Raw genomic sequence first — 47,305 nt, 5'->3', positions numbered from 1 at the left:
AACAATACCCGATATATCTACTTTACATCATTTCTACCACAATCTTATTTCCAACTCAGATCAAAGTCTTGAATCTTGTGTCTTGAGTCTTGATTCTAAAACAAGCATCTAATGTCTAAAAAAAATGGAAAATAGAAAACTCATAAAAATAGCTACCGCCGGTTCAGTGGATGATGGGAAAAGTACCTTGATCGGGAGATTATTGTACGATACGGGTTCCCTGACTACCGATAAATTGGAGGCGATCGAGAAGACCAGCCGCCAAAGAGGATTTGATTACTTGGATTTTTCCTTGGCGACAGATGGATTGGTGGCGGAGCGGGAACAAGGCATCACCATCGATGTGGCGCATATTTATTTCAATACAAATAAAACCAACTTTATCGTAGCAGATACACCAGGGCACGTGGAGTACACGCGCAACATGGTGACCGGTGCTTCCACTTCTCAAGTAGCTATCATCCTGATTGATGCCAGAAAAGGAGTCATCGAACAGACCTTTCGTCATTTCTTTATCAGCAATTTACTACGGTTGAGCCATGTAGTGGTAGCCATCAATAAAATGGATTTGGTGGGTTATGACGAAGATGTGTTTCTGAAAATCAAAGCTGATTTCGAGGCTTTGGTGGAAAAAAGCAACTTCAACACTGAACAAATTACCTTTATTCCAATTTCTGCGCTTAAAGGTGAAAACATTGCTAAGAAGTCCTCCGAGATGCCTTGGTATGTAGGTAATACTTTGTTGGATCATTTGGAGGTTTTGGAGCCGGAAGATTTGCAGGAGCAAGCATTTGCCCGATTCCCGGTGCAATACGTAATCCGTCCTAAAACCGATAATTTCCATGATTTCAGAGGTTTCTCAGGAAAGTTGTATGGAGGCAACTTGCAGGTGGGGGATCAGGTGACGATCCTACCTTCCTTTACAGAATCCAAAATCAAATCCATTCAATTATTCGGTCAGGAGTTGGACGTCGCTGTTCCGGGTGCCTCCATTACCATCACTTTGGAAGATGAGGTAGATATCAGTCGGGGAGATATGATTGTCAAATCTTCAGAATTGCCTAGCTCTGAGAAAAGCATCACAGCCACCATCTGCCAAGTGAATCACAAGCCTTTGAGAATCGGTGAGAAATATACCTTGCAGCATGGCGTCAACCGGGTATTGGCAAGGGTAGAGTCCATCCAATCCAAAATCCAAACCGATTTCAGCGGGGAGGAAAAAACCGAGGCTTTGAAATTAAATGATATAGGCAAAGTGAGTTTCAAACTCAGCAAAGCGATTCATTTTGATCCCTACCAAGTCAACCGTTCCAATGGCAGCTTTATCCTGATTGATGAAGGTACACATGATACGGTGAGTGTAGGGTTTATTGATGCCAGAGTTTAGATGCGAGAAGCGAGTGAATTAGAATCAAAGCCTGTCCCGAGAATCGGGAAGATAAGAAACAAGAAATAAGACACAGTTCAATCATACTGTACCAAGTACCAAGACAGTTCGAAAAGAGATTATGTATTAAAAATTGAATATTTGGTTTACTTAGAAAATCTGCAATAAAACCAAATCGTAAACTCAGGAGAAACTCATACTTGGTATCCCGATACTCAGGACGAGCTATGGTACCTGGTATTGGCATAAATAATTACTCTACTAAACCTATAGATTAAACAAAAAATGGAAAGCTTTAGAACCGAGATTGAGAATCCCGTTGTCGAAAAGGACATTATCGAATTGGAGCGGAAGATCCGGCTTTTTCGGGAGGGGAAGATAGATGAGGAAAAATTCCGCAGCCTGCGTTTGGCACGTGGGGTGTATGGACAACGGCAGCCGGGCGTACAGATGATACGCATCAAACTGCCCTATGGCCGAGTAACGGGCAATCAATTGAAACGCATCTGTGATGTGTCGGACAAGTACTCGACGGGCAAACTCCACATCACTACCCGTCAGGATATTCAGATTCACTACGTGAGTTTGGATGAGACCCCTCAACTTTGGGCTGATCTGGAAAAAGACGATGTGACTTTGCGGGAGGCATGCGGCAATACGGTAAGAAACGTGACCGCTTCTGAAGTTGCTGGTATCGATCCCAACGAACCTTTTGATGTAACCCCTTACGCAGATGAGGTATTCAAGTATTTCCTACGGAATCCTGTCTGCCAGGAAATGGGGCGAAAGTTTAAGATGTCCTTCTCCTCTTCCTATGAGGACACCGCCCTTTCCTACCTACATGACCTAGGTTTTATTCCAAAAGTGAAAGTTGAGAATGGAAAAGAAATCAGAGGTTTCAAGGTCTTGCTTGGTGGTGGCCTGGGTTCTCAACCTCGCCATGCAGACCTGATCACAGATTTTCTTGCCATAGATGAATTGATACCGTTTATAGAAGGGGTATTGAGGATTTTTGACAGGCATGGAGAGCGTTCCAGACGTTTGAAGGCAAGGATGAAATTTTTGATCAATGAGATTGGGATTGATGCTTTTATGCAATTGGTAGAGGAAGAGAAAAAAGCCTTGCCATATAAAACCTATCCCATTGAAGTGGATGACTATGAGGCCAACAAAACCTTACCGAATCCGGAATTAGTAGAAGTTACCGAACCCCTTGATTTGGCTTATGAGCAGTGGAAATTGACCAATCTCATTCCACAAAAACAAGCTGGTTATGTAGCCATTGGTGTGAAAGTATTGCTGGGAGATTTTACCACTGCCCAAGCACGGTTAATCGCTGACTTGGCCCTACGGTACGCCAATAATGAAATCCGTTTTACGCTTAGACAAAATTTCCTGATTCGGGATGTCAAGGAGGAATTGGTTCCCCATTTCTACCAAGAGCTAAAGAAGATTGGATTAGCGGATTATGGCTATAATTCCTTGGGAGACATCACTGCTTGTCCAGGAACTGACACCTGTAACCTGGGAATTGCCAGCAGTACCGGGATAGCGCGGGAATTGGAAAAAGTTATCGCACGAGAATATCCGCAGTACCTTCAATCCAAGGATTTGACCATCAAGATTTCCGGCTGTATGAATGCCTGTGGGCAGCACAACATGGCGCATATTGGTTTCCAAGGCATGTCTTTGAAAGCCGGGAAAACGGTTTTCCCAGCCTTGCAGGTATTATTGGGCGGTGGCAATTTGGGGGATGGCAATGGGCGCTTTGCAGATAAAGTGATCAAGATTCCAAGCAAAAGGGGGTCTCAGGCTTTGAGAATTTTATTGGATGACTTTGCCCTACATCAAGAGGCAGGAGAAGATTTCCTTCGCTACTATGATCGCAAAGGTCAAATGTACTTTTATGATATCCTGAAAGGCCTGACTGATACCAGTACCCTTACTGAAGAAGACCAAGTGGATTGGGGCAATGAAGATGCCTACAAAGTGGCCGTGGGTGTAGGAGAGTGTGCCGGGGTGGTGATCGACTTGGTAGCCACCTTACTTTTGGAAGCTCAGGAGAAGTTGGATTTATCCAAAGAGGCCTTTATAGAAAACCGTTGGTCTGACAGCATCTACCATACCTATGCCGCCTTGGTCAATGCAGCCAAAGCCATCTTATTGTCCGAAAGCAAAAGCACCAATTCCTATGCGAATATTGTGAATTTGTTTGACGAGACTTTCGTGGAAACTGGCAAGATAGCCATCGAAGGAACGCTCAAGGACATCATATATCAAATCAACCAACAAGAACCTTCAGAAGCTTTTGCCAAGTCTTATTTTGAGGATGCAGGAAAGGTTTTCGAAGCCATCAGTTCTTACAGAGAAAAGGAGGTACTCGCATGATACAGCCCATCAAACCAAAAGTTACGCTCGTAGGAGCCGGTCCAGGGGATCCTGAATTTATCACCTTGAAAGGCGTATTAGCCTTGAACAAAGCCGACGTGGTTCTGTACGATGCCTTAATTGACAAATCTTTGCTCAAACATGCCCCTTCACAGGCCATCAAGGTCTTTGTGGGCAAACGGGTAGGCAAACATTCCTGTCCACAGGACGAGACCAATAGACTTTGTGTAGAATATGCGCTGAAGCATGGGCATGTGGTCCGGCTCAAAGGGGGAGATCCCTTTGTGTTTGGTAGGGGTTCAGAGGAAATTGACTATATAGAAGCCTTTGGTATTCCTACCGAAGTGGTGCCAGGCATCACTTCCGCGGTAGCAGTTCCAGCTTCCATCGGTATCCCTGTGACCAAACGAGGTGTTTCCGAGAGTTTCTGGGTCATCACCGCTACCACAAGCTACGGAGAACTCTCCCGCGACATCGCCATTGCTGCCCAATCTACGGCTACGGTAGTCATCTTGATGGGCACCAAAAAACTGAATGAGATCGTGAAAGCATATTCAGCGGCTGGCAAATCTGATATTCCCGTTGCCATTATCCAAAATGGCACTACCAAGGAAGAAAAATTTATTGCTGGAACCATAGGAGATATCCAGGCCAAGGCCCGTCAATCCGGTATTGCCGCCCCAGCGATTATTATTGTAGGAGAGGTAGTGAAGGAGAGTTATCAATTGAAGGGGGTTTATGATGAAGTGGTTCATTTAGGTAATTGAAATATCTAGGTAGCATAATAGATATTTATTGATATTGGATATTAATGGATATTGGGGCTTCTCCTTTTATTAGTAGAAATGCCCCCTTAAGTTGGAGGGAACCCAATATCATTATATCGCAAAGCTAATATCGACCAATATCAATTCTATTTCAACTCTATTTCAACTCTATTTCTACCATATTTCAATGGTAAACGCATCGTATTTCCTCGGAAAATCCAAGTCTTGCATCTTGCATCTTGATTCTTGTCTCTTGTCTCTAAACTCTCGTCTCTCGCTTCTCGCCTCAAACCATCTAAAACCATGAACCACTTATATCCTATTTTCCTCAAAGTTCACCAACTCAATGTTCTCCTTATAGGGGGCGGATTTGTTGCAACGGAGAAACTATCCTTTTTGCTCAAAAGTAGTCCTGAGGCCCATGTTACCGTAGTGTCCAAGGAATTCAATGAAGAGTTTTTGGAGCTGGCACAGTCTGCTTCCCATGTTACCCTCATAGAAGATGCTTACCATGAGAAGTATTTGGGGGGCAAACATATTGTCATTGCTGCCACTAATTTCCCTAAAGTCAATAAGCAGATTCATGATGAAGCCAAAGAGCGCTTTATTTTAGTCAATGTGGCCGATACTCCCGCTTTATGTGATTTTTATTTGGGTGGGATTGTAACCAAAGGAAACCTGAAAATTGCCATCAGTACCAATGGAAAATCCCCAACTACCGCCAAGCGATTGAGAGAACTCTTTGAGGAAATTCTCCCAGAGGAAATTGATGAGCTTTTGGAAAACTTGAATGCCTACCGTGCTACCCTAAAAGGTGATTTTGAGTATAAGGTCAAGGCGATGAATGAGATTACGGGGAAGTTGGTGGAGAAAGAAAGGGCTTAGTTTTGATAGTTTCTCGCAAAGGCGCAAAGGTATAGCTACTGCTATTTGTAAAATAACACTTTGCTTTGCGGCTTTGCATGAACTCTAATTCAAAGTAGCATTAAAACCATAACCGTAATTCAAAACCTCGTTTTTAATTTTTCGTTCAAGAAATCAATACCATCTTTTGAAAATTTGGGCTTATGAAAAAGACGATTTCTTACTTATTGATTTTTGTCTTGTTTTCTTTTTCGGTTCAGGCACAGGAAAAAATGGCAGGGCTACGATTCAATGCAGGCCTACCGATAGCTGAATTCCGATCAGAAGTTGGCAGTCAATGGTTCCCATCCCTCAATCTTGGATTCCTTCACCAGCTTTCCAATACGCCCATATACCTAGGAGGAGAATTCGGTTACATGCTTTATGGCACAGCCATGCACAGGAGTACTGACGTGATTAATGGTACGGATCAGCGGTTTAGGATCCGGAGAAACAACAATGCCATCCACTTTGCTGGCGTAATCCGGCTAATGCCGGACTTGGGTGTAGGTATAAGACCTTTTATTGAAGGCCAACTGGGTGCCATTCATACCTATACCCGTTCAAAGGTCAGAGAAAACAGGCTTGCAGAACCCATGGCCGCTGGCACTGAGGTCTATGACTGGTCTCACCTGTACCAATTAGGCGGAGGACTGATGATTCCCTTGGAAAAAGGAGGCGACACTTTCCTAGAACTGAGGGTGAATTATATGCAAACAGGCACCATGGATTTCCTTACCAGCCAAGATGCGAGCTATGACAATCAAGGGGCAGTCACCCTAAATACCCGAAATGCAGCTTTTCAACTGCTGAGTCCCAGCCTTGCTGTGAAATTTAGGTTTTGACACTTTGCAAGGCTCGTAAGGGTTTTGATCATCTTTTTCTTTTCGCCCATGACATGAACTAATACTTCAGATTATGTAATTTTTTTACGTTTTGGAATCAGTTCCTTGAATTCAAAGAATTGATTATATTCATTCATATTGGAATAAAACTCCTTCCCATAAGATCTGAAAGCTGACAAATGATTCTGCCCTAATACACAACACCATGATAAAAGACTCGGCGCTAATTTTCCTTTTTCTTATTCTAAATAGGGCTTGCTGAAAAAGCCTCAGGTATGCCAGCTTCAAAGCGGGCGAGTGAAGATGTATGCTTATACTTCGAATGAGCCCAATGAAGAAGATGGTATGCCTGAGGCTAGCCTGAAAATTTCGAATTTTGAAATTTTCAGGTGCACGCAAATCAAACTGGATCATTGAATAAGTTTGCACCTGCTTAAAAAGACAACGCTTAATAAATGGGGTATTCATCAAAATTTAAAGAAATTATTCTCCAATTGGCGTTTTTCAGCATGCCCTAAATACCTCCCTTTTATTTGGGCAACACCAAGTTTCAGGTCAAGACCAAATAAAAATTCTTACCCTGATCGATGAATATTCTAAGGCCAGGGAAAATCAGGATACTTTATTGCTCAAATCAATTTTGACAACAGAAGTTGATCAATTGGTTTCTTCTGGAGAATGGAGAACCGGGATCAGTGAAGCCATGTACGGCATGCAAAGAAGTTCTGCCAATAATCCTGGTCAACGTCAACTCAAAGTAGAAAAAACACGCTTATTAAATGAAACTTGTGCTATTGTGGATGCCCGTTATGAAATCATTGGTGACAATGAGGCTCCAACAAGAAGGATGTGGAGTACTTTTTTGGTCATCAAAGAGGGGGAAAACTGGAAAATCGCAGGAATCAGAAACATGATGCCAGCGAGATGATGAGAGCAGGATTAAGATTATTGAAGACAATAATGTTCTGATTGTTAGAATTCTGCACGAGAGAATGGATTTAAAATCAAAATTCCAATTCATGGAATAAGTTTAAATACCTATTGTCTCAGTCCCAAGTCCTTTCTAAATTGAGCCATCAACTATCCCCGCTCAATTGATGAAAAAACAAATACACTTCTTTTGGATCTTTTTCCTCTTAGCAAGCCACTCCCTTCAGGCCCAAACAAGCCCAGATCTCCAAAAACTTGATGCTTATTTTGAACAGATGGTGAAAGACTGGGATGTTCCTGGAGCCAGTATAGGCATTGTCAAAGATGGGCAACTGGTTTTTACGGGAAACTACGGTACAAAGACGGTTGGTAAAAATGAAAAACCCGATGAACATACCCTTTACGCCATCGCCTCCAATTCCAAGGCTTTTACTTCGGCTGTGTTGGCGATGTTGGTACAGGAGGGCAAACTCAACTGGAACGATCGGGTAAAAGACTATCTGCCTTATTTTTCCCTTTTTGATGATCCTTGGATCAGTGCACATGTCACCATCCGGGACCTCCTTAGCCATAGGGTTGGCCTAGGGACTTTTAGTGGAGATGTGATTTGGTACAAAAATGAAGGTTCTGCTGAAGATTTTATCAAAAGGGCTGGAAAGGTGCCTCAAGCCTTTGAATTCCGCGGAGGTTATGGTTACTCCAACCTAATGTATGTGACGGCAGGGGAAATCATCCGAACAATTACCGGCAAAACCTGGGGAGAAAATGTGCAGGGGCGTATCCTCAAGCCTTTAGGCATGGACAGGACCATTACCACAGCCAAAAATCTGGATAAAAAGGGAAATTATGTCACTGCCCATGGACGTGAAGGTGGCAAAAATTTCCCCATTGACTTTGAAGACTGGGAAAGTATCGCTGCTACTGGCGGGTTGATTTCTTCGGTGAGCGATGTGGCCAAGTGGATGATCTTCAATATGAACCATGGGATTATCGGACAAGACACCCTGATCTCCAGAGCAAACCGCAACCTGATGTGGACCATGCATAATGTCAATGTGGTGGACCATACCAAGCCAAACGACCTGGGCAGGCATTTCAGTGGTTATGGATTAGGTTGGAATATGGGTGATTTTCATGGAAAATTCATGGTAGGTCATACAGGTGGCTACGATGGAATGATTACCGCTGTGACCATGATTCCTGAGGAAAAGTTGGGGGTAGTTGTCCTGACCAATGGTCATCAAAGCCCCATCATGGCGGCTACCTATTATGCTTTTGACCAATTTTTGGGAACAGGAAATAAGGACTGGTCAGCAGATTTACTCAAAAGGAGTTTGGCCAACCAAGCCAATGACACCCGCATCGAAGACATCAAAAAATCCAGAGTTCTCAATACCAAGACATCCGTCTCTTCTTCGCAATTTACAGGAAACTATCGCTCAGACATCTATGGCAAAATCGAAGTTAAGGAAGAAAATGGCGCTTTGCGCCTGTATTTCGAAGATGCTCCAAAACTTTCAGCAAGTTTGAAACACTGGCATTACGATACTTATGAAATCATCTGGGATGAGAAACATGCCTGGTTTAATTTCGGAACCCTCCAATTCCTTCTCAATAACAAGATGCAGGTTACGGGCATGGACTTCAATGTGCCAAATGATGATATTTTCTTTGAAGAATTGAAACCCATAAAAACCAATCCATGATTAAAGTTTTAGGAATCCCCTTCGATAGCAACAGTTCTTTCCTCAGAGGACCGTATTTAGCTCCTCCCAGAATCCGTCTGATGGCAACCGAAGGCTCTGCCAATAACTATACAGAAGAGGGAGTAGAAATTATAGCTGGAAGGGATTACCAGGATTTGGGTGATCTTTCTTTTTCCAGTCAAAATTCCCAAAGAGCCTATCAACAGATCAAAACAGCCGTCAGCGAAGCCATAGCCGATGGCAGCAAACTACTGAGTTTGGGAGGAGATCATTCCATCGCTTACCCGGTCATTGAAGCCCATGCCCTGAAACATGGGCCTTTGCATGTGCTGCAGCTCGATGCCCATGGGGATTTATATGAGAATTTTGAAGGAAATCCTTATTCCCATGCTTCGCCATTTGCTCGGCTTTTAGAAAAAGGTTTGGTAAATTCTCTCACCCAAGTGGGCATCCGTTCCTTAACCCAGCATCAGCGGGAACAGGCGGCCAAGTACAAAGTCAATATCATCGAAATGAAAGATTTCACCATGGATTTTATTTCTGCTTTGGAGGGTCCTTTGTATATTTCTTTGGATATAGATGTCTTGGATCCTGCCTTTGCACCGGGGATTTCCCATTATGAACCTGGTGGAATGAGCAGCAGACAATTACTGGATATACTGCTGGCTATCAAATTACCAATCATTGGAGCTGATTTGGTAGAATACAATCCTATCCGGGACCATCATGACATGACAGCAATGGTGGCGTTTAAATTGATGAAGGAACTTATTGCTAAAATGGCCTAAAAACCATGGATATTTATTGAGCCAGCTTTCATCAAAATAATGATTTTTTATAAGTGCAAAATCAATAACTTATCCTATCATCAACCTTAAACCTAGATTATGCATGAAAAATAAAAAATCACCCCTTTCCAGAAGAGATTTTGTAAAAGCTGCTGCCCTAAGTGGCACAGGAATGATGATAGTACCCCGGCACGTTATCGGCGGTCCAGGATATACAGCACCTAGCGACAAGGTCAACTTGGGTATTATCGGTGCAGGAGGAAAAGGAAAGCAGAATGCCCAGGATTTTCTAAAAATAGAAAATGTGAATATTCCTGCAGTTGCCGATCCTGCCTACTACTGGAACCTGGCCGACTTTTACTACCGATCAGAGGCAGGTTTAGGACCTGTTTCCAATATGATTGAGACGCACAATGCCGCCAAGGGGGACAACAAGCGGGTGGTCCAACACACTGATTTCCGCAAAATGATGGAAAATTCATCAGATTTGGATGGCATCGTAATCTCCACCCCTGACCATACCCATGCCTACATCGCCTTGATGGCCCTGAAAATGGGCAAGCATGTGTATTGCGAAAAACCGCTTACCCACAATATCTGGGAGGCAAGGGAAGTAGCCAAGGTCACGAAAGAGACTGGCCTGATGACCCAAATGGGCAATATGGGCCATTCGACAGATGGTATCAGGGAGACTGTAGAGTTCCTGCGTGCAGGCGTCATAGGAGAAGTAAAAGAATGCCATGCTTGGGTACCTGCAGGTCGCTGGCTCCCGGGATTGAAGGGTTTACCACAAGGTCAAAGCACCATGCCTATAGGTTTTGATTGGGACCAATGGATAGGGCCGAGGGAAATGGTGCCTTTCCACAAAGATTATGTTCCTGTCACTTGGAGGGATTTTTGGGATTATGGCTGTGGCGCTTTGGGGGATTTTGGTTGCCATGACCTGGATGCTGTCACTTGGGCCTTTGACCTAAAGAGTCCAGATACAGTGCAAGTATTTCCTGCAGGTTATTCAGACAGTAAAATTGCTCCATATGGTGAGATTGGCTATTTCCACTTTTCCCCTAAAGGTCAACAAAAAGCCATGAAGATTAACTGGTACTCCGGAGGGTTGAAGCCTGACCTCCACCCTGCCTTACCCAAAGGATATGTTTACCCTTCAAGAGCCTCTATGTTTGTGGGTACCAAAGGCATCATCATCAATGATGGGGGCAACCGGAAACCACAGGTTTACCCGGAATCATTACGCAATAGCATCAAAGCTCCCACTCCCAGTTTAAAAAGGTCTAATGGACATTTCCAAGACTGGGTAGATGCCATCCCTAACAATGACCAAGCCTCCTCCAATTTTGAATATGGATCCAGATTGACTGAAATTACCCTTTTGGGTGTTCTTTCATTAAGGTTAGGTGGCAAATTAATCGAATGGGATGAGCAGAACATGAAAGCCATAGGTATTCCTGAAGCTGACCAATATATCAAAGAGCCCGTAAGAGCAGGTTGGGAAATGTAAAAGAATAAATGGCAGAAAGACCTATCATCAAACTGCAATGGTCCTCTATGGATAAAATCATGGAGGGCTTGGGCTTTTTGGCCCTTGTCCTCCTGTTGGTGCTTCCAATTTACTTCTATCCTGAACTTCCAGACCGAATTCCCAAACATTATAATGTCTCAGGACAAGTAACTGCCTATTGGGGAAAAGGCATGATCTGGATGATGCCCATTATGGGTTTGATCACCTATGCGGGCTTATTTTTCCTCAATAAAGTCCCTCATATCTTCAATTACCCTACTGAAATCACTCCTGAAAATGCAGAAAGGCAGTACCGCATGGCGACCCGTATGATCAGAACCTTGAATGTGATCATCGTCTGTACTTTCCTGTATTCTTCCTATGGTACTATCCAAAATGCACTGGGAAATCAAGTGGGTTTGGGAAGGGGTTTTATGCCGTTCTTCCTGATTACCCTCTTTGGGACAATTGTTGTTTACCTGATCAAGGCTTTTAAAAAATAAAGGCAAGACATATCATGCCATCGGTGGTACATCACTGCATTTTGTTTCACGCAGCGGCCACAACGATAATCGCTTCGACCGTCACCTGAACTTAATTTTTTAATGGGTTTTCATTCTATCACCTATCAGTCCTTCAGACCTCACGTGGTGGGTTCGGGATCCTTAACCTGGGGTTTTACCTCAGGCTGATACAGAGCGGCCATTCAGGCCTTACCTGATGGAAACCTGATCTTTTACCCGGGACGTTGCCCCTGGATAATACAACGTGGCTCTTCAGGCCTTGTCGGGAAATGGAATCTCACATTTCATTCTTCACTCTTCATTATTCACTCTTCATTATTAATTATTCACTCTCCATTCCCCTTGGCTCTTTTTACTTTTGCCTTGGCTCTTTTTCCTAACTTTTCACTTTCCCCTTCCCACCAACTCCTCCATCCTCACCACCGGCACATCCTTTCTGTTTAGATCTTTGAGCGGCTGAACTTCAGCTTTGGGATAGACAAAACCCTCATCGGTAAGCGGATACAACATCGGTGCAAGGTTCTGCACAGCTGCCTTGATTCCCTGCATGATTGCACCCATCTTGCCGGTTTGCTTGGAAAGCTTGGCCTCATTTTCAATCTCAAAAGGTCCATTGAATCCCATTTTCTGTAAAACCTCCACAAACCTTCTCCAATCCATGCTGTCACCCAGCCCAAAGCCAGGCAACGTTGCCTCATAATGGTGCCTATCCCATTCATTGGTGCTGTAGGGAATACCTGCTTTGGCCGCCCATTCCGGTTTCACCCGCTGCATCGGATACATATTTCCCCAAAACGGGTCCGGCAAATTGCGCGTGGACTTCACATGTATCCTTTTCAACCTGTTGATATCTGTGTGCTCGATCACCGAAACAGGATCGGTATTCTGCCAAATGTCATGAGATGGGTCATAGATTTCCCCATGGTTGGGACTCGGAATGAGTTCATACATGATTTTTCTTGCCGCCAAAACACCGGTCAGGTTATTGAAAGTCGTACCGTAACCTGAAGAGCGCCAACCCTCCATCGGGCAATTTTCATACAGCACCGTGACACCCAGGTCTTCCGCATATTTGATGATGGGTGCAAATACCCTCTGATACTCCTCCAGGTTCTTCTCAAATCCATTTTCCTGATTACCCAAATCATGGTTATAGCCTACAAACGTCCCCACCTTCACATCATTTTCATCCCCGCCCATCAAGTAAGCCATCCGGATCAATTTGAGTAAATGGTTTTGATTTTTGACCCTGTGCCCAGGATCTCCCCCTATAAGATTTTCAAAAGCACCTAATGATAAACGCAGTTGAGCAGCATTGAATTTGCTAAGAATTTCTTGAGCAGTTTCTGGTGTAAAATGATCATAATCCATATGTGTGGCCACAAAATCATCCCGGGTACCATCCTTTCTAAAGACACAGACATCCAGGCCTTGCACCCCTGCCTCATTTGCTTTTTCGATCGTCTGATCCAAATTGAGCTGATCAAAGGCGGAGGTCATGATCCATATTTGATTCATAGGTATTGTTTTTGATAAAGTTTAAAGATATTAAGCTAGAGGAGCATAAAAAAGGTTTCAATACTAAAAAGCCACCGCTTATAAAATGGAATGAACAAATACCATTGAAATTGATTAGCTTTAAGGTTTCAATTAGCAAAAATGACATGAAAAAAATCAAAAGTTTCTATTTATTTTTTCTGGGGATGATGAGCGTTAGCCTGATTTCCTGCGCAGAAAAAGAAGAAAATAGCCGCATTCAGGAACCAAGTCCTTTTGCCACAGTCTCCGACAAAATGACATTTAAAGTGGACACCCTTTACACAGAATTTGAAAGTCCTTGGGGGATGACTTGGCTTCCCGACGGCAGGATGCTCGTGGTAGAAAGAAAAGGTGAAATCCTGGTCTTCAAAGACGATAAATTTACTGGTGAAAAATTGACAGGTGTACCGGAAACCAGGGAGATCAACCAAGCCGGCATGTTGGATATCACCCTACATCCAGATTATGCCAACAATGGATGGATTTACTTGGCTTATTCCAGACCTGAGGGAGAAGGAGATGTTTTGGTAATTTCCAGGGCCAAATTGAACGGCAATGACATGCACAGTGTAGAGGAAATATTTGTCTGCGGGCCTGAATGGAAAGGCGGTAGACATTTTGGTTCCAGAATCATATTTGACAATGCAGGTTACCTGTACTTCTCTAATGGAGACAAAGGTTCCCGACCTACCAATGCCCAGGAATTGGATAATGATCACGGTAAAATTCATAGAATCAAGGATGATGGAAGCATTCCCGAGGACAACCCTTTTGTCAATACTCCGGGGGCAAATCCTTCCATTTGGACTTATGGCAACAGAAACCCTCAGGGTATGATTTACGATGCCGAAAATGACCGCATTTGGGCTGTAGAGCATGGCCCTAAGGGAGGAGATGAATTGAACCTGATCGAAAAAGGGAAAAATTACGGTTGGCCGGTGATATCTTACGGTATCAATTATGACGGTACCATTTTGACAGAATTGACGGAAAAAGAAGGAATGGAGCAACCTGTTACACATTGGACGCCATCCATTGCAGTATGTGGAATGACTTTAGTAACTTCAGACCGATATCCTGCCTGGAAGGGTAATCTCTTAGTAGCGGCCTTGGCCGGTCAACAAGTAGCGCGGGTAGAACTGGACGGCACTACTTATGTGGGAGAAGAAAAACTACTGGATGGCATTGGGCGTGTCCGTCAGGTATCCCAAAGTCCGGACGGTTATATTTATGCCGTTACTGAAGCTACTGGATTGATGATCAAATTGATCCCTCAGGGTAGTTAATCAAACAAATGATATTCAAATGAAAAAGCCATGTTGGAAACAGCATGGCTTTTTTTATCACACATTTCTAAGACATGATTCCGTTCAACATCAAAAAATCCAGAAAACCCAAGCCAGACCAACCGTATTGTAAATCACAAAAAAGAACAAAGTCAATAAGCCTCCATATTTGTATACCTCCTCCACACTAATATAGCCGCTACTGATATACAACACATTACAACTACTTCCCTGGGGAGTAATGACGGAAAAATAATTGGTGGCAAATAACAGCATAAAGGCCAGCCCGGTCACATAAAGCCCTAGATCTGCCCCTGCACTAATAAAAACGCCAAAAAGAGCCAACAAATGAGCAGTCTGACTGACAAATAAGTAATGAAATAGTACATAAATAAACACCAATACCAGAAAAGCTAAAGGTTTCGAAAGCATCTCAATCTCCTTAGAAATCAATAAGCCTACATGACTCATAAAACCCAAATCATATAAAGCCATACTCATAGCGAACAGAATCGCAAACCATATCATGGTCACCAAAGCCTCACCTTCTTTGCGAATGTCCGCGGGGGTGTAAACCCCTGTCAGTAAAAGCAAACCAAGACCTAAAAAAGCTGTTGCTGTGCGATCAATCCCAAATAACTCAGACAAAGACCAAGCCATCACCAGCAAAATAAAAATACCAAGTGTGATTTTTTCATTCCTACTCATTCCCCCTCTCTTTTTTAATTCTTCCTTTGCAAATGATGCTGCAGAAGGTGTGAATTTGATCTCAGGTGGATAAACTTTCAACAAAACCCATGGCAAAAGTAAAGCAGCAACCATAGTGGGGACAGAGGCCGCCAAAACCCAGTTGGCAAAATGAATATCAACACCATAACCCGAAACCATGGCAGCGCCCACTGGGTTAACAGCCATTGCGGTCAGCCACATTGCTGAAGATAAACCTATGCCTGCCATACTGGTAAACATTAGGTAACTTCCCAATTTTTTTTCTGTGCCTTTTTCGGGATCAGATCCATTTGCTTGGGCTACGGAAAAGACAATTGGAAAAAGCACACCAGAACGGGCAGTATTACTGGGGAATGCTGGGGCAATGAGCATGTCTGTCATCAAAAGACTGTAAGCCAGACCAAGAGCAGATTTACCAAAACGCTTAATCAATAACAAAGCCATACGTATACCTAGGCCTGATTTGACCATAGCCTTAGCGATCAAAAAGGCCATAACGATAAGCAACACGATATCATTGGAAAACCCGGAAAAAGCCTGGTCCGGAGATAAGGTCTGTGTAAAAACGGCTAAAACCAACCCAAGAACTGAAGCCAGTAAAATTGAAAATACCCGAAATACTACACTGAGAATGCTTACTATAAAAATGGTAAACAATTGCCAGGCCTGAGGATCCATACCTTCAGGCACAGGCATAAACCATAGGATGACGCCCAATAAAAACACGCCAAAAATCTTATACATTCATCATTTGCCTTTTAATCTTGAACAACAAAGATGAACTTTTGATCAAAAATGACAAGAAAAGTAACGAAAATCTATTTGCTGAAATTTTAATGGGTTTACTGAAAATGCAAGTAAAGTGTAATGGATTTTCTTCGAATATCTGAGATGAGATCTCTAAACCTAGGGTCAGTGGTTTCAGGCTTATAAAGGTTAAACAAACCATGAGAAAACCGAATTTCAGGCGAAAACTTGAAAAATTTAAAATACATATCGAAACCTACACCTAAATCCAATGTAATATCCCTTCCTGTACTCACTAAACCCTCAAAATCAGCTTCTTCCTGGTCTTTGGTCCTGAAAATATAACTGCCACCCGCAGTAAAAAACATCCTGCTATTATTGAAACGCTGAGCCTTGTACTTAAATAATAAGGGTAATTCTACCATGGTAGCTTCTGCCACAAATGTCTCTCGCCTTCCTGAAGGCTCAATGGCTGTCCCAACATCACCCATGAAATTGACGTCTGTTACGAATTCATAAAATCCGATTTTCGGCGTAAACATGAGGTTGAGTTGGTCGTGCAACCTCAAAATACCCAAAAACCCTAAGGAAAAACCCGCGCTATACACAGGAACAATGCTTTCTATATCTCCTCCCAAACCTGTAGAAGGATCGAGAAAAGCATCGCTATATCTTAGTCTAAAAGTATTGGTATGCCCTGCAAGAAAAAAACCATAAGAAAGTAATTTGTCGTCCTGACCTGCTTTGCTGATTTCACCATACCTGGCCTGAGAAAAGGAGGCATGACCTATAAATAATAACAAGCAAAAGGTTAGGCTTACTTTTCGCCCACATAAATAGAACTGATGCCGAAAGTTAAGGGTTTGCATTGCGTGTTTTTAAAACCTACCTTTTCCAATATCGCAAGAAAATCTTTCCCATCTGGAAATACTTGTACCGACTCTGGCAGGTAGGTATAAGCAGAATTGTCTTTGGATACTAATTTCCCAATTTGAGGCAGAATATATTTGAAATAAAAATTATATCCTTGCTTCATAGGAAATTTTTTTGGTTTGGAAAACTCAACAATTACAGTTTTCCCACCTGGCTTCAGCACTCGGTGCATATCCGAAAGACCCTTCTCGAGGTTCTCGAAGTTTCTCACTCCAAAAGAAACGATCACTGCATCAAACTTATTATCCTCAAACAATAACTTCTCTGAATCCCCCAACTGAAGGTCAATGATATGATCCAATTTTTTCTTTTTCATTTTTTTTCTGCCCTCAGCGAGCATCCCCTCTGAAATATCGACTCCGATTATTTTATCTGGATTCAGGGCCAAAGCCTCTATAGCAAAATCACCTGTGCCTGTAGCTATATCCAAAATCAATTTGGGTTGATCCTTTTTCAGGATTTTAACTGCCTTTTTCCTCCAGATGATGTCTATCCCTAGACTTAGGAGATGGTTCAAAAAGTCATACTTTTTGCTGATGTTATTGAACATCTCTGCTACCTGCTCCTTCTTTCCTTCCTGCTTTTCTTTGTATGGTACTACCGACATGGACGTTAAAATTTGTGCAATATTACTAAGTAAACCCGAGCATCTAAAAAATGTTGCGTATTATATACGTATTTGAAGCCCTCGATTTTTTTCAAAAGGATTACCTTTGTAAAAAAAAAGCAATGATCAAGAAAGCCAGTTTTGTCATAAGCAATACAGACTACAAAAAATGTCCTGCTCCGGTAATGCCTGAATTTGCCTTTATTGGCCGTTCCAATGTAGGAAAAAGCTCTTTGGTCAACATGTTGACCAATAATAAAAATCTGGCTAAAACTTCTGGAAAACCAGGCAAAACCCAGCTGATTAATCATTTTCTCATCAATGACAATTGGTATCTTGTGGATTTGCCAGGTTATGGCTTTGCCAAAGTAAGCAAAAGTATACAATCAACCTGGGAAAAAATGATCAGTGACTACCTGATACACAGGGAAAATCTTGTGGCCGTTTGTGTATTAATTGACAGCAGGTTGGACCCACAAAAAATTGACATCGAATTCATTACCTGGTGTGGAGAGCAAGGTATCCCATTTGTACTCATTTTTACGAAATCTGATAAGCAGGGAAAGCAGAAAACCTCAGCCAATGTTCGAAAATTTCTAGATTCCTGTTTGGAAATTTTCGGGGATGAGCCACAATACTATGTTACTTCTGCACAAACTGGAGAAGGAAAAGAAGAGTTGCTGGCATTCATCGGGGAAGAAGTCGAAGAATATTACGATAGTCAAAAGTAAAACTTGGCCTTTTTAGGGGATATTTTATCTTTGCAGGCCTAAAACATTTGGAACTATGAAATTTAATGAAATAGCCACAGTATCTGGTAAGCCGGGATTATACAAAGTATTGAAACCAACCCGGGGAGGGGTAATTTTGGAATCCTTGGATGGCAAAAAAAGTAAACTGGTAGTAGGTGCAAATCACCGGGTATCTATTTTGGGTGAAATTTCCATGTACACCATGACAGAGGAAGGCGCTTCTCCCTTAGAGGAAATCATGAAAAACATCGACAAAGAGTTTGATGGTGATTTGGGTTTGGATGCTGATGCTGATGCCGAAGAGCTAAAAGCTTTCTTAAAACACATTTTACCCGATTACGATGAAAGCAAGGTTTATCCTTCAGACATCAAAAAACTAATCTCTTGGTATAAAATCATCAAAGCAGAAGCTCCTGATGTGCTCAAGGCCGAAGAAGCAGATAGTAATAAAGAAGCAGAATAAATTAAAGTGGGGCTTATTATCCCCACTTTTTTAATTTTTAGATCAGATGAAAGACATCATACTGGCCTCTGCTGCCTATTTCAAAAAAGAGTTCGAACTCCCCGAGATAAGGGAAAACCTCAATGAAGAACAGCTGATTAAATTACTCAGTCCCATCATCAAGCGGATGCTGGACAGAGATTTCGAAAGGTTGCTGGGGCTCTGTTACCGCATTGATCTGGGAGAACAAAAGTTGAAAAAAATCCTCTATGAATCAGATCCGGACAGTATGGCTGAGGAGCTTGCTTCGGCTTTGGTAGGGCGGCAAATTCAGAAACTGGAGATCCGCCAAAAATACAAAGGACTATAAAATGGAAAATCCGCGTTCAGGTCAAAAGACCCTCCCGCGGAACCCTATCAATCTACACGCTTTTACTTTTCCAGAACTTGGTTTCTTTCTTTTCTTAAAAGACTTTCAGCCTCACCAACCATTACTTTTGACCCGATATACAAAGGTGTTCTTTGATGCAGGGATGTGGGCCTGATCTCCAAAATCCTGTTTTCCCCATCACTGGCTTTTGCACCCGCTTGCTCGGCTATGAATGCCAATGCATTGGCCTCATATAGCAAGCGAAGTTTGCCTGATGGCGACTTTGGCGTAGCTGGGTATATGTATATACCTCCTTTGAGCAGATTTCTATGAAAATCAGCCACCAAGCTTCCTATATATCTTGCCCGAAATTCTCTCTTTTTGCATTGCTCAATGTATACCTTTAACCCCGGTTCAAAAAGATCATAAGTCCCCTCATTAATACTATAAATCAGTCCGTCCTCAGGAGCCTTCATGTCTGGATGAGAAAGAAAAAACTCACCCAATGAAGCCTCATAGGTAAAGCCATTGACACCATGACCGGTGGTATAGACCAACATGGTGGATGAGCCATAGAGCACGTATCCGGCAGCCACCTGTTGCATGCCAGGCTGCATGATATCTTCCGGTTGAATGGGGCTTCCGACAGGAGTGACCCTGCGATAAATGGAAAAAATGGTGCCAATAGAAATATTTACATCAATATTGGAAGAACCATCCAAAGGATCGATTGCCACCACATATTTACCGGATTTATTTTGGAGGTCGATTACTTCATCATCTTCTTCAGACACAATTGCACAAACCTCCCCCCCCTTAGTCAAAGCCCTTGTAAAGCGGATATTAGCGATGACATCAAGCTTCTGCTGTTCCTCTCCCTGCACATTGGTATTTCCAAGAGCCCCAACAATATTAGCCAGACCTGCTCTATTCGTCTCCCGATTGACTATCTTTGCCGCCAAGGCTATATCCCTGAGCAACTGAGACAGTTCTCCTGAAGCAAAAGGAAAATCATCCTGTTTACTTTTGATGAAACGATCCAAGGTAACGCCCACAGAATAGGCCAGCTTAGAATCACTTGGCGTATAATATTTGATTTTCATAAAATATTAGAAAAATTAAATTTGAGTTATACCTAATCGAAAATTACGACATAATTTCCTATGTTAAAAACTTTTGTTTTTAAATTTGGAGGTGCATCCGTAAAAGATGCACCATCCATCATAAACCTATCAAAAATTTTATACAATCGATTGCGAAATCATACCGTAATTGTAGTTTCTGCCATGGGCAAAACCACCAATGCCTTGGAAAGCATTTTAGAAAAAAAAATAAAGGGGGAAGATTTTTCTTTAAATATTACAATTCTAAAAAACTACCATTTGGACATTTGTTCGGAATTATTTGAACCTGAGCATAGCATCCATCATCAAATTGAAAATCATTTTATACAGCTTGACAGGGATTTACAGCAGTCCCTTAGAGTAGAAAACTTTGATCAATATTATGATCAGATAATTCTCTATGGGGAACTATTGGCTACCCGAATCGTGCAAGAATACCTTTGCTCGGTGGAAATTTTTTGTGTCTGGCAGGATGCGCGCGAGCTCATTCAAACCAACGCAGATTACCGCTTTGCTAAAGTAGACTGGAAAAAAACCACTAAGAACATCAAAAATATCTTAGCCCCCATTCTAACTAAATTCCCAGTGGTCACCCAAGGTTTTATAGGAAGAGAAAAAGGAGGATCTTCTACTACTTTAGGCCGGGAAGGCTCTGATTTCACTGCAGCAATTTTGGGTGCCTGCCTGAAGTCACATTCTGTAACCATTTGGAAAGATGTAGCTGGAGTCCTGAATGCCGATCCAAAAAGGTTTCCAAATGCGGTAAAATTTGATGAACTGGATTACCAGGAAGCAGCAGAACTCACTTATTATGGGGCCTCAGTAATACACCCCAAAACCATCAAACCACTGGCTAATCTATCCATTCCGCTTTATGTCAAATCTTTTCTTGCACCTGAAGAATCAGGAACAAGGATTCACCATATAAAACAATCAAACCACATACCCTGCATCGTCCTCAAGGAGGATCAAATATTGGTGAGTTTTAAGGTTACAGATTTTACCTTTATTGAAGAAAAGCACATACATCAGGTATATGCTCAACTTGAGCAGCTGAAGTTAAAAGTCAATATGCTTCAAACTTCAGCCATCAGTATCTCTATAGTCATTGACAAACAACCTTTCAAATTAGATAGGCTGATCGAAGCCTTGTCTGGACTTTTTGAGATCCGGTACAATGAAGCCTTACAATTGATCACTATTAAAAACCATAATCCAGAAATTATCAATCAATTGATGGAGCAAAGAGAGGTTTTGATGGAACAGGTAACAAGGTCAACCTTTCAAATGGTAGCTAAGCCCCTACAGGAAGCGCCTAATCGTCCGCTCTATTCCTGAAAGGTATGCCTTTCCAAAAAGAAGGAGATGAACCAAAAGCGGATAGAGGTTATAAATAGGAACCCTATCTTCAAAACCAGGCTCTAAAGGAAAAACTTCATTGTACGCATCATAAAATTGGGCATCAAAACCACCAAACAGTTTGGAGAAAGCAAGATCCATTTCCCTATGCCCAAAATAAACTGCTGGATCAATCAATACAGGAGCCCCTTTTTCATCCTTCATGATATTTCCAGACCATAGATCGCCATGCAAGAGTGCAGGCTTTTCTTTTGGAAAAGTATCCTGAATTTTAGGGTAAATGGACTGGAATTTTTTAAGGAAGTCCAAGTCAATCAACCCTTCATAATAAGCCCTTCCTATAAGGAGCTCTAATCTTTTTTTAATAAAAAAGTCTGTCCAAGAATCTTCATCATCATTTTCCAGTCGTATGGAGGAAATATAATTATGCGTATTTAAACCAAAATTTGCCCTAGTGGCCATATGCATCTCTGCCAGACCAATACCTAGTTCTATCCAATAGCTACTTTGGGCTACAGTTGAATTGATCCATTCCATCAATAAAAAGTTGCGATCCTCTATCCTTCCATAATTTAAAACCTTTGGGATCTTAAAGGGAGAGTTTTCGGCCATCAATTTCAACCCTGAGGCTTCTTTTTCAAAAATATCCGGGCTTTCTTTAAAATTCACTTTTAAAAAATAAGACCTATCGGCCGACTTAAGATATACTCCTTGATTAATATTACCTGCAGCTATGAGCTTGGTGGAAATGATCGGTACTTCTTGCCCAAGGCTGAAATACAGCGCTTGTTCAAAAAAACCTTGATCATCAAACATAAATATCCTCTCCTTTTTTCAAGTACTCCAAAAAATGCTCAATTGAATCGTCTAAAATCTGATACACTTCCTCAAAACTATCTTCCCCCCCATAATAAGGGTCGGGAACTTCCGGGCTTTCCGGTTCTGGTTGAAATTCACGGATGAGAAATAAATTCTTATGTTCCAAACCAAACTTTTCTAATAAATGCTTGATGTTTTTTTTGTTGGAAAAATCCATGGCTACGATGTAGTGAAATTCCCGAAGATCTACCCTATTAATCTGTCTGGCTCTATGTTGAAGCGGAACTTGATTCTTCGCTGCACAATTGAGGGTGCGCTCATCAGGCAACTCTCCGATATGGTAGTCTGATGTTCCACAACTGTCACTCATGAATTTGTTGGACAGTTGATTTTTTTGAATCTTTTGATTGAAAATAGCTTGAGCTAAAGGGGATCTGCAAATATTCCCCAAACATACAAACAGAACCTTAATCATGTCAACTTCATCGGGCTAATTCAAACGCGCAATAAGATGACAAGTTAAATAATTTTTAAAACACTTAGAAGAGCTCGAACAAAACTTATTAACCAATCTTTTGAAGTTCGAAGTATTTTTAATACTGAAAAACACAAACATCAAACTATTATGCTAAATTAAATGTTATAAAAAGCATTATATTCTGATAGTGAGATAATATAAAAAAAAATCAGAACTTTATACTGCGTTTTTTGGTTCTTTAATTTCACAACTTAACTTTGTATTCCCTTTGGTAGCCAGTGCCAATTTGGGTTAAATCACTGGAATGTCGCCATTTAAATAAAGCCAAAATAAGACTCTAAGATTAAATAAATCAATAATTCTCAAAACCTTTTAAAAAGTAAAAATCATGTCATTAGTAGGAAAAAAAGCTCCATTATTTTCAGCAGGTGCTGTTGTGAACGGTGAAGAAATCGTTGAAAATTTCTCTTTGGAGCAGTATATAGGTAAAAAAGAGGTGATTTTCTTCTTTTACCCTAAAGATTTTACTTTCGTATGTCCAACCGAAATCATCGCGTTTCAGGAAAAGTTGGCAGAATTCGAAAAAAGAGGCGTGGCAGTAGTAGGTGCCTCTACAGATACAGAGGAAACTCACTTAGCATGGTTGATGACATCTAAAGACAACGGTGGGATCGAAGGTGTTACTTATCCTTTGGTAGCTGATGCAGCCAAAACCATTGCGCATAATTATGGTGTCCTTGCCGGTGAGTGGAACTACAACGAAGAAGGTATGCTGACCTTTGAAGGTGCTCCAATTGCTTACAGAGGCACTTTTTTGATTGACAAAGAAGGAGTGGTAAGACACGAAACCATTAATGACTTCCCATTGGGAAGAAACATTGACGAAATGATCAGGTTGGTAGATGCCCTGCACCACGTTGAAAAATTCGGTGAAGTATGTCCTGCCAACTGGGAAGAAGGCAAAGAAGCCATGGCAGCTACAAAAGAGGGAGTAGCTACTTACTTGTCAAACAAATAATCAAACACAGTTTATAAACTAAAAGCCCTAAGAATTCTTAGGGCTTTTTTTGTGTGGGTAGGGTAAATGGATATTTTTATTTAAAATCTAAACCTTTGGTGGCATAAACATCTCTCCCCGCCTGATGATAGGTATAGCCGAGAGATTCCAAATGACTTTGACAGGCATTTTTAGTGTCCATATCAAAATGCTCTTCTTCATAGATAATCACTTTTGGATTCATTTTATCCAAAGGCAGCATTTTTAAAATCTCAAAATCAAAACCTTCTGTATCTACTGCCAAAAGATCAATTTTTTTACCTTGAAACTTTTCCAGTAAGGTACTTGAGGCCATGGTGTGTATTTCCAACTCCTCGATCCAGTCTTTTTCATTTTCTGGAACAGAAATTCCTTGCTTAGCTGCTTTTTTAAATATTGTTCCATCCCTGAATTTTTGCATCAAAACTTCCTTATCAAAGCTTGATAATCCGGTAGCCCACCGTTCCTTACTAAACCCGATGGTATAAAGTATGGTCTTCCCGTCCTTATGGGACAAAGCTGCATTTACAGGAATGATTGCAGGCCTTTTGGCATGGATTTTTGTCAAAAACGTATTAAAAACATGCGGTTGAGGCTCAAGCATTACCCCTTGCCAATTGTCCCTTTTGATGAATTTTTGCAGTGGATCATAAATAAAACCATCATTGGCTCCAATCTGTAAAAATGTAACTGGACTGTTTTCTTTTGAATATTGGTCCAAAAAATCCGAAAGTGTTCCTTTGGGTGGCTTATAGAGGTATTTATAAAAGCCCAGATAGAGTGGATTTTCTGAAGCACATAGATCAAATCGAAATTGATTGTATTTCTTTTTGAAGAAATATTTGAGACTCATCTGGATTTTTGGTTGAGATAAAATCAAAATTAGTGTTTATTTCCACCAGCAAAAAAAGTAGGACAACAAAATTTCCTAACGGTTTGATGAAAGCAACATGAGGTAAACGGATCATCCCATTTCTTATTCCTTACAAATAAAGTACCTTTGAGAGTTCAAAAGTAGAAATCAATAATGTCGGACATTTCAGGGGCACACAAGACAAAAAAAATTGCAGTCATTACCATGGCCAGGAATGATGAATTTTTCCTGAACCGTTGGATCAAATACTATGGCAAAGAACTTGGTGAAGAAAATCTCTACATTTACCTAGACGGTGAAGACCAGCCTATCCCTGCCAACGCCGGCAAAGCCAATGTCATCCATGAAAAAAGAGTGGCTGAGCATGTGGTAAAAGCAGAAAAACGGAGATTGGGCTTTCTTTCCGAAGTAGCCAAAAAACTACTGGAAACTTATGACATCATCATTGGCGTGGATGCGGATGAATTTTTAATTGTAGACCCTAAGGTTGGGAAAAGCTTAGCCACCTATCTCAGCGAAATAGAAATTAACCCTTCCGTTTCAGGACTTGGTATTGATGTGGGACAGAACCTTAATCAGGAGCAAACACTGGATAAGAACCTTCCTTTTTTAGACCAAAGGGAATTTGCCTTGCTTTCATCAAGATATACCAAACCATCTGTCATTTCCCAACCTGTAAATTGGGGTTCAGGTTTTCACCGGATCAAAGGGTATAACTTTAGAATAGATCCTAATTTGTTTCTTTTTCATTTTGGCTCGGTAGATTACAAAATGATTCAGGACAGATTTTTAGATAAAGACCGAATGGCTACAGGTAGAGCAGGACACATTCGAAAAAGGGCTCGAACAATTAATATCATCACTAATTCCAAAGCAAAAACCGATGAAAAGTGGCTGAGTATGGCCAGAAAACTCCAGACCTACGCACGACCCATTTGGGCTTGGAATAAGCCTACCATGCTTAAATGGAAGCTTGTGGTGAAAATCCCCCAAAGGTTCAAAGGGATAGTTTAATGCTTATGAAAGATAGAAGCCCTGAAAATCCAATTGATGCTGTAATTACCTGGGTAGATGGAGAAGACCCCAAGCATCAAGCTAAAATGAATGCTGTACTTCAAGGCAAATCAAGGAACTATATCCCAGGAGCAGAGGAGACCAGGTTTGGCAATGCCAATGAACTTCAATACAGCGTCCTTTCCATCTTTAAATTTGCCTCATTTATTCGTAAAGTGTTCATCGTAACGGATGAACAGCATCCGGATATCCATAACACAATTGAAAAATTTTTTCCGGAAAGAAGCAAGCATGTTCAATTTGTAGATCACCGTGAAATTTTCGCTGGCTTCGAACAATACCTTCCGACCTTCAACAGCAGAAGTATAGAAGCAATGTTGTGGAGAATCCCTGAGATTTCAGATCAGTTTATCTTCCTCAGTGATGATATGTTTTTGATCAAGCCCCTGAAACCTGAAGACCTGTTTCTCCAAAATAGACCAGTAATGCGCGGGACCTGGCTATTCCGGCCTGTCCTCAGGAATCTCTGGAACAAATTGAAAATTAAATTTCACCATGGCTTTTTGAATCATAAAGAATTCCAACCCAAACCATCCTTTCATTTAGGGCAGTGGAATGCAGCTGAAATCTTGGGGTTTAAGTCCAGGTATTTTTTCTCCAGCCATACGCCTCATACGGTCAATAGAATAAAAGCAGCAAGCTACTTTAAAGAAAATCCTGAAGTTCTGAAAAATCAGATCAAACATAGGTTCCGGCATTTTAGCCAATTCAATTGTGCCGCATTTTACTACCATCTGGAAATCCTTTCAGGAAACAAAAACTTCAGTACTCCTTCCTTCGTGTTTATGCACCCCTCTGGCAGGTATAGCGGATATATCGATAAAAAACTAAAGAAGTGTGAAACTGATCCAAATGCCTTATTTTTAAATATCCAAAGTTTGGAACTTTGCAGCCAAGATGAACAAGAACGCATTATTTCCTGGCTTGAGAAAAAGCTTCAACCATCAACAAAAAGTAAATGAAAGGAAGGGTAATCAAATCTACAGGAAGCTGGTATACGGTTAAAACTGATTCCTCTACCATTCAGGCAAGGTTGAGGGGTAAATTCAAGCAAGACGAACTCAAACTGACCAATCCCATAGCTGTGGGTGACTATGTGATTTTGGAAAAGGAAGGGGGGCAGGTCACCTCTGTAATCACAGACATTCTTCCAAGAGAAAATTATATCATCCGGAAATCCACCCGAAAAGCCCACCATTCCCATATCATTGCCTCCAATATCGATCAGGCTTTCCTGATTGTGACCCTTAGAAATCCTAGGACTTCCTTGGGTTTTATCGATCGCTTTTTGGTCAGCACCGAAAGTTTCCGCATCCCTGCCACTATCCTTGTCAACAAAATGGATGAAAAGTACAAGGATAAGGACCTCGAGTATTTACAGGATATTAAAGAAATCTATGAGCCCTTAGGCTACCCGGTTATTGAAATATCCGCTCTTAAATCAGACAAGCTCAAAGGAGAATTTATCCCGTTATTAAAAGGAAAAACCACCCTGTTATCAGGACATTCCGGAGTGGGAAAATCCACCTTTCTCAATCAATTGATTCCTGAAGCACAACAGGCCACCAAAGAAATCTCTAAATTCAGTGCCAAAGGCGTACACACCACCACTTTTGCAGAAATGTTTGAACTGGAAGATGGAGGGTACTTGATTGACACTCCCGGGATCAAAGAATTCGGAATTCTCGACATTGATGACAATGAACTGTCTCACTATTTTGTAGAAATGCGGCAATATCTGGGGCAATGTAAATACAACAATTGCAAGCATATCAATGAACCGGGATGCATGGTGCTGCAGAAATTAGAAGAGGGTTATATTCATCCTTATCGATACGATAGCTATGTAAATATTTTATTCGAAGAAGAAAGCCATAAATAAACATCCGGCAAATTCGGGAATCTTGGTTTTTTAACTGGTTTTCAAAGCCCACTTCATCAAAGGTCCACTACTCATACTGGTTACAATTGCCATAATAACTAAGGCAACAAATAGTTTCTCGTCAATCAGTCCATTATCCAGAGCAATTAGCCCTAAAATAATTTCCATGGCTCCCCGGGCATTCATCCCAAAGCCTACGGCAAGTGATTCTTTGATGTCAAAACCGCCTTTATAAGCCCCAAATCCACTGCCAAAGATTTTTCCAGCAAATGATATAGCAAGTACAGCCAGAGTCAACATCAAGCTGAAATTGGTGAAGAAGTTGATCTTCAGGCCTATGGAAACAAAGAAAAGGGGAGCGAAAATGTTATTGATAAACTGATGCACTATTTCCTTGGCACGTTCCGACATATGCTCAGAATCTCCCAAAGCCACTCCCAAAAGGAAAGCCCCGAAAATGGCATGAATACCTAACCATTCTGTAAATGCCGCCGCTAAGAAGCAGAAAGCCATGGATAATGAAAGTACACCACCAGGCCAGGCCAATTTTTTATTGATCCAAGGAAGTACCCTGTTGATGATCAACTTACCCAAAGTGAGCATAAAAAAGGTAAACAATAAGGTAATGCCAATAGTCTGCACCAGTGAAAGATTACTACCCTTACCCATGAAAGACAAAATCACAGAAAATATCAACCATCCAATGATATCATTCACCATGGCTGAAGCCACGATAAGCATACCCATTTTCGTTTTGAACAGGTTCATATCCATTAATATCCTGACCACTACAGGCAATGCGGTTATGGACATAGCGGTTCCCATAAACAGGGAAAACAATAACCTGTCCCCATCTGCCAATCCGAAAAAATCGGGGAAGAAATAGGGAAAGATAAAGCCAAGCAAAAATGGGACAATCAAACCCAGAAGACTGATGCTTACTGCAGACTTACCTTGGGACCAGACCAAATGAAGCTCGACCTCCAAGCCGGCAATAAATAAAAGCAAAACTACGGCTATCTGAACAAACCCGTCCAAAGCCAGATTGGCACTTGGATTACTCATAAAAAGGTATTCGTGCAGTTCGGGCATAAAAGTCCCCAAAATGGTAGGGCCTATTAATATCCCAGCCAAAAGCTCTCCCACCACTGCGGGTTGCTTAAACTTCTGGGCAATTTCTGCAAATACCCTAGCCAACAATAGCATGGTGGCTAATTGCAAAAACAAATTGACTACATCTTGATGTGTTAAATTCTCCATGTAGCCTGCCTATTTTTTTACAATCAAAACATTACAGGGGAGATCACTTAAGATATCTTCCAGGTCATGGGGAAAAAGCCGATCAAGAAAGCCTAACTTACCTTCATCCCCTACTACCAATAAATCAGCCTTGATGTCCTCGGCAAACCTTGCCAATTCCACTGCCCATTTCCCGCAGGTAATTTTGATATGCACCCTCAATTCCCCTTTGTCCAAAGTTTTTAAAATCTTTTCCACGTATTCCACTTCTTCGGCCACAAGCTTTCTCCTGGTATTGCCTATTTCTTCTTCCCCACCCTCTCCAGCGGTAGCCATTTGCATACCGTACATTTTAATTTCATTGACCACATATACTTGCTTAGCTTTATCCGCTTTACACCAGTCCAACCCTTTCTGAATAACAAAAGGGGTTTGGTCGTGCTGGGTACCATTGATTACCACCTTCTCAAAGGGTGTTGGAATCTCCAATGGCTCTATCAGCATCAGTACTGAACAGGAAGCCTTTCGAATGATCTTTCTTGCCACTGAACCAATGTAGTATTTAAAAAAGCCTTCTGTTTTAAGTGCCCCAGCCACCAAAAGATCTATTTGATTTTCTTTTGAAAAACGAATGATTTCCTTAGCAGGATTCCCGTTTTTCCAGACAAGTTTTGCATTTTGTTTTAGTCCTTGCTTCTCGAGAATAGATTCCAGATTCTTTTCTAGTTCGGGAATCTTTTCTCCAACATGGATCAAAAACAACTCCGCATCAAAGATTTCTTTCAACCTTTTAGCTTCACAAATTAAAGCCTCCATCCTTGGCGAAAAGGCAACAGCCAGTGCAATTCGTTTAAACATAAGTGATCATTTGGATGGCATCAAATTACCAAAAAAATATTAACCTACTGGTATTTTTTTTAAAGTGTTACATGACTTAGTTTCAAGCTACCCGTTTATCCATTGGAAAAACCTTTCAAAACTGTGCGTACCTACACAACGAAAGGACTTTTAAAGTACCGGAGATTTTTCGTAACATGTGTTCGGAAAAAGAGGTACTTCCTCATAAAATCCGATCATAAACAAAACCTGATATACTTTATGAAGAAAATGTATTTATCGTGGATTGTCGGGGCAGGGTTACTTTTCTCTGTTCAATCAACCACAATGGCACAAGGGGATTATCCTACCCTTAGCCAAGTAACACAAAGACTGCAGGCCATATCCGGCAGTGGCAGCACGGCTAAACTGAGCTCACTTACCAAAACCGAAGGTGGCAAAGATATTTGGGTGCTGAAAGTAGGTAGAGGAGATATGGACAATAAGCCCGCCATTGCTGTGGTAGGTGGAGCAGAAGGATTTCATGTGCTGAGTGTTGAGTTGGCTGTTCAGTTTGCTGAAAGGTTGGTCAAAGACCACAACCAAATTCTAGACCGAACCACATTCTATGTGTTTCCTAATATGTCACCAGATGCTTATGAACAATACCACGCTGCATTAAAGTATGAAAGAAGAGGCAATGCATCCAATGTGGACCATGACCGTGATGGAAGGCTGTCAGAGGATGGCTATGAAGATCTCAACAAAGACGGTCTGATCACCATGATGCGGGTGGAATCCCCAATAGGTGATTACATGCCATTAGGAGTTGATGAGCGTATTATGGTCAAAGCAGACAGGTCCAAAGGTGAAAAAGGAGGCTACCTCCTGTTCCCTGAAAGTAGGGATAATGACAAAGATGGAAAATTTGGAGAAGATCCGAAAGAAGGGATTGCCTTTAACCGCAACATGACTTATAAATTCCCCATCTTCACACCTATGGCTGGAGATTTTGCGGTTTCAGAAAAAGAGAGCAGGGCTTTATTGGATTATTTATTTGACCAATGGAATATTTTTGCTTTTGTCACTTTCAGCCCAGCCAACAACCTTTCTGCTCCGCTGAAATTCAATGCGGCTGATGCAAGAAAACGTATTGTTACCTCAATGCTGGAAAAAGACGTAGCCATCAATAGCATGGTCTCCGGCATTTACAATAAGACTGTTACCCAAAAAGCCTACAACCAAAATAATCAAGGCACTGATGGAGACTTTTTCCAATGGGCTTATTTCCATTTTGGAAGATTGAGCTTTGGCACACCCGGATGGTGGGTTCCTGAGGTAAAAGGTGAAGACGGTAAATCAAGCACCAATGCTGAAGCCAATTTCCTGGCTTGGGCTGCTGAACAAGGTATGGATGATGTATTTGTCCCTTGGACAAGCATCGAGCACCCCGATTTCCCCGGACAAAAAGTAGAAGTTGGCGGTATTAAGCCCTTTGTGATGCACAACCCGCCTTATGCCATGGTCAATGACATTGCCAAAGAGCATACAGACTTCATCATCCAACTGGCAGAAATGAGTCCAAAGATGGAATTCCATAACGTGAAGACTGAAAAATTGGGTAATGGACTTACAAGGGTTACAGTAGATCTGTTTAACAACTCTCCGCTGCCCACCCACTCCGATATGGGAGCAAGGTCACGCTGGTTAAGAAAAGTTAGGGTAGATATCAACAGAGATGCGAAAGACCTGGTTTCAGGCGATAAGATCAAGCTTATTGATAAGCTGGGTGCTTACGAGAATGTTACCTTGAGCTGGATTATCAAAGGTTCCGGTTCAATAGATATCAAAGCAGGAGCAGCACACACAGGTATAGCTACCTTAAATGTGAAACTTTAAATCTTTATGAAGATGAAAATCAAAAATTGGATATATACCGCAGCTCTAGGAGCTGCTATCAGTTTTGCGGGCATCATTGAATCGACAGCCCAAGTAGCTAAAGACAGGTACTTCCGTGCTATAGGCACACCACATAACCCAAAAGTTCAGGTATCTTGGAACCGTTATCATACCAATTTGGCATTGGAAGAGATCATGAAAGACATGGTCAAGCAACATCCAAACCTGGTCAGATTGGAAAGTATAGGAAAATCTTATCAGGGTAATGACATTTGGGTCTTGACCGTTACCGATTTCAGCGCAGGCAAACCTGAAGATAAACCGGCCATGTGGATTGATGGTAACATCCACTCCAATGAAATCCAAGGGACAGAATTCACCCTTTACACCGCTTGGTATCTGACTGAGATGTATGGGGATTTGGATTTCATCACAGAGCTCTTGAGAGATAAAACTTTCTACATTGCCCCTACCATCAATCCGGATGCTCACGATTATTTTATCAAAGAAGCCAATACTCAAAATTCCCCGAGATCGGGTATGATTGTATTGGACAATGACGGAGATGGTCTTGCTGGTGAAGACCCATTCAATGACCTAAATGGTGACGGGCATATCACAATGATGATCAGAAAATCTCCTACAGGCAGGTTTATTAAAGATAAAATGGATCCAAGAAAACTGATTCCAGTAGCGGCAGACCAACAAGGAGAATACGAAATGTTGGGTTATGAAGGCTACGATATGGATGGTGACGGTGAGGTCAATGAAGATGGTATAGGCTATTACGACCCCAACAGAGACTGGGCTTGGAATTGGCAGCCGGATTACATCCAAAGAGGTGCTTGGAAATATCCATTTTCTGTCCCTGAAAACAGAGCGGTTATGGAGTTTGTCATGAAGCATCCTAACATTGCTGCAGCACAAAGTTACCATAACTATGGCGGCATGATTTTAAGGGGGCCAGGAGCAGAGGAAGACCTTAACACCTATAATGCTTCCGATATTAGAGTCTATGACGCTATTGCTAAAAAGGGTGAGGAATTTATGCCCGGCTATAGGTATCTAGTCGTTTATAAAGACCTTTACTCTGTATTTGGTGGACAATTGGACTGGTTCTATGGAGGAAGAGGCATTTTTACCTATTCCAATGAATTGATGACTTCATACCTATATTTCCATCAAAATGCAGGAAGAGGTAATCAGGATGAACAGATGAAAGTAGACACTTATCTGACGTTTGGAGATGCCTTTGTAAATTGGGAAGAATACGATCACCCACAATATGGAAGAATTGAAATTGGAGGCTTCAAAAAGAACTTTGGAAGATTGCATCCAGGTTTCTTAATGGAACAAGATGCCCATAGAAATTCTGCATTCACCATTTTACATGGTTACCATACACCTAAGCTGAGTGTCTCAGACGTGAAGGAAAAAGATTTGGGAGGTGGATTGAGAGAGATTACAGCAACCATTTATAACGAGCGCTTAATCCCTACTCACTCTTCTCAAGACCTGAAATACAAAATTGAGAGACCTAACTACGTTAGCATTTCAGGCGTAAATGTAATTGCAGGATTCGTGGTTGAAAATGAGGATTTCAACAAACTGAAAGAACAGAAAGTTAATCCGGAAAAATTGGAAGTAGACAACTTTCCTGGCATGGGAGCAGTGAAGGTAAGATGGGTTGTCTCGGGAGGCAGAAACTATAGCATAGACGTGGATTCTGTCAAAGGAGGTAAAGCCAGTTGGAAAAAGTAATATTCTCATTTAAGAATAACTCTCCAAGGGTTCCAAACCCTTGGAGAGTTATTCTATACTATCCTACAAAGCCCTTTAGCTGCTGCAAAAGCTCCCGCTTGGTCATATATCCCCCTTTCCTCCAAAGAATTTTGCCTTTCTTGAAGAGTATATAATGCGGGATTGATCTCACCGCAAACTGAAGACTTACCTGAGGGTTCTTGTCTACATTAAGCTTGTATAACTTTACCTTTCCTCCCAATTCACCTACCACAGATTCCAAAACAGGGGTCATGGTTTGACAAGGTGCGCACCAGTCCGCATAAAAATCGACCAACACCGCCTCTTCTGTGCTTTTTATGACATCTTTAAATTTTTTCTTGGCCATAATACCGTGTGTTCAGTAGAAAAAACCCTGAATGTATACAAAAAAGTTCTGCAACATCTGTCACAAAAAAGCCTGCTTCGAATGAAGCAGGCCTTCTTTGGATTAAAATTCTTTTTAATTGTTTGGATTAGCAGGGATTTGGATACCCAATTTCGCCAAAACCAATTCGGTGAATTTATCATCATCCCTGGTGTAAAGCAAAATAGGAGAATTTCCTGCAGCTTCCGAGAAGACATGCGTGTAGTTATGTTCTGCAGCCACGGAGTTGATGGCATTGAACACTCTCTGCTGAACTGGCTCCAATAATTCCTGCAGTTTTCTCTGATATGCTACCTGCGCATCCTGCTCGGCCTTTTGGATTTCCTGCTGAAGCCTTCTCAATTCCTGCTCTCTCTCAGCTCTGGCATCTTCTGTCATGGTTGGAGCAGCCTGCTGATAGGACTGTACCCTTCTTTCGAAGTCCTGAGCTTTGGTTTGCATACTTGTCTGCAACTGAGTTTGATAATCCTGGATATCAGCCCCGATTTGTTCCATCTCAGGCATCAGGTCCATCAGTAGCTCCACATTGGTATAGCCAATCTTGATATCAGATTGCGCCTGTGCAACGAATCCTACGCAAAGTAACGCAATTGCGGAAAGGATAACTTTTACTTTCATCATTCTTGTTTTTATTTAATTTTTAATTTTCCAAACCTAATTCCTGCAATACAAATTCAGAGTAGTCATGCCTGGGATCTGTATAAATCATCAGCGGCCCGGATGCTTTGTCGAATAAGACTGCAAGATTAAATCTTTTACATACTTTATCAATGGCATCGAAAATCATAGACTGTAGTGGCTGTAATAATTCTGCCTGTTTCTGATAATATTGTCCATTTATTCCGAACACCCGGTTATTAAATGCTATGGCTTGCTTTTCCTTCTCCTGAATGGCATTCATTCTTTCCCGGTACATCTCTTCTGTGAGCAGGACTTCTTCTGCTTTCAGGCTGGATCGCATTTCCTTTATTTCCTGCTCCAATTTTTGTGCCTCTTTTTTCCATTGCTCACTTACACTGGCCAATTCTTCCTGAACTAACTTGTAATCAGGGTGTTTGTTGAGCAAAAATTCAGAGTCAATGTATCCGAATTTTTGGGCATACAGACCCTGACTAAGTATCAGGGATGAAATAAAGCCCAACAAAAATAGCAATTTAAGTGATTTTTTCATCATTATCTGAATTGCTGTCCAATAGTAAAGTGGAATTGCGCTCCACTTCTTTGGGTTGAACCTGGAATGGGATCAAACCCATAACCCCAATCCAATCCAAGAAGCCCAAAAGCCGGCATAAAGATCCTCGCACCAACACCTGCTGACTTTTTGAGGTTATACGGGTTGAATTCTGCATAAGAGCCCCAGTTATTCCCTGCCTCAGCAAAGCCTAAAAGGAATATTGTAGCAGACGGATTAGGTGATACCAGGAATCTCAGTTCCATCACGTGTTTATTGTAAACAATACCACCAAATCCTTCTGTACTGTTAGGGTCAAACCTACTCTCTCTTCCCGGTGTAATGGATTGGTTATCATAACCCCTAAGCCCAATGATCTCCTGGCCCAAGGCGAAGTTATTGAAGTTCATACCATCACCTCCCATTACAAACCTTTCAAGCGGAATAATACCGATTCTATCCCCATAGGATCCTAGGAAACCCATATGCGTCCTCGCACTGATTACCCATTTTGTAGAACCAAATACAGGGGTGTAAAACGTAGCATCAAACATCCACTTGTGGTATTCCAACCACCTGAATCGCTCCTCATCCGGAGATTCCCTATTAATATTTGGATTAAGGGAAGCATAAGGCGGTGTAAATGAAGTAGCCAAAGAGATATTAGAACCCAATCTCGGATAGATAGGGTTATCAATATTGTTTCTTGCGATGGTATTGTTAAATGCCAAACTGTTAGCTCTTCCTGTTGGAAAACTCAGACCAAAACTTGTACCAAACTCATTGAACTCATAGATCTGGAAAGTCAAGGAATTTGACACCATAAAGTAATCATCAGGCCAAGTTACCCTCTTAGAGAGTCCGACTGTCGCACCGGTAATTTTGAATGATCCAATCTCCCTGTCTAGATTTCCGCCAAAGAAATCAAGTTGTCGCTGCACAGAGTGGTTAAAGCTCACCGAAAGGGCATTGGGCTTTTTCCCACCAAACCAAGGTTCTGTCAAAGAAATACTATAATTCTGGAAGGTCCTACCATTGGCTTGTACCCTGAGGGAAAGCTTTTGACCATCTCCAACAGGTAGTGGCCTCCACTTTTCAAAATTCCTGATGTTTTTGATAGAAAAGTTATTGAAAACCAAACCAACAGTACCCACAAAACCAAAGAATCCACCCCATCCTCCTGACAACTCAATCTGGTCATTTGGTCTTTCTTCTAACCTGAATGTAATGTCTACAGTTGCGTTTTCAAAGTTAGGCCTCATATCAGGCTCAATTTTCTCAGGGTCAAAATACCCCAATTGAGAAAGTTCTCGTATGGTTCTCACCAACAAACTTCTATTGAACTTCTGTCCTGGTAAAATCCTGATTTCACGCATGACCACATGGTCTGAAGTACGTTCATTTCCTTCAATATTCACAGAATTAACTGTCACCTGTGGGCCTTCGAAGATCCGCATTTCAATATCTATAGAATCTGCCTGTACCTTTACCTCAACAGGGTCTATCTGGAAGAAAAGGTATCCATCATCCTGGTACAAAGAACTGACATCATCTCCTCTTTGAGGGTCATAATTCAGTCTTTTTTCCAACTTTTCTTTATTATAAATATCTCCTTTTTCTATGCCCAACCTTGCTAAAAGCACTTCATCAGGATGAAGGTAATTACCTACAAAGGAAATGTTTCGGTAGTAATATTTTTGTCCTTCTTCCAAAGAAATATCCAGGTTGATGGTATTCTCAGAGTGTCTGTATGTTGAATCTGCTAGAACTGCCGCATCCCTATAACCTCTGGAGTTATAGAAACCTATCAATTTTTCTTTATCCTCCCTGAAATCCTTGGCCACATATTTAGAGGCTGAGAAAAAATTAAGTTTAAAGTTGCGGCTGAAATATTCTTTTACCTCTTCATCAGAAACCACATGACGGTACAGGATAGCTTCCTTAGCAGATTGTGGTGTGGTATTCGTAATCCTGGAAAACAATTCCCTGAAAAAATGCATCCGGGGGTGTTCTTTGGTTTTCTTAAGTTTACCTTTTATCCTTCTATCAGATATTTCCTCATTACCATAAACGTTAATTTGGTTGATTTTGACCTTTGATCGGGTATCTACATCAAACTTAATTTTAACACTGTTGGCAAGTGTGGTATCTCTTTCCTGGATAACTTTAACTTCAGTATTGAGAAAGCCTTTATCCACAAAATACTGACGGATATTACGTTGAGAGGTGCTCAGGACATCATCCCTAACTACCCTACCCCTGATTTTGATTTTATCCCGAAGTTCACTTTCCTGAGTTTTATTGACCCCTGAAAATTCAACCCTGGAAAATCTCGGTCTTTCGGTCAATTCAAGTAAAAGATAAATATCATTCCCTTCAATTTTGGTGACAAGAATCTTTACATCACCAATAATCCCCTGCCCCCAAAGTTTTCTAAGTGCATTGGAGATAGCGTCACCCGGCACAGAAATTTCATCGTCAACCCTCAATCCAGCAAGGGAAATGACTGCAACTTCATCCAGGGTAGCCAATCCTACCGCCTTTATTTCTGCAATTCTGAAAGTTTGGGGACTGGAATAATTCAACTCCAAAATATTCACGGGTTTACTTGGCGTAAACCTACTTTGGCCCAAACGGATTTGTGCCTGGGCCATTCCAACCCAAAAGATCAATAAAAGTATTAAAGTACTTCGTCTCATTCAAGATTTTGATTTAATCTGGGCCGTGGTTTTTCCAAACCTCCTTTCCCTCCTTTGGTAATCCAATACCGCTTCCAATAAATGTTCTCTTCTAAAATCCGGCCATAAAAGCTCTGTAAAATAAAGCTCGGTATAAGCCAATTGCCACAAGAGAAAATTACTAATTCTCAACTCTCCACTTGTCCTGATCAACAATTCGGGATCAGGAACTCCCTTTGTATTCAAATGATCAGCAATCAACTGCTGATTGATCATGTCCATACTGATCTGGCCATCAACTACTTTTTTGACAATTTCTTTTATTGCATTTTCTATCTCCCAGCGCCCACTGTAGCTTAGAGCAAGAAATACGGTTAATCCTGTATTCTTTCCAGTAAGTGTTTTCGCTTCTTTAAGTTTGGCCTGGGCCGAATGAGGAAGACTACCAATATCACCAATTGAAGATAACTGTATGTTATTCTTCATCATAGTGGGCACCTCATCTGTGATGGAATTTATCAGAATCTCCATCAAAGCATTGATCTCATCCTGAGGTCTGGACCAGTTTTCTGTGGAAAATGCGTAAAGTGTAAGGTATTTAACCCCGATTTCTGCGCAGATCTCTATGGAGTCCCTTACTGCAGCAAGGGCATTCCTGTGACCAAAAATCCTCATGGCACCTTTTTTTTGGGCCCAACGCCCATTTCCGTCCATGATAATCGCAATATGTTGGGGGATGTTATTCCTGTCTAATAATTCCTTCATTCCGGGTGTAAAGAAACGCGTTCTTTTTTGGAGGTACAAAAATGCTATTTCTTTTTCAATATTCTAACCTAATGCTCAATTAATTATAGGTGTAGCATCTGATGTTGTTAAAGGAATAACTGATAGTCAGCCCTAAAAAATAATACCAATCCTTATCGGAGTAATTTCCCCTACTGATGCGGATAGGCTGAACAACTCCATTGGGATCCGCCTGAACTGGATTGACAGGAAGATTCCCGTCAACTTTGTCCAAAAGATCTGTGAATGTTGCTCTAAAACCCATTTCAGCAGACAACAACCATTTTTCTGATAACTGGTATTTGACACCAATACCGAAAGGAATTACAGGAGTTCCAACATTATACCTACCTGCTTCTGGATCTGCAAAATAGCTTTGTCCTGTAGCTGTAAAATAGGAATATCCTAGCCCGAAAAACCCATATGGGGAATATTTATAAACTGAATGCGGATGCAGAAAGTCTATGAAATGGTATTCCATTACAGCCGATAACTCAAATAAACTACCCTGAAAAGAAGCATCTCTCCTTATAGAGGGTAAATCTATCTGCGAAATGCTATCTGCTGCTGAAAGTCTAGCAAATGACAAGCCACCACGCAAAGACCATACATTGTCAAAATTTCGTCTGCCAAACAACGTTCCTTGGATACCAACATTACCCTGATCCAGCCTTCTGACCAAATCGCCACTGTAAGTGGCAACACCCAGTCCTCCTCCCAACTCGTAACTTTGGGCATTGGATGGGGTAGGAAACAGACTTGCCGTAAGCACCAAGAGCAAAAGGCAAACTACCTGACAGTTGAATTTATCCAAGACGATGCAATTTATGAAGTACACAACGATATAAAAACCCTCTTTGGTATTTCAGCGGTTAATTTTTGTTAACAGGACAAGCTTTTGGCTTCCGGTAACCCTTGCGATGAACGCAGGGTACGGCAGGGCCTCAATTTCTCATATCAAAGCCCCAATTCAGCTTCTGTCTCAGGGTGTCAAAATAGTTATATCCCGAAAACTTAACAAGTTTTGCGGAAAAATCCGCTTTCTTCAGTTTTAACTCGACGGTAGCATCAATGGCCGTAGACCTGGAATCTAACGAGATGAGAAACTTTTCTGATCTGCCTTCTATTTTAAAGCTGATGACCGATTCATCGGGCACCACAATGGGACGCACATTTAAGTTATGAGGACTGACAGGAGTAATGACAAAATTTCTGGCACCTGGGGTGATTAAAGGTCCTCCACAGCTTAAAGAATAACCGGTAGAACCTGTCGGTGTCGCCACAATCAGACCATCAGCCCAATAACTGTTTAAATACTGCCCATTGATATAGGTATGGACAATGATCATAGATGAGGTATCCCGCTTATGAATGGTAAATTCATTGAGCCCAAAATTCATTCCGCTGAATACGGGCCGGGAAGCTTCCAAGCTCACCAAAGCACGGGATTCTATGGTAAATTCACCCGCCACCAGGTCATCTATCGCCTTTTGAATATTTTCTTTGGCAACTGTCGCCAAGAATCCCAATCTTCCTGAGTTGATACCAATAATTGGCGTTTCTTGAGCTCCAACCTGAATGACCGTATCAAGTAGGGTTCCATCACCTCCAATAGACAGAACAAAATCCACATCTGACATCCCTCTTTCAGGGTTGAGCACCTCAAAGGATTCAGGAAGCATATTGATCTTCTTGATGCTTTTCGCAAAGTTTTCCGTAAAAAATGTCCGGATGCCCCTACTCTCTAAAATTTTTATTAATTGTTCGAAATAGGGAACAAACTCCTTTTCCAAGTTGATCCCATGAAGGACAATATTCATTATTGGCAATTTAAATATTCAGGAAACGTAAGAGGTTATCTATCCTCTCCTGTTCTTCACTGATGTTGTTATCTTCTTGATAGTGATCTAATATTTTAAAGCCAAACCTTTCCAAGGTTGCCTTAATATGCCGTAATTCGGTTTTATCCAATTTAAGCGTGAGCTTGATCTTGCTGTCATCCAGAGGATCGTTGGATATAAAACTACTTAGAATTTTGGCATTTTCAGATTCGATGATACGGGCAATTTCAAATAAGCTGTAATCTGTCATAAACATGGAAAGCACCAATACTGCCCCATGCGACTGAATAGATAAGGTGTCTGCAAAGGCACCTATTGCATCCTCCATAGTCACCACACCTAAGTATTTACCTTCTCTATCAACCACCGCAACCATGTTGATATCAAACTCTGAAGACACTTTAATGACATCATAGATATGCTTATCCAGGTAAACAAAACAAGCAGGTGAAAGCAATTCCATTTTTGAAATTTTAGCTTCTGGGCTATTTTTGGTGTAGATCAAATCATCGCTGACAAAACCTTTGAACTCCCCTTTATCAACAACAGGCAACATATTGGTGCGGATCTCCTCCATCCATGACAAGGCCATCTTGGTCTTATCAGTTGGTTTCAAAGGAGGTATCAGATTATTGATAAATTCGTATGCCTGCATGGACTAAAGATATTTAAATTGTTCGTATAATAAAACGGCTTGTTCAAGTATCTGGTTCAAATAAAATATTTTGGGACAATTTATGCCAATGATAGGGTAGTGCAAAGAGATATCACTTATTTTAGAATCCCAAAATTCAGGAGTTTGTATGTACATTATTTTTGATACCGAAACCACAGGATTACCGAGAAATTACGATGCCCCAATGGAAGATTTGGACAACTGGCCCAGGCTGGTCCAACTCGCCTGGCAACTCCATGATGCCAAGGGTAATCTGATTTCAAATAACAATTTCATTGTCAAACCGGAAGGCTTCACCATCCCCTACAATGCCGAAAAAGTACATGGTATTTCTACTGAAAGGGCAATAAAAGAAGGTCATGCACTTAACAAGGTACTGCAAGTCTTCCATGAAGATGTAGCCAAAGCCAAATACTTGGTAGGGCATAATATTGGCTTCGATATCAATGTAGTAGGTGCTGAGTTTCTCAGAAAAGAAATCCCAATGCAGCTGAGGGAAATGGCAGAACTGGACACCAAAGACCTAGCCACAGATTTTTGCGCAATTCCTGGTGGTAAAGGTGGTAAATTCAAATGGCCCACCCTAACAGAGCTCCACCATAAGCTCTTTGGTAATGGATTTGCTGATGCGCACGATGCAGCATACGATGTCGACGCTACTGCCAAATGTTTTTTTGGACTGATTGAACAACAGGTCATCAAACCTGAGCCTGGAATCACATACAATGAAGTGATTTACCAAGCACCTAAACTTGACGAAGCCAACTTTGCGGCAGCCAAAGATGAAACCAAGATTGCCGCCAAAGAAGTGCTAAAAGCAGCCGGTACAGCAGATATTTCTGACATGGTGGACATGCCGTTCTCCCACTTGCATGTACACACACAATATTCCGTGCTTCAGGCAACCTCAGAAATCCCTGCCTTGATCAATCTGGCAAAACAGATGAATATGCCGGCCATAGCCATGACCGATCATGGAAATATGATGGGGGCATTTCATTTTGTACGGGCAGCCTTGGGAGCAGATATCAAACCCATCATAGGCTGTGAGTTTAACCTCTCCAGGGACCGAAAAAATAAATCCAGTAAGGATGATGGATTCCAAACTGTACTCTTGGCGAAAAACAAAAATGGGTATCATAACTTGGCAAAACTGGCCTCTTATGCCAATATAGAGGGCTATTATTATTTGCCACGAATAGATAAAGACCTTCTTATCCAATATAAAGATGATTTAATAGCAAGCACGGGAGGACTTTGGGGGGAAATTCCTTACTTGATTTTGAATGTCGGAGATACCCAGGCCGAAGAAGCCTTCCTTTGGTGGAAAGAGCAGTTTGGAGAAGACTTCTATGTAGAGCTCAACCGACATGGTATTCCTGAAGAGGAAAAAGTGAATGAAGTATTACTAAGTTTTGCGCAGAAATATGGCGTTAAATATTTTGCAGCAAATAACACCTATTACAACCATAAGGTGGATGCCAAGGCCCATGATATCCTACTTTGTGTCAAAGATGGGGAGCTAGTAGAAAAACCTAAAAAATACGTAGGAAAACGAGGCAGGGAATATCGCTATGGTTTCCCCAATGATGAATTTTATCTAAAAAGTCCAGAAGAAATGAAAAAACTCTTCGCGGACCTCCCTGAAGCCATTGCCTGTACCAACGAAATTGTAGAAAAAATCGAGACCTACAAACTCCAAAGGGATGTGCTACTTCCGAAGTTTGACATCCCAGAGGAGTTTAAGCATGCGGAAGATGATAAAGACGGGGGCAAACGTGGGGAAAATGCCTACCTGAGACATCTCACCTATGAGGGTGCAAAAAAACGGTATCCTGTCATTACCGATGAAATCAAAGAAAGGTTGGATTTTGAGCTTGAAACTATTGAAAGAACAGGCTATCCAGGTTACTTTTTGATTGTTCAGGACTTCACCGGAGCTGCCAGACAAATGGGTGTTTCAGTGGGACCTGGAAGGGGATCTGCAGCCGGATCAGCGGTAGCCTACTGTATTGGAATTACCAATGTGGATCCCATTGCCTATGATCTCCTTTTTGAGAGGTTTCTAAACCCGGACAGGGTTTCCTTACCGGATATTGATATTGACTTTGATGATGAAGGCCGTCAGAAAGTCATCGATTATGTAATCAATAAATATGGGTCCAAACAGGTAGCCCAAATCATCACTTACGGCACCATGGCAGCAAAATCTGCCATTAGAGATACGGCAAGGGTACTAAACCTCCCCTTGTCTGAGGCAGACCGCTTGGCCAAATTGGTTCCTGACATCAAGCTGAAAGCTTTATTTGACTTATCAAAGGACCGGGCAAAACTATCTGAAAAGCTTAAAGGAAACGGGGAAGACCTGACTAAGGCCGAGGAGTTGATTCGGATTTCCAAGGGACAGGATGAACTCTCTAAAACCATCAATCAGGCAAAAGTACTGGAGGGTTCGGTGAGGAATACCGGTATACATGCCTGTGGTGTCATCATTACACCTGATGACATCACCAACTTTGTCCCTGTTGCATTGGCCAAAGATTCAGATATGGTCTGTACACAGTTTGACAATGCCGTAGTAGAAAGTGCAGGACTACTTAAAATGGACTTCTTGGGCCTGAAGACACTCACCCTAATTAAGGACGCTGTCAAAATTGTAAAGGAAAGGCATGGCATTGAACTTGACCCGGATAATTTTCCCATAGATGACGTGAAGACCTACGAATTATTCCAAAGGGGAGAAACGGTTGGGATTTTCCAATACGAATCCCCTGGGATGCAAAAATACATGCGGGAACTAAAACCAACAGTTTTTGCCGACTTGATTGCCATGAATGCACTCTACCGCCCGGGACCTTTGGAATACATACCTTCTTTTATCAAAAGGAAGCATGGGCATGAACCCATCACCTATGATTTGGATGATATGCAGGAGTACCTGGAAGAGACATATGGGATTACTGTCTATCAGGAGCAGGTGATGTTGCTTTCCCAAAAACTGGCCGGCTTTACCAAAGGTGAGGCAGACGTATTAAGAAAGGCCATGGGTAAGAAACAGAAAGACGTCTTGGACAAGATGAAACCCAAGTTCATCGAACAAGCCTCCGCAAAAGGGCATGATGCTAAAAAACTTGAAAAAATCTGGAAAGACTGGGAAGCCTTTGCTTCTTATGCCTTCAATAAATCCCACTCTACCTGCTATGCTTGGGTAGCTTATCAAACGGCTTATCTAAAAGCCCATTACCCAGCTGAATACATGGCCTCGGTGTTGAGTAATAACATGAACGATATCAGCCAAGTAACCTTTTTCATGGAAGAGTGTAAGCGGATGGGCATTTCCGTTTTGGGGCCAGATGTCAATGAGTCCAAAAATGGTTTTACTGTGAACCAAGAAGGGCAAATCCGCTTTGGAATGGCTGCCATCAAAGGCGTTGGTGGAGCAGCAGTTGACGCCATCGTAGAAGAAAGAGAGAAAAAAGGCAAATACACCAACATTTTCGAGTTTTGCAAAAGGGTGAATTCCAGGGCCTTGAACAAGAAGTCTCTTGAATCCCTGGCCATGGCGGGTAGTTTTGATTGTTTTCCTCAATACCACAGAAGACAATACCTTGAAGCACCTGATGGCGATGTGACCTTATTGGAGAAGGCTGTAAAGTATGCCCAAAAAGTGCAGCAGGAAGCAGATAGCGCCCAAGTAAGCTTGTTTGGTGGAGGATCAGGTATGGAAGTACCGCTGCCTTCTGTGACTCATATGGAACCTTTCAGCCAACTACAGGAATTGAACATTGAAAAAGAGGTAGTAGGTTTGTATATATCAGGGCACCCCTTGGACCAGTTTAAGGTAGAGATGGAGTCCTTTACCAACACGCCGTTAACGGAATTTCCCGACTTGGAAAACCTAAAGAAAAAAGGAGAGGTAAAAGCGGCAGGCATGGTGACAAGTTTTGCACACAGGACCACCAAAACCGGCAAACCTTTTGGCACACTTACCTTGGAAGATTATCATGGCGGCCATACCTTTTTCATCTTTGGCGAAGATTACATCAAATACAAAGAATACTTCATGACGGGTTGGTTTATCTACATAACCGGTGCCGTACATCCAAACAAATGGAAAGAAAACGAGTTTGAGTTTAAAATCAGCAGCATGATGTTGCTCAGTGATGTCCGGGGTAAAATGATAAAAGGTCTTCGGGTGAATATTGATTTGGATGACCTGAGTTTTGATTTGATGGAAAAATTGGAAGGTATCACCCAAAAATACAAAGGTGAGGCCAAGCTGTACATTAATATCATTGACAACAAAGAAAACATTACCTTAGATCTGATGTCAAAACGTTATACCGTGGATCCCTCCAATGAAATGATCAAAGATTTAGGTCAGATCCCAGAAGTGGTATATCAAATAATCTGATAGGCACTAAATATGTGCACAAATAGGGTATGCCTGATTATTTGAAACTGATTTGGAACTATTTAGGAAGAAATTAAATTTGGATAGTATATTTGAAAATTAAGCACAATCAAAATAATTCATACAATGGCAAAAGCAATTGAAATAACAGATGCAAACTTTGAAGAAATATTGAAGTCTGACAAACCAGTACTGGTAGATTTTTGGGCAGAATGGTGCGGCCCTTGTAAAATGATCGGCCCAATCGTTGAAGAACTGGCAGGTGATTATGAGGGAAAAGCTGTAATCGGTAAAGTTGATGTAGACTCCAATCCAGCAGTAGCTTCTGCGTTGGGCATTAGAAGTATTCCCACTTTGATGTTCTTTAAAGGTGGTCAGGTTGTAGATAAGCAAGTAGGTGCAGTCCCAAAAGCAGTACTTTCACAAAAATTAGATGCGGTATTGTAGTTTCAAATCCGTATTCAAAAAATAAAAATTCCCAGTGCCAAAACACTGGGAATATTTTTTTTTAAGGCACTTTAACCTTGATGCTCTTGTAGTAAATAACGCTCTCAGGATCATGGGCCTGAATGGCAAATGTTCCTTTGTCAATCCTTTTTTCACCTGCATTTTCAGGCCTGTTTTCATCTGCAGATTCTACATATTCCATTACCGTTTGCCCATTCAGCTTTACAGTAACATGGTCTCCTTTTACGATAATATGCGTAGTGTACCATTCCCCATCATTCACATACGTTTCACGGACATCGTTAAAGGAGTATAGACTTCCGGATTTCCTCCAGTCACCATGGCTTTGATTGACCTGCACTTCATAGCCTTTTTCTGGCCAGCCTTTTTCTTGATAAACAGTATGGAAAAAAATGCCTGAGTTGGCCTTGGGCATGGTTTTCAATTCAACCATCAATTCAAAATCCTGAAAAACACCCCCATTGACTTCTCCCACATAAAATGCATGGGCCCTTGGTCCGTCAATTTTTATTAAGCCATCTTCTACAGTAAAGGAATTGGGGTTTTCAGAGATTTTCCAATCCTGAAGGTCTTTGCCATTGAATAAAGAAATCCATTGATCCTGTGCTTTGATGCCCAAGGAGGTGGTAAATAAGATCATTAAAGCGAGTAATTTTTTCATTTTAGGTTATGTTAAGTTTTATGTTTAATAGGTTTTGGATTCTCTCTTGATTCTTGGTTCTTGCTTCTTGTCTAGCGTTTCTAAGTTCTTATTTTTTCCAGCCATGCAACTTGGCTCTTCGCTTCTCGCTTCTAATTTCTCGCCTCTCGCTCCTAATCTCTCGTCTCTATTCTAAATCAATCCTGTCCCAAATGTGAAACCCCACCTGACACGATAAACTTCATCACATCCGCACTTTTAACATTCTTAAGTATCCTGACATTTTCCCTTGGCACCAAGAAAAGATTTCCTGAAAAGTTATAGCTGTGGGGAAAATAGATGGCAACAAGATCTTCCTCCTGTAAAACGGTCAGGTTATCTTGGGTAATAAAGCCCAACCTCGATACATTTTCCGATAATTTAACGATTACTGGTGTGTTGAACTTTTTCTTATCCCCAACAAATGCTGACATCAGGTCTTTGATGCTCGTGTACAAGATATTCACCAGGGGTATCTTAAATACCCATCTTTCAAATTCTTCAAAAAGAGGTCTGGTAATAAACATCCCGGCCAAATATCCTACAAAGGTGATAAATGCCAGCATAATCAGAATCCCAAGTCCAGGCACGGGTATGGGAAGAATTCCATCTAAAAACTGAATGAACAGTAGAATGACGTAAACTGTCAGCGCAATAGGCACTACAAAAAGC

Annotated in this window: 43 protein-coding genes (1 of these 43 running past the window's edge); 23 read left to right on the top strand and 20 right to left on the bottom strand. The window is 41.5% G+C overall.

Features of this window, described 5'->3' with window-relative positions; genetic code table 11:
• The first annotated feature begins 124 nt into the window (after window positions 1-124).
• From B879_RS04095 to B879_RS04045, 10 genes are all read left to right on the top strand, one after another.
• Window positions 125-1,387, top strand: coding sequence for a sulfate adenylyltransferase subunit 1 (locus B879_RS04095; RefSeq protein WP_009183878.1), 1,263 nt, complete (start codon window positions 125-127; stop codon window positions 1,385-1,387).
• Between the two features lie 285 nt (window positions 1,388-1,672).
• On the top strand, window positions 1,673-3,775 hold the full coding sequence (locus tag B879_RS04090) for a ferredoxin-like domain-containing protein (protein WP_009183877.1): 2,103 nt from the start codon (window positions 1,673-1,675) through the stop codon (window positions 3,773-3,775).
• The gene (gene cobA, locus B879_RS04085) at window positions 3,772-4,542 is read left to right on the top strand and encodes a uroporphyrinogen-III C-methyltransferase (RefSeq protein ID WP_009183876.1); all 771 of its coding nucleotides are present in this window, start codon (window positions 3,772-3,774) and stop codon (window positions 4,540-4,542) included. The genes B879_RS04090 and cobA overlap by 4 nt, the downstream gene beginning before the upstream one ends.
• A gap of 303 nt (window positions 4,543-4,845) precedes the next feature.
• The gene (locus B879_RS04080; protein WP_009183875.1) at window positions 4,846-5,427 is read left to right on the top strand and encodes a precorrin-2 dehydrogenase/sirohydrochlorin ferrochelatase family protein; all 582 of its coding nucleotides are present in this window, start codon (window positions 4,846-4,848) and stop codon (window positions 5,425-5,427) included.
• A gap of 182 nt (window positions 5,428-5,609) precedes the next feature.
• Window positions 5,610-6,290, top strand: coding sequence for a hypothetical protein (locus tag B879_RS04075; RefSeq protein ID WP_009183874.1), 681 nt, complete (start codon window positions 5,610-5,612; stop codon window positions 6,288-6,290).
• Window positions 6,291-6,783: 493 nt separating this feature from the next.
• Window positions 6,784-7,218, top strand: a complete 435-nt coding sequence (locus B879_RS04065) for a nuclear transport factor 2 family protein (RefSeq protein WP_040400215.1) — start codon at window positions 6,784-6,786, stop codon at window positions 7,216-7,218.
• Between the two features lie 169 nt (window positions 7,219-7,387).
• Window positions 7,388-8,926, top strand: coding sequence for a serine hydrolase (locus tag B879_RS04060; protein WP_009183871.1), 1,539 nt, complete (start codon window positions 7,388-7,390; stop codon window positions 8,924-8,926).
• A complete protein-coding gene (speB, locus tag B879_RS04055) occupies window positions 8,923-9,714 on the top strand; it encodes an agmatinase (protein ID WP_009183870.1) in 792 nt (263 codons plus the stop codon). The genes B879_RS04060 and speB overlap by 4 nt, the downstream gene beginning before the upstream one ends.
• A gap of 103 nt (window positions 9,715-9,817) precedes the next feature.
• Window positions 9,818-11,227, top strand: coding sequence for a Gfo/Idh/MocA family protein (locus B879_RS04050; protein WP_009183869.1), 1,410 nt, complete (start codon window positions 9,818-9,820; stop codon window positions 11,225-11,227).
• Between the two features lie 8 nt (window positions 11,228-11,235).
• A complete protein-coding gene (locus B879_RS04045) occupies window positions 11,236-11,730 on the top strand; it encodes a DUF1648 domain-containing protein (RefSeq protein ID WP_009183868.1) in 495 nt (164 codons plus the stop codon).
• A gap of 405 nt (window positions 11,731-12,135) precedes the next feature.
• Here the strand turns inward: B879_RS04045 and B879_RS04040 are convergent, their stop codons facing one another.
• Window positions 12,136-13,269, bottom strand: coding sequence for a sugar phosphate isomerase/epimerase family protein (locus B879_RS04040; RefSeq protein ID WP_009183867.1), 1,134 nt, complete (start codon window positions 13,267-13,269; stop codon window positions 12,136-12,138).
• A gap of 146 nt (window positions 13,270-13,415) precedes the next feature.
• Between B879_RS04040 and B879_RS04035 the strand changes: the two genes are divergently transcribed.
• A complete protein-coding gene (locus B879_RS04035; RefSeq protein ID WP_009183866.1) occupies window positions 13,416-14,576 on the top strand; it encodes a PQQ-dependent sugar dehydrogenase in 1,161 nt (386 codons plus the stop codon).
• A 90-nt stretch (window positions 14,577-14,666) separates the two neighbouring features.
• Here B879_RS04035 and B879_RS04030 read toward each other — a convergent pair whose 3' ends face one another.
• The 3 genes from B879_RS04030 to ubiE all read right to left on the bottom strand — a co-directional run bounded on the left by B879_RS04030 (window position 14,667) and on the right by ubiE (window position 17,592).
• Entirely contained in the window at window positions 14,667-16,049 is a 1,383-nt protein-coding gene (locus B879_RS04030) for a DASS family sodium-coupled anion symporter (RefSeq protein ID WP_009183865.1), read from the bottom strand.
• A gap of 98 nt (window positions 16,050-16,147) precedes the next feature.
• Complete coding sequence (porT, locus tag B879_RS04025; RefSeq protein WP_306413689.1) at window positions 16,148-16,855, bottom strand: type IX secretion/gliding motility protein PorT/SprT; 708 nt, start codon at window positions 16,853-16,855, stop codon at window positions 16,148-16,150.
• 14 nt (window positions 16,856-16,869) lie between these two features.
• Window positions 16,870-17,592 (bottom strand): bifunctional demethylmenaquinone methyltransferase/2-methoxy-6-polyprenyl-1,4-benzoquinol methylase UbiE, encoded by a 723-nt coding sequence (gene ubiE / locus B879_RS04020; RefSeq protein ID WP_009183863.1) that lies wholly within the window; start codon window positions 17,590-17,592, stop codon window positions 16,870-16,872.
• A gap of 122 nt (window positions 17,593-17,714) precedes the next feature.
• Between ubiE and yihA the strand changes: the two genes are divergently transcribed.
• Genes yihA through B879_RS04005 form a run of 3 tightly spaced genes read left to right on the top strand, consistent with a single transcriptional unit; the run spans window position 17,715 to window position 19,156 of the window.
• A complete protein-coding gene (yihA, locus tag B879_RS04015) occupies window positions 17,715-18,323 on the top strand; it encodes a ribosome biogenesis GTP-binding protein YihA/YsxC (RefSeq protein ID WP_040400229.1) in 609 nt (202 codons plus the stop codon).
• Between the two features lie 55 nt (window positions 18,324-18,378).
• Entirely contained in the window at window positions 18,379-18,807 is a 429-nt protein-coding gene (locus B879_RS04010; protein ID WP_009183861.1) for a DUF5606 family protein, read from the top strand.
• A gap of 46 nt (window positions 18,808-18,853) precedes the next feature.
• Window positions 18,854-19,156 (top strand): hypothetical protein, encoded by a 303-nt coding sequence (locus tag B879_RS04005; RefSeq protein WP_009183860.1) that lies wholly within the window; start codon window positions 18,854-18,856, stop codon window positions 19,154-19,156.
• A 62-nt stretch (window positions 19,157-19,218) separates the two neighbouring features.
• Here the strand turns inward: B879_RS04005 and fbp are convergent, their stop codons facing one another.
• Window positions 19,219-20,259, bottom strand: a complete 1,041-nt coding sequence (fbp, locus tag B879_RS04000) for a class 1 fructose-bisphosphatase (protein ID WP_009183859.1) — start codon at window positions 20,257-20,259, stop codon at window positions 19,219-19,221.
• 60 nt (window positions 20,260-20,319) lie between these two features.
• Between fbp and B879_RS03995 the strand changes: the two genes are divergently transcribed.
• Window positions 20,320-21,618, top strand: coding sequence for an aspartate kinase (locus B879_RS03995; protein WP_009183858.1), 1,299 nt, complete (start codon window positions 20,320-20,322; stop codon window positions 21,616-21,618).
• Here the strand turns inward: B879_RS03995 and B879_RS03990 are convergent.
• Window positions 21,583-22,455, bottom strand: coding sequence for a fructosamine kinase family protein (locus B879_RS03990; protein ID WP_009183857.1), 873 nt, complete (start codon window positions 22,453-22,455; stop codon window positions 21,583-21,585). The genes B879_RS03995 and B879_RS03990 overlap by 36 nt on opposite strands.
• Entirely contained in the window at window positions 22,448-22,933 is a 486-nt protein-coding gene (locus B879_RS03985) for a low molecular weight protein-tyrosine-phosphatase (RefSeq protein ID WP_040400213.1), read from the bottom strand. Before B879_RS03985 ends, B879_RS03990 begins: the two co-directional genes overlap by 8 nt.
• 391 nt (window positions 22,934-23,324) lie before the next feature.
• Between B879_RS03985 and B879_RS03980 the strand changes: the two genes are divergently transcribed.
• On the top strand, window positions 23,325-23,954 hold the full coding sequence (locus B879_RS03980) for a peroxiredoxin (protein ID WP_009183855.1): 630 nt from the start codon (window positions 23,325-23,327) through the stop codon (window positions 23,952-23,954).
• A gap of 76 nt (window positions 23,955-24,030) precedes the next feature.
• Here B879_RS03980 and B879_RS03975 read toward each other — a convergent pair whose 3' ends face one another.
• Window positions 24,031-24,825: an FkbM family methyltransferase gene (locus tag B879_RS03975; RefSeq protein ID WP_009183854.1), complete on the bottom strand. Its 795-nt coding sequence runs from the start codon at window positions 24,823-24,825 to the stop codon at window positions 24,031-24,033.
• 174 nt (window positions 24,826-24,999) lie between these two features.
• Between B879_RS03975 and B879_RS03970 the strand changes: the two genes are divergently transcribed.
• The 3 genes from B879_RS03970 to rsgA are packed head-to-tail and all read left to right on the top strand — an operon-like array spanning window position 25,000 to window position 27,802.
• A complete protein-coding gene (locus tag B879_RS03970; RefSeq protein ID WP_009183853.1) occupies window positions 25,000-25,860 on the top strand; it encodes a glycosyltransferase family 2 protein in 861 nt (286 codons plus the stop codon).
• A 5-nt stretch (window positions 25,861-25,865) separates the two neighbouring features.
• Complete coding sequence (locus B879_RS03965) at window positions 25,866-26,882, top strand: stealth family protein (RefSeq protein WP_202949581.1); 1,017 nt, start codon at window positions 25,866-25,868, stop codon at window positions 26,880-26,882.
• Window positions 26,879-27,802 (top strand): ribosome small subunit-dependent GTPase A, encoded by a 924-nt coding sequence (gene rsgA, locus B879_RS03960; RefSeq protein ID WP_009183851.1) that lies wholly within the window; start codon window positions 26,879-26,881, stop codon window positions 27,800-27,802. Before B879_RS03965 ends, rsgA begins: the two co-directional genes overlap by 4 nt.
• 30 nt (window positions 27,803-27,832) lie before the next feature.
• On the opposite strand, the gene B879_RS03955 is transcribed toward rsgA, so the two are convergent.
• Window positions 27,833-29,062, bottom strand: coding sequence for a cation:proton antiporter (locus tag B879_RS03955; RefSeq protein ID WP_009183850.1), 1,230 nt, complete (start codon window positions 29,060-29,062; stop codon window positions 27,833-27,835).
• Between the two features lie 9 nt (window positions 29,063-29,071).
• Complete coding sequence (locus B879_RS03950; RefSeq protein ID WP_009183849.1) at window positions 29,072-29,899, bottom strand: universal stress protein; 828 nt, start codon at window positions 29,897-29,899, stop codon at window positions 29,072-29,074.
• A 240-nt stretch (window positions 29,900-30,139) separates the two neighbouring features.
• Here B879_RS03950 and B879_RS03945 point away from each other — a divergent pair, with 240 nt between their 5' ends.
• Window positions 30,140-31,756 (top strand): M14 family metallopeptidase, encoded by a 1,617-nt coding sequence (locus B879_RS03945; protein WP_009183848.1) that lies wholly within the window; start codon window positions 30,140-30,142, stop codon window positions 31,754-31,756.
• Window positions 31,757-31,768: 12 nt separating this feature from the next.
• The gene (locus B879_RS03940; protein WP_009183847.1) at window positions 31,769-33,517 is read left to right on the top strand and encodes a M14 family metallopeptidase; all 1,749 of its coding nucleotides are present in this window, start codon (window positions 31,769-31,771) and stop codon (window positions 33,515-33,517) included.
• Window positions 33,518-33,575: 58 nt separating this feature from the next.
• Here B879_RS03940 and trxA (B879_RS03935) read toward each other — a convergent pair whose 3' ends face one another.
• From trxA (B879_RS03935) to B879_RS03900, 8 genes are all read right to left on the bottom strand, one after another.
• Window positions 33,576-33,884 (bottom strand): thioredoxin, encoded by a 309-nt coding sequence (trxA, locus tag B879_RS03935; protein ID WP_009183846.1) that lies wholly within the window; start codon window positions 33,882-33,884, stop codon window positions 33,576-33,578.
• 114 nt (window positions 33,885-33,998) lie between these two features.
• Window positions 33,999-34,544, bottom strand: coding sequence for an OmpH/Skp family outer membrane protein (locus B879_RS03930; protein ID WP_040400210.1), 546 nt, complete (start codon window positions 34,542-34,544; stop codon window positions 33,999-34,001).
• Between the two features lie 19 nt (window positions 34,545-34,563).
• Window positions 34,564-35,094: an OmpH/Skp family outer membrane protein gene (locus tag B879_RS03925; protein WP_040400225.1), complete on the bottom strand. Its 531-nt coding sequence runs from the start codon at window positions 35,092-35,094 to the stop codon at window positions 34,564-34,566.
• 2 nt (window positions 35,095-35,096) lie between these two features.
• Window positions 35,097-37,793 (bottom strand): BamA/OMP85 family outer membrane protein, encoded by a 2,697-nt coding sequence (locus tag B879_RS03920; protein WP_009183843.1) that lies wholly within the window; start codon window positions 37,791-37,793, stop codon window positions 35,097-35,099.
• On the bottom strand, window positions 37,794-38,537 hold the full coding sequence (gene uppS, locus B879_RS03915; protein WP_040400209.1) for an undecaprenyl pyrophosphate synthase: 744 nt from the start codon (window positions 38,535-38,537) through the stop codon (window positions 37,794-37,796).
• A gap of 79 nt (window positions 38,538-38,616) precedes the next feature.
• The gene (porG, locus tag B879_RS03910; protein WP_009183841.1) at window positions 38,617-39,369 is read right to left on the bottom strand and encodes a type IX secretion system protein PorG; all 753 of its coding nucleotides are present in this window, start codon (window positions 39,367-39,369) and stop codon (window positions 38,617-38,619) included.
• A 130-nt stretch (window positions 39,370-39,499) separates the two neighbouring features.
• Window positions 39,500-40,375 (bottom strand): NAD kinase, encoded by an 876-nt coding sequence (locus B879_RS03905; RefSeq protein WP_009183840.1) that lies wholly within the window; start codon window positions 40,373-40,375, stop codon window positions 39,500-39,502.
• A 10-nt stretch (window positions 40,376-40,385) separates the two neighbouring features.
• The gene (locus B879_RS03900; protein WP_009183839.1) at window positions 40,386-41,051 is read right to left on the bottom strand and encodes a CBS domain-containing protein; all 666 of its coding nucleotides are present in this window, start codon (window positions 41,049-41,051) and stop codon (window positions 40,386-40,388) included.
• Window positions 41,052-41,199: 148 nt separating this feature from the next.
• On the opposite strand from B879_RS03900, the gene dnaE reads away from it, so the two are divergent.
• Complete coding sequence (gene dnaE / locus B879_RS03895) at window positions 41,200-45,486, top strand: DNA polymerase III subunit alpha (RefSeq protein ID WP_009183838.1); 4,287 nt, start codon at window positions 41,200-41,202, stop codon at window positions 45,484-45,486.
• Window positions 45,487-45,612: 126 nt separating this feature from the next.
• On the top strand, window positions 45,613-45,933 hold the full coding sequence (trxA, locus tag B879_RS03890) for a thioredoxin (RefSeq protein ID WP_009183837.1): 321 nt from the start codon (window positions 45,613-45,615) through the stop codon (window positions 45,931-45,933).
• A 61-nt stretch (window positions 45,934-45,994) separates the two neighbouring features.
• Here trxA (B879_RS03890) and B879_RS03885 read toward each other — a convergent pair whose 3' ends face one another.
• Complete coding sequence (locus B879_RS03885) at window positions 45,995-46,615, bottom strand: 3-keto-disaccharide hydrolase (RefSeq protein ID WP_009183836.1); 621 nt, start codon at window positions 46,613-46,615, stop codon at window positions 45,995-45,997.
• 176 nt (window positions 46,616-46,791) lie between these two features.
• A protein-coding gene (locus B879_RS03880; RefSeq protein ID WP_040400223.1) for a DUF502 domain-containing protein crosses the window boundary here: on the bottom strand, window positions 46,792-47,305 show its 3' portion. Its footprint extends 47 nt past the window's final position; only the last 514 of its 561 coding nucleotides appear in the window; its start codon lies off the right edge, out of view; its stop codon occupies window positions 46,792-46,794.

This window comes from Cecembia lonarensis LW9 (assembly GCF_000298295.1).
GTDB classification, from domain to species: domain Bacteria; phylum Bacteroidota; class Bacteroidia; order Cytophagales; family Cyclobacteriaceae; genus Cecembia; species Cecembia lonarensis.
Note: the sequence above shows the minus strand (reverse complement) of the source record. Positions and strands in the feature narration are given on the sequence as shown.

Coding starts and splice junctions, on each gene's coding strand:
- B879_RS04095 (WP_009183878.1), top strand. CDS start 125: ATGGAAAATAGAAAACTCATAAAAATAGCTACCGCCGGTTCAGTGGAT.
- B879_RS04090 (WP_009183877.1), top strand. CDS start 1,673: ATGGAAAGCTTTAGAACCGAGATTGAGAATCCCGTTGTCGAAAAGGAC.
- cobA (WP_009183876.1), top strand. CDS start 3,772: ATGATACAGCCCATCAAACCAAAAGTTACGCTCGTAGGAGCCGGTCCA.
- B879_RS04080 (WP_009183875.1), top strand. CDS start 4,846: ATGAACCACTTATATCCTATTTTCCTCAAAGTTCACCAACTCAATGTT.
- B879_RS04075 (WP_009183874.1), top strand. CDS start 5,610: ATGAAAAAGACGATTTCTTACTTATTGATTTTTGTCTTGTTTTCTTTT.
- B879_RS04060 (WP_009183871.1), top strand. CDS start 7,388: ATGAAAAAACAAATACACTTCTTTTGGATCTTTTTCCTCTTAGCAAGC.
- speB (WP_009183870.1), top strand. CDS start 8,923: ATGATTAAAGTTTTAGGAATCCCCTTCGATAGCAACAGTTCTTTCCTC.
- B879_RS04050 (WP_009183869.1), top strand. CDS start 9,818: ATGAAAAATAAAAAATCACCCCTTTCCAGAAGAGATTTTGTAAAAGCT.
- B879_RS04045 (WP_009183868.1), top strand. CDS start 11,236: ATGGCAGAAAGACCTATCATCAAACTGCAATGGTCCTCTATGGATAAA.
- B879_RS04040 (WP_009183867.1), bottom strand. CDS start 13,269: ATGAATCAAATATGGATCATGACCTCCGCCTTTGATCAGCTCAATTTG.
- B879_RS04035 (WP_009183866.1), top strand. CDS start 13,416: ATGAAAAAAATCAAAAGTTTCTATTTATTTTTTCTGGGGATGATGAGC.
- B879_RS04030 (WP_009183865.1), bottom strand. CDS start 16,049: ATGTATAAGATTTTTGGCGTGTTTTTATTGGGCGTCATCCTATGGTTT.
- ubiE (WP_009183863.1), bottom strand. CDS start 17,592: ATGTCGGTAGTACCATACAAAGAAAAGCAGGAAGGAAAGAAGGAGCAG.
- yihA (WP_040400229.1), top strand. CDS start 17,715: ATGATCAAGAAAGCCAGTTTTGTCATAAGCAATACAGACTACAAAAAA.
- B879_RS04010 (WP_009183861.1), top strand. CDS start 18,379: ATGAAATTTAATGAAATAGCCACAGTATCTGGTAAGCCGGGATTATAC.
- B879_RS04005 (WP_009183860.1), top strand. CDS start 18,854: ATGAAAGACATCATACTGGCCTCTGCTGCCTATTTCAAAAAAGAGTTC.
- fbp (WP_009183859.1), bottom strand. CDS start 20,259: ATGAAAATCAAATATTATACGCCAAGTGATTCTAAGCTGGCCTATTCT.
- B879_RS03995 (WP_009183858.1), top strand. CDS start 20,320: ATGTTAAAAACTTTTGTTTTTAAATTTGGAGGTGCATCCGTAAAAGAT.
- B879_RS03990 (WP_009183857.1), bottom strand. CDS start 22,455: ATGTTTGATGATCAAGGTTTTTTTGAACAAGCGCTGTATTTCAGCCTT.
- B879_RS03985 (WP_040400213.1), bottom strand. CDS start 22,933: ATGATTAAGGTTCTGTTTGTATGTTTGGGGAATATTTGCAGATCCCCT.
- B879_RS03980 (WP_009183855.1), top strand. CDS start 23,325: ATGTCATTAGTAGGAAAAAAAGCTCCATTATTTTCAGCAGGTGCTGTT.
- B879_RS03975 (WP_009183854.1), bottom strand. CDS start 24,825: ATGAGTCTCAAATATTTCTTCAAAAAGAAATACAATCAATTTCGATTT.
- B879_RS03970 (WP_009183853.1), top strand. CDS start 25,000: ATGTCGGACATTTCAGGGGCACACAAGACAAAAAAAATTGCAGTCATT.
- B879_RS03965 (WP_202949581.1), top strand. CDS start 25,866: ATGAAAGATAGAAGCCCTGAAAATCCAATTGATGCTGTAATTACCTGG.
- rsgA (WP_009183851.1), top strand. CDS start 26,879: ATGAAAGGAAGGGTAATCAAATCTACAGGAAGCTGGTATACGGTTAAA.
- B879_RS03955 (WP_009183850.1), bottom strand. CDS start 29,062: ATGGAGAATTTAACACATCAAGATGTAGTCAATTTGTTTTTGCAATTA.
- B879_RS03950 (WP_009183849.1), bottom strand. CDS start 29,899: ATGTTTAAACGAATTGCACTGGCTGTTGCCTTTTCGCCAAGGATGGAG.
- B879_RS03945 (WP_009183848.1), top strand. CDS start 30,140: ATGAAGAAAATGTATTTATCGTGGATTGTCGGGGCAGGGTTACTTTTC.
- B879_RS03940 (WP_009183847.1), top strand. CDS start 31,769: ATGAAAATCAAAAATTGGATATATACCGCAGCTCTAGGAGCTGCTATC.
- trxA (WP_009183846.1), bottom strand. CDS start 33,884: ATGGCCAAGAAAAAATTTAAAGATGTCATAAAAAGCACAGAAGAGGCG.
- B879_RS03930 (WP_040400210.1), bottom strand. CDS start 34,544: ATGATGAAAGTAAAAGTTATCCTTTCCGCAATTGCGTTACTTTGCGTA.
- B879_RS03925 (WP_040400225.1), bottom strand. CDS start 35,094: ATGAAAAAATCACTTAAATTGCTATTTTTGTTGGGCTTTATTTCATCC.
- B879_RS03920 (WP_009183843.1), bottom strand. CDS start 37,793: ATGAGACGAAGTACTTTAATACTTTTATTGATCTTTTGGGTTGGAATG.
- uppS (WP_040400209.1), bottom strand. CDS start 38,537: ATGAAGGAATTATTAGACAGGAATAACATCCCCCAACATATTGCGATT.
- B879_RS03905 (WP_009183840.1), bottom strand. CDS start 40,375: ATGAATATTGTCCTTCATGGGATCAACTTGGAAAAGGAGTTTGTTCCC.
- B879_RS03900 (WP_009183839.1), bottom strand. CDS start 41,051: ATGCAGGCATACGAATTTATCAATAATCTGATACCTCCTTTGAAACCA.
- dnaE (WP_009183838.1), top strand. CDS start 41,200: ATGTACATTATTTTTGATACCGAAACCACAGGATTACCGAGAAATTAC.
- trxA (WP_009183837.1), top strand. CDS start 45,613: ATGGCAAAAGCAATTGAAATAACAGATGCAAACTTTGAAGAAATATTG.
- B879_RS03885 (WP_009183836.1), bottom strand. CDS start 46,615: ATGAAAAAATTACTCGCTTTAATGATCTTATTTACCACCTCCTTGGGC.